This is a genomic window from Micromonospora sp. NPDC000207 (assembly GCF_040300925.1).
In the GTDB taxonomy this organism is placed as follows: Bacteria; Actinomycetota; Actinomycetes; order Mycobacteriales; family Micromonosporaceae; genus Micromonospora.
The window spans coordinates 111941-169104 of the sequence record NZ_JBEPEQ010000001.1 but is presented as its reverse complement, the minus strand read 5'-3'; the positions used below and the strand labels follow the sequence as shown (position 1 = coordinate 169104).

General features: G+C 71.0%; 53 protein-coding genes, 1 pseudogene and 1 riboswitch (1 of these 55 cut by a window edge). Of the genes and pseudogenes, 38 read left to right on the top strand and 16 right to left on the bottom strand.

What is annotated here, in order from left to right; translation table 11 throughout:
- Positions 1 to 707, bottom strand: partial view of a terpene synthase family protein gene (locus ABT336_RS00930; protein ID WP_350894383.1) — the 5' portion only. 247 nt of this gene lie to the left of the window's left edge; the window shows 707 of its 954 coding nt (coding positions 1-707); its start codon is at positions 705 to 707; its stop codon lies off the left edge, out of view.
- Positions 708 to 929: 222 nt separating this feature from the next.
- Between ABT336_RS00930 and ABT336_RS00925 the strand changes: the two genes are divergently transcribed.
- Positions 930 to 1559 carry a UbiX family flavin prenyltransferase gene (locus ABT336_RS00925; RefSeq protein ID WP_350894382.1) on the top strand — a complete coding sequence of 210 codons (630 nt, stop codon included), beginning with the start codon at positions 930 to 932 and terminating at the stop codon, positions 1557 to 1559.
- A gap of 70 nt (positions 1560 to 1629) precedes the next feature.
- Here the strand turns inward: ABT336_RS00925 and ABT336_RS00920 are convergent, their stop codons facing one another.
- On the bottom strand, positions 1630 to 1896 hold the full coding sequence (locus tag ABT336_RS00920) for a BldC family transcriptional regulator (RefSeq protein ID WP_350894381.1): 267 nt from the start codon (positions 1894 to 1896) through the stop codon (positions 1630 to 1632).
- A gap of 168 nt (positions 1897 to 2064) precedes the next feature.
- On the opposite strand from ABT336_RS00920, the gene ABT336_RS00915 reads away from it, so the two are divergent.
- Together ABT336_RS00915 and cds1 are read left to right on the top strand one after the other, a co-directional pair.
- Positions 2065 to 2526 (top strand): Lrp/AsnC family transcriptional regulator, encoded by a 462-nt coding sequence (locus ABT336_RS00915; protein ID WP_350894380.1) that lies wholly within the window; start codon positions 2065 to 2067, stop codon positions 2524 to 2526.
- A gap of 75 nt (positions 2527 to 2601) precedes the next feature.
- A complete protein-coding gene (gene cds1, locus ABT336_RS00910; protein WP_350894379.1) occupies positions 2602 to 3696 on the top strand; it encodes an L-cysteine desulfhydrase Cds1 in 1095 nt (364 codons plus the stop codon).
- 7 nt (positions 3697 to 3703) lie between these two features.
- Here cds1 and ABT336_RS00905 read toward each other — a convergent pair whose 3' ends face one another.
- The 3 genes from ABT336_RS00905 to ABT336_RS00895 all read right to left on the bottom strand — a co-directional run bounded on the left by ABT336_RS00905 (position 3704) and on the right by ABT336_RS00895 (position 6902).
- A complete protein-coding gene (locus ABT336_RS00905; RefSeq protein WP_350894378.1) occupies positions 3704 to 4324 on the bottom strand; it encodes a putative glycolipid-binding domain-containing protein in 621 nt (206 codons plus the stop codon).
- 149 nt (positions 4325 to 4473) lie between these two features.
- Positions 4474 to 6216 (bottom strand): DEAD/DEAH box helicase, encoded by a 1743-nt coding sequence (locus ABT336_RS00900; protein WP_350894400.1) that lies wholly within the window; start codon positions 6214 to 6216, stop codon positions 4474 to 4476.
- Between the two features lie 467 nt (positions 6217 to 6683).
- The gene (locus ABT336_RS00895) at positions 6684 to 6902 is read right to left on the bottom strand and encodes a hypothetical protein (RefSeq protein WP_350894377.1); all 219 of its coding nucleotides are present in this window, start codon (positions 6900 to 6902) and stop codon (positions 6684 to 6686) included.
- Position 6903: 1 nt separating this feature from the next.
- On the opposite strand from ABT336_RS00895, the gene ABT336_RS00890 reads away from it, so the two are divergent.
- A complete protein-coding gene (locus tag ABT336_RS00890) occupies positions 6904 to 7710 on the top strand; it encodes a hypothetical protein (protein WP_350894376.1) in 807 nt (268 codons plus the stop codon).
- 559 nt (positions 7711 to 8269) lie between these two features.
- Here ABT336_RS00890 and ABT336_RS00885 read toward each other — a convergent pair.
- A complete protein-coding gene (locus tag ABT336_RS00885) occupies positions 8270 to 9850 on the bottom strand; it encodes a C40 family peptidase (protein ID WP_350894375.1) in 1581 nt (526 codons plus the stop codon).
- A 223-nt stretch (positions 9851 to 10073) separates the two neighbouring features.
- On the opposite strand from ABT336_RS00885, the gene mqnE reads away from it, so the two are divergent.
- The 7 genes and pseudogenes from mqnE to ABT336_RS00850 all read left to right on the top strand — a co-directional run bounded on the left by mqnE (position 10074) and on the right by ABT336_RS00850 (position 16788).
- Positions 10074 to 11243, top strand: a complete 1170-nt coding sequence (gene mqnE / locus ABT336_RS00880) for an aminofutalosine synthase MqnE (RefSeq protein ID WP_350894374.1) — start codon at positions 10074 to 10076, stop codon at positions 11241 to 11243.
- Positions 11244 to 11267: 24 nt separating this feature from the next.
- Positions 11268 to 11687, top strand: a complete 420-nt coding sequence (locus ABT336_RS00875) for a hypothetical protein (RefSeq protein WP_350894373.1) — start codon at positions 11268 to 11270, stop codon at positions 11685 to 11687.
- Positions 11688 to 11738: 51 nt separating this feature from the next.
- A complete protein-coding gene (locus ABT336_RS00870) occupies positions 11739 to 12098 on the top strand; it encodes a DUF4229 domain-containing protein (protein ID WP_350894372.1) in 360 nt (119 codons plus the stop codon).
- Positions 12099 to 12281: 183 nt separating this feature from the next.
- Positions 12282 to 13601, top strand: a pseudogene (locus ABT336_RS00865) (M14 family metallopeptidase); the annotation flags it as partial.
- Positions 13602 to 13691: 90 nt separating this feature from the next.
- Positions 13692 to 13837, top strand: a riboswitch (cobalamin riboswitch).
- A 94-nt stretch (positions 13838 to 13931) separates the two neighbouring features.
- On the top strand, positions 13932 to 14867 hold the full coding sequence (locus ABT336_RS00860) for an ABC transporter substrate-binding protein (protein WP_350894371.1): 936 nt from the start codon (positions 13932 to 13934) through the stop codon (positions 14865 to 14867).
- A 14-nt stretch (positions 14868 to 14881) separates the two neighbouring features.
- On the top strand, positions 14882 to 15973 hold the full coding sequence (locus tag ABT336_RS00855; protein ID WP_350894370.1) for a FecCD family ABC transporter permease: 1092 nt from the start codon (positions 14882 to 14884) through the stop codon (positions 15971 to 15973).
- Positions 15970 to 16788: an ABC transporter ATP-binding protein gene (locus tag ABT336_RS00850; protein ID WP_350894369.1), complete on the top strand. Its 819-nt coding sequence runs from the start codon at positions 15970 to 15972 to the stop codon at positions 16786 to 16788. Before ABT336_RS00855 ends, ABT336_RS00850 begins: the two co-directional genes overlap by 4 nt.
- 115 nt (positions 16789 to 16903) lie before the next feature.
- Here the strand turns inward: ABT336_RS00850 and ABT336_RS00845 are convergent, their stop codons facing one another.
- From ABT336_RS00845 to ABT336_RS00815, 7 genes are all read right to left on the bottom strand, one after another.
- Entirely contained in the window at positions 16904 to 17686 is a 783-nt protein-coding gene (locus tag ABT336_RS00845; RefSeq protein WP_350894368.1) for a VOC family protein, read from the bottom strand.
- 118 nt (positions 17687 to 17804) lie between these two features.
- The gene (locus ABT336_RS00840) at positions 17805 to 18542 is read right to left on the bottom strand and encodes an ABC transporter permease (protein WP_350894367.1); all 738 of its coding nucleotides are present in this window, start codon (positions 18540 to 18542) and stop codon (positions 17805 to 17807) included.
- Positions 18543 to 18552: 10 nt separating this feature from the next.
- Entirely contained in the window at positions 18553 to 19512 is a 960-nt protein-coding gene (locus tag ABT336_RS00835) for an ABC transporter ATP-binding protein (protein WP_350894366.1), read from the bottom strand.
- The gene (locus ABT336_RS00830; protein ID WP_350894365.1) at positions 19509 to 19820 is read right to left on the bottom strand and encodes a transcriptional regulator; all 312 of its coding nucleotides are present in this window, start codon (positions 19818 to 19820) and stop codon (positions 19509 to 19511) included. The genes ABT336_RS00835 and ABT336_RS00830 overlap by 4 nt, the downstream gene beginning before the upstream one ends.
- Positions 19817 to 20479 carry a transporter gene (locus tag ABT336_RS00825; RefSeq protein ID WP_350894364.1) on the bottom strand — a complete coding sequence of 221 codons (663 nt, stop codon included), beginning with the start codon at positions 20477 to 20479 and terminating at the stop codon, positions 19817 to 19819. The genes ABT336_RS00830 and ABT336_RS00825 overlap by 4 nt, the downstream gene beginning before the upstream one ends.
- Before the next feature lie 93 nt (positions 20480 to 20572).
- Positions 20573 to 21841 (bottom strand): serine hydrolase domain-containing protein, encoded by a 1269-nt coding sequence (locus ABT336_RS00820; protein ID WP_350894363.1) that lies wholly within the window; start codon positions 21839 to 21841, stop codon positions 20573 to 20575.
- Positions 21842 to 22023: 182 nt separating this feature from the next.
- The gene (locus ABT336_RS00815; RefSeq protein ID WP_502891072.1) at positions 22024 to 24009 is read right to left on the bottom strand and encodes a HelD family protein; all 1986 of its coding nucleotides are present in this window, start codon (positions 24007 to 24009) and stop codon (positions 22024 to 22026) included.
- A 372-nt stretch (positions 24010 to 24381) separates the two neighbouring features.
- Between ABT336_RS00815 and ABT336_RS00810 the strand changes: the two genes are divergently transcribed.
- Positions 24382 to 25233: a menaquinone biosynthetic enzyme MqnA/MqnD family protein gene (locus ABT336_RS00810; RefSeq protein ID WP_350894362.1), complete on the top strand. Its 852-nt coding sequence runs from the start codon at positions 24382 to 24384 to the stop codon at positions 25231 to 25233.
- A gap of 180 nt (positions 25234 to 25413) precedes the next feature.
- Here ABT336_RS00810 and ABT336_RS00805 read toward each other — a convergent pair whose 3' ends face one another.
- A complete protein-coding gene (locus ABT336_RS00805; RefSeq protein WP_350894361.1) occupies positions 25414 to 26370 on the bottom strand; it encodes a serine hydrolase in 957 nt (318 codons plus the stop codon).
- On the bottom strand, positions 26370 to 27323 hold the full coding sequence (locus ABT336_RS00800) for a hypothetical protein (protein WP_350894360.1): 954 nt from the start codon (positions 27321 to 27323) through the stop codon (positions 26370 to 26372). Before ABT336_RS00800 ends, ABT336_RS00805 begins: the two co-directional genes overlap by 1 nt.
- 370 nt (positions 27324 to 27693) lie before the next feature.
- Between ABT336_RS00800 and paaA the strand changes: the two genes are divergently transcribed.
- From paaA to ABT336_RS00675, 25 genes are all read left to right on the top strand, one after another.
- On the top strand, positions 27694 to 28761 hold the full coding sequence (gene paaA / locus ABT336_RS00795) for a 1,2-phenylacetyl-CoA epoxidase subunit PaaA (RefSeq protein ID WP_350894359.1): 1068 nt from the start codon (positions 27694 to 27696) through the stop codon (positions 28759 to 28761).
- A complete protein-coding gene (paaB, locus tag ABT336_RS00790; protein ID WP_350894358.1) occupies positions 28758 to 29066 on the top strand; it encodes a 1,2-phenylacetyl-CoA epoxidase subunit PaaB in 309 nt (102 codons plus the stop codon). The genes paaA and paaB overlap by 4 nt, the downstream gene beginning before the upstream one ends.
- Positions 29063 to 29812, top strand: coding sequence for a 1,2-phenylacetyl-CoA epoxidase subunit PaaC (gene paaC / locus ABT336_RS00785; RefSeq protein WP_350894357.1), 750 nt, complete (start codon positions 29063 to 29065; stop codon positions 29810 to 29812). The genes paaB and paaC overlap by 4 nt, the downstream gene beginning before the upstream one ends.
- A 65-nt stretch (positions 29813 to 29877) precedes the next feature.
- Positions 29878 to 30378, top strand: a complete 501-nt coding sequence (gene paaD, locus ABT336_RS00780) for a 1,2-phenylacetyl-CoA epoxidase subunit PaaD (RefSeq protein ID WP_350894356.1) — start codon at positions 29878 to 29880, stop codon at positions 30376 to 30378.
- Positions 30375 to 31535, top strand: a complete 1161-nt coding sequence (gene paaE, locus ABT336_RS00775; RefSeq protein WP_350894355.1) for a 1,2-phenylacetyl-CoA epoxidase subunit PaaE — start codon at positions 30375 to 30377, stop codon at positions 31533 to 31535. The genes paaD and paaE overlap by 4 nt, the downstream gene beginning before the upstream one ends.
- A 223-nt stretch (positions 31536 to 31758) precedes the next feature.
- Complete coding sequence (gene mqnC, locus ABT336_RS00770; protein WP_350894354.1) at positions 31759 to 32949, top strand: cyclic dehypoxanthinyl futalosine synthase; 1191 nt, start codon at positions 31759 to 31761, stop codon at positions 32947 to 32949.
- Positions 32950 to 33249: 300 nt separating this feature from the next.
- Complete coding sequence (locus ABT336_RS00765) at positions 33250 to 34449, top strand: hypothetical protein (protein WP_350894353.1); 1200 nt, start codon at positions 33250 to 33252, stop codon at positions 34447 to 34449.
- A 218-nt stretch (positions 34450 to 34667) separates the two neighbouring features.
- Positions 34668 to 35369, top strand: a complete 702-nt coding sequence (locus ABT336_RS00760; protein WP_350894398.1) for a demethylmenaquinone methyltransferase — start codon at positions 34668 to 34670, stop codon at positions 35367 to 35369.
- A gap of 139 nt (positions 35370 to 35508) precedes the next feature.
- Positions 35509 to 35739 carry a DUF2267 domain-containing protein gene (locus tag ABT336_RS00755; protein WP_350894352.1) on the top strand — a complete coding sequence of 77 codons (231 nt, stop codon included), beginning with the start codon at positions 35509 to 35511 and terminating at the stop codon, positions 35737 to 35739.
- A gap of 224 nt (positions 35740 to 35963) precedes the next feature.
- Positions 35964 to 37238, top strand: a complete 1275-nt coding sequence (locus ABT336_RS00750) for a geranylgeranyl reductase family protein (protein WP_350894397.1) — start codon at positions 35964 to 35966, stop codon at positions 37236 to 37238.
- Between the two features lie 128 nt (positions 37239 to 37366).
- A complete protein-coding gene (locus tag ABT336_RS00745) occupies positions 37367 to 37732 on the top strand; it encodes an NADH-quinone oxidoreductase subunit A (protein WP_350894351.1) in 366 nt (121 codons plus the stop codon).
- 13 nt (positions 37733 to 37745) lie between these two features.
- Positions 37746 to 38417, top strand: a complete 672-nt coding sequence (locus ABT336_RS00740; RefSeq protein WP_350894350.1) for a NuoB/complex I 20 kDa subunit family protein — start codon at positions 37746 to 37748, stop codon at positions 38415 to 38417.
- Between the two features lie 4 nt (positions 38418 to 38421).
- Positions 38422 to 39189, top strand: a complete 768-nt coding sequence (locus tag ABT336_RS00735) for an NADH-quinone oxidoreductase subunit C (RefSeq protein ID WP_350894349.1) — start codon at positions 38422 to 38424, stop codon at positions 39187 to 39189.
- Positions 39186 to 40502, top strand: a complete 1317-nt coding sequence (locus ABT336_RS00730) for an NADH-quinone oxidoreductase subunit D (protein WP_350894348.1) — start codon at positions 39186 to 39188, stop codon at positions 40500 to 40502. The genes ABT336_RS00735 and ABT336_RS00730 overlap by 4 nt, the downstream gene beginning before the upstream one ends.
- The gene (nuoE, locus tag ABT336_RS00725; protein ID WP_350894347.1) at positions 40499 to 41608 is read left to right on the top strand and encodes an NADH-quinone oxidoreductase subunit NuoE; all 1110 of its coding nucleotides are present in this window, start codon (positions 40499 to 40501) and stop codon (positions 41606 to 41608) included. Before ABT336_RS00730 ends, nuoE begins: the two co-directional genes overlap by 4 nt.
- Positions 41605 to 42921: an NADH-quinone oxidoreductase subunit NuoF gene (nuoF, locus tag ABT336_RS00720; protein ID WP_350894346.1), complete on the top strand. Its 1317-nt coding sequence runs from the start codon at positions 41605 to 41607 to the stop codon at positions 42919 to 42921. The genes nuoE and nuoF overlap by 4 nt, the downstream gene beginning before the upstream one ends.
- Before the next feature lie 40 nt (positions 42922 to 42961).
- Complete coding sequence (locus tag ABT336_RS00715; protein ID WP_350894345.1) at positions 42962 to 45403, top strand: NADH-quinone oxidoreductase subunit G; 2442 nt, start codon at positions 42962 to 42964, stop codon at positions 45401 to 45403.
- A complete protein-coding gene (nuoH, locus tag ABT336_RS00710; RefSeq protein ID WP_350894344.1) occupies positions 45400 to 46752 on the top strand; it encodes an NADH-quinone oxidoreductase subunit NuoH in 1353 nt (450 codons plus the stop codon). Before ABT336_RS00715 ends, nuoH begins: the two co-directional genes overlap by 4 nt.
- A 1-nt stretch (position 46753) precedes the next feature.
- Positions 46754 to 47419, top strand: coding sequence for an NADH-quinone oxidoreductase subunit NuoI (nuoI, locus tag ABT336_RS00705; RefSeq protein ID WP_350894343.1), 666 nt, complete (start codon positions 46754 to 46756; stop codon positions 47417 to 47419).
- Complete coding sequence (locus tag ABT336_RS00700; RefSeq protein ID WP_350894342.1) at positions 47416 to 48186, top strand: NADH-quinone oxidoreductase subunit J; 771 nt, start codon at positions 47416 to 47418, stop codon at positions 48184 to 48186. Before nuoI ends, ABT336_RS00700 begins: the two co-directional genes overlap by 4 nt.
- Before the next feature lie 40 nt (positions 48187 to 48226).
- Positions 48227 to 48544: an NADH-quinone oxidoreductase subunit NuoK gene (gene nuoK / locus ABT336_RS00695; RefSeq protein ID WP_350894341.1), complete on the top strand. Its 318-nt coding sequence runs from the start codon at positions 48227 to 48229 to the stop codon at positions 48542 to 48544.
- A gap of 20 nt (positions 48545 to 48564) precedes the next feature.
- Positions 48565 to 50517, top strand: a complete 1953-nt coding sequence (gene nuoL, locus ABT336_RS00690) for an NADH-quinone oxidoreductase subunit L (RefSeq protein ID WP_350894396.1) — start codon at positions 48565 to 48567, stop codon at positions 50515 to 50517.
- 64 nt (positions 50518 to 50581) lie between these two features.
- Positions 50582 to 52114: an NADH-quinone oxidoreductase subunit M gene (locus tag ABT336_RS00685; RefSeq protein ID WP_350894340.1), complete on the top strand. Its 1533-nt coding sequence runs from the start codon at positions 50582 to 50584 to the stop codon at positions 52112 to 52114.
- Positions 52115 to 52166: 52 nt separating this feature from the next.
- Positions 52167 to 53741, top strand: coding sequence for an NADH-quinone oxidoreductase subunit NuoN (gene nuoN, locus ABT336_RS00680; RefSeq protein WP_350894339.1), 1575 nt, complete (start codon positions 52167 to 52169; stop codon positions 53739 to 53741).
- A 103-nt stretch (positions 53742 to 53844) separates the two neighbouring features.
- The gene (locus ABT336_RS00675; RefSeq protein ID WP_350894338.1) at positions 53845 to 54930 is read left to right on the top strand and encodes a polyprenyl synthetase family protein; all 1086 of its coding nucleotides are present in this window, start codon (positions 53845 to 53847) and stop codon (positions 54928 to 54930) included.
- On the opposite strand, the gene ABT336_RS00670 is transcribed toward ABT336_RS00675, so the two are convergent.
- The gene (locus ABT336_RS00670) at positions 54828 to 56189 is read right to left on the bottom strand and encodes an MFS transporter (RefSeq protein WP_350894337.1); all 1362 of its coding nucleotides are present in this window, start codon (positions 56187 to 56189) and stop codon (positions 54828 to 54830) included. The genes ABT336_RS00675 and ABT336_RS00670 overlap by 103 nt on opposite strands.
- A 153-nt stretch (positions 56190 to 56342) precedes the next feature.
- Between ABT336_RS00670 and ABT336_RS00665 the strand changes: the two genes are divergently transcribed.
- On the top strand, positions 56343 to 57122 hold the full coding sequence (locus ABT336_RS00665; RefSeq protein WP_350894336.1) for an IclR family transcriptional regulator: 780 nt from the start codon (positions 56343 to 56345) through the stop codon (positions 57120 to 57122).
- Positions 57123 to 57164: the final 42 nt, after the last annotated feature.

Genomic DNA, 57164 nt, shown 5'->3' with positions numbered 1-57164 from the left:
TCCCGATCCCGATCCAGCGAGGCCAGGTCGTTGTACCAGGAGAGCAGGTCGTTGCCGAGTTCGCCGATCCGGCGTACCGCAGGGTTGCGCCAGACCGCCTCGGGCAGCGGACGACCGCGGACGAACTCGATCATCGGGTACGACACGTACGCCGCCGAGGTGGCACGCCGTAACCGGACGTACTCCTCGACACCTGGCCTGCGGCCCTGCATCCTGTTGGTCCGTTCCCGCCAGACGCCGTCGAGGTGGTCGGCGACCGCGTCGGCGAACCGGGTCCGCCAGGGGTGCGGCATCCGGCGGCGGGGCTCCTGCCAGGCGCGGGCCAGCAACCGGCGGAGCGGGCCGGTGAACCCGCTGGGGCCGAGCCGGGTGCCGTGGCGCAGGAGGTTCAGCACTGCCCCGCGCAGGGCACGGATCTGCTCCGGCGGCATCGCCGTCGGCCCGTCGCAGGCGTCGTCCACCAGGAAGAACCAGGTGTAGAGCGTGCTGATCACCCGCAGGTCGGCGGGGTCCGCGTCGGGATAGAGCCGTCCGACGTACGCGGCGAACCGGGCCCGGCGCAGGTGGTCGCCGGTCGCCTCGTCGGGGATGATCCCGAGGTCGGCCAACTCGTCGCCCAGCCACTCCTGCACCTCGTCGACGTGTGGGGAGCACCGGGACGGCACCGGACAGGCCGACGCGAGCTCCCGCAGGGTCTCCTCGACCACTGACGTCCCTCCCCGGCCGGGCACGATGGTGCCCGCAGCATGCCAGGCGTCCGGGACACCCGGACACCCGGGCGTACTTCACCCAGGGTGACCAGCGGCTTCGGCAGGAAAGCCGATGGAGGGCCGGTCGAGCGGCCGGTGGAGCGCCCGGTCGAGCGCCGGTCGAGGGGCGGTCGAGGGTCGGTGCGGGGGAGGTCGGCGCGACCAGGCACGCTGGGGGGTATGCGTGAACCATGGGTGGTCGGGGTGTCGGGCGCGTCCGGAACCCCCTACGCCGCAGCTGTGGTCGGTGGGCTCCTGGACGCCGGGGAGGCGGTGGACCTGGTCGTCTCGCGGGCGGCCCGGCTGACGATCCTCGACGAGACCGGCCTGTCGTTCCGGGACGCACACTGGGCCGACGACCTGGCGGCCTGGCTCGGTCGGCCGGTGAACGACGCCGATGTGCGGTACTGGCCCGCCGGTGACCTCGCGGCCGGACCGAGCAGCGGCTCCTACCGGGTACGAGGCATGGCCGTGGTCCCCGCCAGCACCGCCGCCTGTGCGGGCATCGCCGTCGGCCTGTCCAAGGACCTGTTGCAGCGGGCCGCCGAGGTGAACCTCAAGGAACGCCGCCCGGTGGTGGTGGTACCCCGGGAGACCCCGGTCACCCGGAGTCACCTGGAGCACCTCATCGCGTTGCACGACGCCGGTGCCGTGGTGTTACCGGCCAGCCCCGGGTTCTACGGTGCCGGAGCGTCGGCGTCCGCCGCCCAGCTCGTCGACTTCGTGGCCGGGAAGGTGCTGGACGCCCTGGGCGTACCGCACACGCTCTTGCGGCGCTGGTCGGGCGAGTTGAACGCGGACCGTACCTGAGTCCGGCGGAGCCGGTCGGGGTACGGTCGCGGGCCGGGCACGAGGCCCGACCCGTACGACCACGGTGGCGTCAGTACATGCCGGCGTTCGCCGGGCCGGGACCGGTGGTGGCCGCCGGACCCGCGTTGCGCGGCCTGTCGACGTCCTCCCCCTCCTCCAGCATGCCCTCGCCTTCCAGCAGGGCTCGTACCTCGGATTCCCGAAACCGACGATGCCCACCTGGAGTCCGGATACTGCCGATCCGGCCGGCAGCCGCCCATCTCGTCACAGTTTTCGGGTCCACCCGAAACAGCGCGGCCACCTCACCTGGTGTCAGCAGGCGATCTCCAGTGTCCACAGCCCCCTCCTCGCGTCGACGAAGCCCTCGGCTGAACCACACTGCCCCCGGCTGGTGCGAGCCCAGAGCCGTCATGAGGGACGTATGGCAATTACAGCACCGGCGACCAGGGCTGTCCGGCAAACGTGAAAAATGCACGGAGTGGGCTGTTGGTAGTGTCTGTAGGCCGTGGACGCCATCGACCTGAGCCTGTTGGAGCTGCTGCGCGGAAACGCCCGCCTGTCCTACGCCGAGCTGGCCCGTCAGGTCGGACTCTCCGCCCCCGCAGTGCACGAGCGGGTCGGCAAGCTGGAGTCCGGTGGGGTGGTCCGGGCCTATCGGGCCGAGGTGGCGCCGGAGGCGATCGGGCTGGGCGTGACCGCCCTGATCGGGATCGTCGAGGACTCCGGGGGCGACACCGACGACATGCTGGAGGCGTTTCGCGGGATCGCCGAGATCGAGTCCTGCTACTTCATGGCCGGGGTGGAGTCCTTCCTGCTCAAGGCCCGGGTCGGGACCATCGCCGAGTTGGAACAGTTGATCGTACGGCTGAACCGGACCTCGGGGGTGGCTTCCACCCGTACCACCATCGCGCTCTCCACCAAATGGGAGAACCGCCCCCAGCCGGTCCCCCCGCCGTCGGCCGGGTGAGCCGCCCGCCCCCGTCCCACCCGCCAAGCCCCGTCCCAGGCGTACCTGAGGATGTTTCGCTGTTACCGTTCCGCTGTGACACAACTGGACCGGGGCGAGGCGGCCCGACGGGCGTGGGTCACCGAGGCGATCGCCACGGTCGAGGCCGACGCCAACCGCTCGGCCGACACCCACCTGCTGCCCTTCCCGCTGCCCCGCGCGTGGGGGATCGACCTCTACCTCAAGGACGAGTCGGTGCACCCCACCGGCTCACTGAAGCACCGGCTGGCCCGCTCCCTGTTCCTGTACGGGCTCTGCAACGGCTGGATCGGACCCGAGACCACTGTCATCGAGGCGTCCTCAGGCTCGACGGCGGTCTCCGAGGCGTACTTCGCCCGGATGCTGGACCTGCCGTTCATCGCCGTGATGCCGGCCTCCACCTCGCCCGAGAAGATCAGCCAGATCGAGTTCCAGGGCGGCCGGTGTCACCTGGTGCAGGACCCGGGGAAGGTGGTGGTGGAGGCCCGGTGGCTGGCCGAGGACTCCGGCGGCCACTTCATGGACCAGTTCACCTACGCCGAGCGGGCCACCGACTGGCGGGGCAACAACAACATCGCCGAGTCGATCTACGCCCAGCTGGCGTTGGAACGGCACCCCGTACCGGAGTGGGTCGTGATGGGCGCCGGCACCGGTGGGACCAGCGCCACCATCGGCCGGTACGCCCGGTTGCGCCGGCTGCCCACCCGCCTCTGCGTGGTCGACCCGGAGAACTCGGCCTTCTACCCGGCCTGGCAGAGCGGTGACTGGTCGCTGCGGATCGACAGGGGCTCGCGGATCGAGGGGATCGGCCGACCCTGCGTGGAACCGTCCTTCCTCCCCTCTGTGGTGGACCGGATGGTCCAGGTGCCCGACCCGGCCTCCCTGGCGGCGATGCGGGCCGGATCGGTGGTCCTCGGTCGGCGGGTCGGCGGCTCCACCGGCACCAACCTGTGGGGTGCGTTCGGGCTGATCGCCGAGATGCTCGCCGACGGCCGTACCGGCTCGGTGGTGACACTGATCTGCGACGCCGGGGACCGGTACGCCGACACCTACTACGCCGACGACTGGGTGGCCGAACAGGGCTACGACCTCGCCCCCCACCTGGCCACCATCGACAGGTTCCTCACCACCGGGGCCTGGCCGCAGGGGTAGCACCGCCTCAGCGGGGGGCAACCCGTTCCGCCAGCCCCGGATAGTGGCGGACGTAGCCGTCGGGGTCGAGGGTCAGGTCGGCGGTGAAGGTGCCGCTGGCGAAACCGACCCGCCCCGCACCGGAGGCGGTGTAGACCTGGTCGCTGGGCACCACCACCAGGCCGGGCAGCAGGACCCACGCCACCGTGATCCGGTGTTCGGTGCCGTCGGGGGCGTCGGCGAGCCCCAGACGTCGTACCGGCAGGGTGTTGAACAGCACCGACCCGGTGAGGTCGACGTCGACAGCGTCGGCCAGCCGGTCCGGGTCGTCGGTGCCGGGCAGGCCGGCGGTCGGATGTCCGGCGGCGGCCAACACCCCGTCCAGGTCACCCTCCTCGTTCGTGGTCACCCGCCAGCCGCTGCTGGTCTGCTCCAGCCGTACGCTGCGCGCCCAGCCCGCCCCCTCCGTCTGGACGTCCAACCGTTCGGTGGCCCAGTCCGACCCCGTGGTCACCGTGTACCGGCAGGTGTAGGGCACCGGGTCGACCGCCACCAGGGTGCCCCGCGCGGCCAGCCCCTGATCGTCGGCGACGAGGGCGTGGTCGGCTCCCGGGATGTCCGTCCGGCTCCAGAAGAGCGACTTCACCATGGTTCCGGAGGCTACGGCACCCGACGGGTCACAGCAGCCGATGCGCGAAGGTCACGCAGGACGGGTGCCGCCCCCCGAACACGAACCGGCCGCCGCCACCGGTCGCCGGGAGGGCGACTGGTGACGACGGCCGGTCGAGAAGCGGAAACTCAGCTGGTACGCGCCGGCGGACGCCCGCCGAAGCCCCGGCGGTCGTCACGCTGGTACCTGTCGTCCCGGCCACGACCGTCGGACCGGAACCCGCCCCGACGGTCTCCGAACGACTCACCGGCGCGCTCGCCCCGGTCGCCGAAGCGGCGCTCGCCCTGGGGGCGGTCGTCGAAGCGGCGCTCACCCTGCGGGCGGTCGCCGAACCGGCGCTCGCCCTGGGGGCGGTCGCCGAACCGACGCTCGCCCTGCGGGCGGTCGCCGAACCGACGCTCACCCTGCGGGCGGTCGCCGAACCGACGCTCACCCTGGGGGCGGTCGTCGAACCGACGCTCACCGAACGACTGTCCGCCGGAGGCGCGCTCACCCCACTGCCGGTCACCACCGGCCCGGTCGTCGAAGCGTCGGGCCGGCCGGTCGCCGAACCGGTGCTCGCGGCCGGGGCGGTCGTCCCGACCACCCTGGCGACGGTCGTCGTAGCGGGACCCACCCCGGTCGCCGTATCCACCCCGGGAGTCCCGGTCGCCGAACCGGCGCGGGCCACCCGAGCGACGCGGAGCCGCAGGCTCCTCGCGCACCGGCACCCCACTGGGCTCACGGGCCCCGACCAGATCCGCGAGGGCCTGGTCACCGACCCGGACCCGGGTCTGCTCCGGTGCCACACCGGCCCGCTCCATCATGGCGAGGGTGGTCCGACGCTGCTTGGGCAGGACCAGGGTGGCCACCGCCCCCGACTCACCCGCCCGGGCGGTCCGCCCGGCCCGGTGCAGATAGTCCTTCGGGTCCTTCGGCGGATCGATGTGCAGCACCAGCGTCACACCGTCCACGTGGATGCCCCGGGCTGCCACGTCGGTGGCGACCAGCACGTTCGTCCGGCCCTCCTTGAACTCGGCGAGGGTCCGCGTCCGCATCCGCTGGGTCTTGCCGCCGTGCAGGCCACCGGCGCGTACGCCGACTGCAGCGAGCTGCTCGACCAGTCGGTCCACACCGAGCTGGGTACGGGCGAACAACATGGTCCGGCCGTCCCGGGCGGCGATCGACGCCGTCACGGCGAACTTGTCGTGCGGCGGGATCAGCAGCATGTGGTGGTCCATCGTGGTCACCGTCGCGGTCGGCGGCGCGGTGGAGTGCGTCACCGGATCCGTCATGAACCGCTTGACCAGGGCGTCCACGTCTCCGTCCAGAGTGGCGGAGAAGAGCAGCCGCTGGGCGTCGGCCGGAGTCCGGGCCAGCAGTTCGGTGACCTCCGGCAGGAAGCCCATGTCGGCCATCTGGTCGGCCTCGTCCAGGACCGTCACCTCGACGTCGTCCAACCGGCAGACCCCGCGCGCGATCAGGTCGGCGAGCCGCCCCGGGGTGGCCACCACGATCTCCACACCTCGGCGCAGGGCGTCGATCTGCCTGTCGTACGGGACCCCACCCACGGCGGTCTTGAGGAACACCCCGACCGCCTTACCGAGCGGCATCAGGGCGTCGTTCACCTGCATGGCGAGTTCCCGGGTCGGCACCAGGATCAGAGCCCGGGGGTGCTGCGGCCGAGCCCGCTGACCGGTGGAGACCCGGGCGAGCACCGGCAGGCCGAAGGCCAGGGTCTTCCCGGAACCGGTCTGCCCCCGGCCGAGTACGTCCCGACCGGCGAGCGCGTCCGGCACCGTGGCCCGCTGGATCTCGAACGGGCTGGTGATTCCCTGCCGGGACAGCGCCTGGACCAGCGGCCGGGGCAGACCCAGCGCGCCGAAGTCCACGACGGTCTCGTCCGGTCCGGCAGTGGCGTCCGTGCCGGTCTCGTCCGGTCCGGAGGCGGCGTCGGCCGCCGGGGTGGCCTCGGCGGCTGCGGTGTCGCCCGTGGGGGCGGTCTGGTCGATGTCCCCGGCGCTGGTGGCGGGAACGAGATCGCCGAGGGCCTGCGCCGACGTGGCGTCCTGCGGCGTGTCGAGGGCGGACAGGGGCGTGCTGACAGCGGTGGTCGTCAAGAAAAACCTCTCGAGCGGGGCGCATCTTCGCGATGGCCCGCCACGACAGGTAACGCCGCCGGATCGCCCGCAAGATCGCCCAAGGGCGCGCCGGGCGCGCCAGGTCAGTGATCAGTGCAAGTGTACTGCGTCGCTCCCGGCTCTCCACGACACTCTCGGCGGGTAGTGGGCGGGCTCACCCGCCGCATACCGTACGAGAGACGTCTTCCCAGGTCAGGCCGGGTCGGGTGGGGTGAGGGTCAGGCCAGGCCGCCGAACAACCCGTCCATCAGGTCCCCGGCCAGCAGGACGACGAGCACACTGATCGCGACGAGCAGGGTCAACGCGACGGCCAGGACGATCACCACCCGGGTGTTGCTGGACTTCTGGTTGGCCGGTTCCGCCCAGCCCTGCGCCAGGATGTGCCCGGTCAGCGAGCCGGAGTTCTCCACCGCCGGATTCCCGGACGGGAACGACACCGTGTTGAAGCCGGGACCGTCGGTGGTGCTGCCGCCGTACGCGGCGGTGGCCAGGTCCGGGCCGCCGTCGTACCCCTTGCTCCCGGCCTGCGCCGAGGGCCGCCAGGCCGACTCGGCCGGTGCCGTCGTCGGTAGGGCGGCGGTGGCGGGCGCGGAAGGTCCGCCCCAACCGGCGTTCGGTGCCGGGGCGGGCGCGGCGGCGCTGGTGGCGGGCGGAGGCGGGAAGGACGGCGGGTTGCCCCACGGGGTGGCCGGCGGTGCGGAGGTGGGCGGCGCGGGTGAGATCGAGGCGGCGACCGGCGGCCCGGAGGTGGGCGGTGCGGGTGAGGCAGGCGCGGCGACCGGCGGGGCGGAGGTCGGCGGTGCCACGGCACCGGAGCTGACCGGCGGAGGCGGGAAGGGCGGGGCCGGCATCGGACCGGGCGGGGACGGTGGTGGCGGAATCGCCGGACCCGGCGGCGGCACCGGGGGACCGGGCACCGGGGGGACCGGCCCCGGCGGGGTGGGGGCCGGTGGTTGGGGCCGGGGCGGTACGGGGACCGGCACGGGAGCCGGGGTCGGCTCCGGGTCCGGCACGGGCGGCTTCGGCGGCTCGGTCGGCCGTGGGGTCGGCTCCGGCACCGGGGCGGGCTCCTGTGGCGGTGCGGGCTCGGGCCGGTCCGGTTCGGCGGGGGCAGCCGGGGTGGGAGTGGAGCCGTACACGTTCGCCCGGCTCGTGGAGGTCCCGGTGGCGGCGGCGGCCTCGGTGGCCGAGACCGGGGTCAGGCCGGGAACTGCGGCGCTGGCCCGCGCCGGGGCGGTCGGCTGATGACCGACCCGCTGCCCGGGTAGGGAGGAATTCGGGGAGGGGCTGCCCGACGGGGTGCCGGCACCCGCCACCGGGGCGGCGGAGGTCCCCGGCCGGCGCTCCTGCGTCGACGACTTTGCCCGGTAGGTGGTACCCGAGGGAGCCCGACCCGTAGTGGTCTCCTGCGGGGGCGTGGCCCGGCCCGTGACACCGACCCGCGCCGTACCGCCCGCGACACCGACCCGCGCCGTACCTGTCGCCGGGGTGGCACCGCCCGCCTGCGGAGTGGGGGAGCTCGGCACGCTGGCTCGGCCGGTCGGTGCCGGTCCCGGCACCCGGTCGGCCTGTTCGGGCGCGGATCCCGGATCGACAGCCGTTACCGGAACCTGCTCTTCGCCCATGCTCGCCCTCCGCACCAACGCCCCGCATCCGGCCCCGGAAGGGGAGCCGGTAATGCCTGGGTGTCACGGTGCCACATTCCGGCCCCGCAGCACAGCCGGAGCACCCGGTTACTCCCCGCGATCACCGGCGGGGCGACCGGCAGGCCGGGTGGAGGCCGTCCCCGGGCCCGGTGTCGGGCTCAGTCGACCGGGTGGGCGCTGTCGCTCGGCCTCGGCGTACCACCGGCGGCACCGCTCGTCTCGGCCGAGGGTGAAGGGCTGCCCGACGGGGTGGGGTCGGGGCTCTCCGACGCGGGCGGCCCGGTGGTCGGCGACGGTGGCGGCGTGGTCGGCGTCGGGCTCGGCTTCGGGGTGGTCGGCCCCGGAGTGGGGGTGGTCGGCCCGGGGGTGGGGGTGGTCGGGCCCGGGGTCGGGTTGGTCGGCAGTGGCTTCGGCGAGGTGGAGGGCTTCGGCGTCGGCTTCGGAGTGGCCGACGGCGTCGGCGTCGGCTTCGCGGCGGGCGGGGTGGTGGCCGGCGGCTTCGTCTCGGGGACCGCGCCGACCACCCGGGTCGCCGCGTACAACCGGGACCATCCGACGGGGGAGACCTTGACCACGTCGCCGGTGGTGGGGGCGTGGACCATCTTGCCGTCGCCGATGTACATGCCCATGTGGTGGATCGACTGCCAGCTGCTCCCGTTGGCGAAGAAGACCAGGTCACCGGGGAGGAGGGCGGTACGGGGGACGGTCCGGCCGCTGGTGTGGCGGTACTGGTCCCGGGCGACCCGGGGCAGGCCGAAGTAGTCCGCACCCTTTGACCGGTACGCGGCCCAGACCAGGCCGGAGCAGTCGAACGTGTCCGGACCCTGGGTCGCCCACTTGTACGGGTCACCACGCTGGGCCATGGCGTACCGGACGGCTGCCAGAGCACGCGGGTGGGCGGTCAGCCCCTGGGAGCTGCCCCCGTTGACGTACCCCGCGCCGAGCTGCTCCTCGGCGGCGTCGCGCTGCCGCTCGATCCGGACCAGCTGCTCGGAGTTGTCCCGACGCAGCTTGAGGAGCTTGGTCTCCTGGTCGCGGCGGGTCTTGTCCAGGACCGTGTACTCGCCCCGGGCGTTGAGCGCCGCCAGCTCGGCGGAGTTCAGCTCCTGGACGGCGGCCTGCTCGGCGGCGCGGGCCCGGGTCAGCTCGCCACCGGTGGAGGTGGTGGCACCGGGGGCCTTGTCACCTCGGGAGATCCGCTGGAGCTGGCTGAGGTGGTGCAGGTCCTGACCGAACTCGCCGGGGGGCAGCGCTGCGGCGGCCTTGAGCGTGTCCGCCGCCGCCTGGTCGGCCTTCAGCTGTGCGGTGGTCAGCGCCTGCCTGGCGAGTTCCAGGTTCTGCTTGGCGGTGGCCAGTCGGGCCTCGGTCTCGGTCCGCTTCTGTCCCAGCCCCAGCACCTGGTCGCTGACCAGCCCGAGCTGCGTCTCGGCGAGGGCGATCTGGGTGCCCAGGGGTCCGGCGGTGAGGTTCGTCGGCACCGTGGTCGGCGCACCGCCACCCGGCAGGGTGGGGACGCCGGGCTGCGCCGGGTCGCCGGGAATTTGCAGGCCACCTGCGGCGATCGGCCGGGAGCCGCTGTCGGGCACGGTGGAGGGCAGCGGTGGGTCCGCGTACGCGGGGGCGGAGAGGATCGCCGAGGCGACAGCGCCGAGCAGCGCGGCCCAGAGCCTCGGGCGCAGCACCGGCGAGATCACCGGGCGCCTCCGTGTCCGTCGCCGCCCGTGCCCGCTGTCGACCATCCCGCTCCTCGTCCCGCAGGTCGCGCGTGGTGGGCGCGACGGGTCGGGTCCGCTACTGGTGTGGCGTCCCTTACCTGTCCTACCGCACCTGGTCCGCGATGTCGATACGCGAACGGGTCACAGGAACCTGAGAGCACGGTGAGTTGCCCGACCGTACCGAGACGCTCTCGGGCGTCCGACGTAGGCTCGACGCGTATCGCAGGTGGAAGGGACGAGGCTTTCGATGGACGCCGGACTCAAGCGTGAGCTGGAAGCGAAGGTGTACGCCGGGGAGCGGCTGACCCGGGAGGACGGCGTCGCCCTGTACGACAGCGACGACCTGGCCTGGCTGGGTCGGCTGGCACACCACCGGCGTACCGAACTCAACGGGGACCGGGTGATGTTCAACGTCAACCGGCACCTGAACCTGACCAACGTCTGCTCGGCGTCCTGTGCGTACTGCTCGTTCCAGCGCAAGCCGGGCGAGAAGGACGCGTACACGATGCGGATCGACGAGGCGGTCCGCAAGGCCAAGGAGATGGAGGACGAGCAGCTCACCGAGCTGCACATCGTAAACGGCCTGCACCCGACGCTGCCCTGGCGGTACTACCCGAAGGTGCTGCGCGAGCTGAAGGCCGCCCTGCCGAAGATCAAGCTCAAGGCGTTCACCGCCACCGAGGTGCAGTGGTTCGAGAAGATCAGCGGTCTCACCGCCGACGCGATCCTCGACGAGCTGATGGACGCCGGCCTGGAGTCGCTCACCGGTGGTGGTGCGGAGATCTTCGACTGGGAGGTCCGACAGCACATCGTGGACCACGCCTGCCACTGGGAGGACTGGTCGCGGATCCACCGGCTGGCACACCACAAGGGCATGAAGACGCCGGCGACCATGCTCTACGGACACATCGAGGAGCCCCGGCACCGGGTGGACCACGTCCTGCGACTGCGTGAGCTCCAGGACGAGACCGGCGGGTTCGCGGTCTTCATCCCGCTGCGCTACCAGCACGACTTCGTCGACTCCGCCGACGGCAAGATCCGTAACCGGATCCAGGCCCGGACGACGATGGCCGCACCGGCCGAGTCGCTGAAGACCTTCGCCGTCTCCCGGCTGCTCTTCGACAACGTGCCCCACGTCAAGTGTTTCTGGGTGATGCACGGGCTCTCGGTCGCCCAGCTGTCGCTCAACTTCGGCGTCGACGACCTGGACGGGTCGGTCGTCGAATACAAGATCACCCACGACGCGGACTCCTACGGCACCCCCAACACGATGCACCGCGACGACCTGCTCCACCTGATCTGGGACGCCGGTTTCCAGCCTGTCGAGCGCAACACCCGCTACGAGGTGGTCCGGGAGTACGATCCCGCCCCGCCCCTGGCGCAGCGGCGCGCCGAGCCGCAGCAGGTCTGGGCCTGAGTCACCGCGTACCCTGGCCCCGGCATGAGTGAGCAGAGTGGTTTTCCCCGACGTGACGCCGAAGGGCGCATCCTGACCCTCGGCGACCTGCTCGGGGTGGCGCTCGCCGGGGTGGTGATCGGGGCGTTGGCGCTGGTCCTGTTCGACCTGGCGTTCGCCTGGTTCGGCGCCGGCGAGTTCGGCCAGGCGAACGGTTGGCTCGCTGTCATCCTCCCGGCCTGGCTGTTCTGGGACGACTTCCGTTCCTGGGAGTTCGGTGCCGCCCGGGTGGTCTCGGCGCTGGTGGCGGTAGTGGTCGGGGTGGTCGTCGGACTGGTGACCGCCGGGTTGGTGGCGGGGTTGCCGTCGCTGGCCTCGGGTGCCCTGGGCGCGGCGGCCTGGACTGTGACGTACGCGGTGGTCTGGTTCCCCGGCGTGCGATGGCTGGCCCGCCGGACGGGTTGACCGGTACGCCGGGGGCGCGGGTCCCCCGGCGACGTGGAGGAGGAGTGACTGGTGAGCGCGGCGGTCAAGTACACGCTGGGCCGGGTCGGGCTGTTCGTCGCGGTGCTCGCGGCGCTCTGGTTCGTCCAGATGAGCCTGTTCCTGAAGCTGCTGCTGGCGCTGGTCTTCTCCGCTGCCCTGTCGTTCCTGCTGTTGCGGGGGCTTCGGGACCAGATGGGCGAGGAGATGGCCGGTGCGGCGGAGCGCCGCCGGGTCGAGAAGGAGCGGCTGCGTTCCGCCCTGGCCGGGGAGGACCAGCCCACCGACCCCGACACCTCGACCGGCTCCGGAACGTCGGCCGGTTCCGACACGTCGACCGGTTCCGGAGCCTCGGCCGGGCGTTCGGCGGACGGGCCGGAAGACCCCCGCTGACCTGGGTGCTCGGAACGTCGGCGGGTGACGCCGGTTTTCCTCCACGGCGTTCGAGGTGAAGCTCGTTGCCGGCATGAGGATCCGGTCGGGATGATTGCCTCAGCGACGCATGTTGATATGACCATGTGAGTGGGCGTGGAGAGCCTGACGCAGAACGCGGCAGGCGCGCCCGAGGAGGCTCGCATGATCCGTATCCCCCTCCGTCGACACCTGGCGTTCGCCATGGTCGTCGGCCTGTCGCTGGTGGCCGCCGCCACCGCGCCGGTCTCCGCCCGGCCCTCCCCCGACCGCGACACCGGATCGGCCACCGTCGAGTACCGGGTGCTCGGACCCCGTACGATCGCCGACCGCAACGCCGTCGCCGGGACCGGAGCCGCCATCGACTTCGTCGAGCACGGGGTGCTGCACGTCTCGGCCACCCGAGCGGAGGCGGCCCAGATCACCCGGCTGGGCTTCCGGTTGGAGGCGGTCCCCACCGCCGGCGAGCACGGCCACGACCACGGCGACGACTTCAGCACGATGGGCTTCCCGGCCGCCGACAGCAACTACCACGACTACGCGGAGTTGACGGCGGTGGTGAACAAGGTGGTCGCCGACCACCCGACCATCGCCCGCAAGATCAGCATCGGGTCGTCGTACCAGGGTCGGGACCTGATGGCGGTGAAGATCTCCGACAACGTCGCCACCGACGAGAACGAGCCGGAGATCCTGTTCAACTCCCAGCAGCACGCCCGCGAGCACCTCACCGTGGAGATGGCGATCTACCTGCTGAACCTCTTCACCGACTCGTACGGTTCGGACACCCGGGTCACCAACATCGTCAACACCCGGGAGATCTGGATCGTCCCGACTGTCAACCCCGACGGCAGCGAGTACGACATCGCCACCGGGTCGTACCGGTCCTGGCGGAAGAACCGGCAGCCGAACAGCGGCTCGTCCTTCGTCGGCACCGACCTCAACCGCAACTGGTCGTACCGGTGGGGCTGCTGCGGCGGATCGTCCGGATCCCCCGCCTCGGACACCTACCGGGGTCCGTCGGCCTTCTCCGCGCCGGAGACCGCAGCCCTGCGCAACTTCGTCAACAGCCGGGTCGTCGGCGGGGTCCAGCAGATCAAGGCCAACATCGACTTCCACACCTACTCCCAGCTGGTGCTCTGGCCGTTCGGCTGGACGACCGCCAACACCCCCACCGGGATGACGGCCGACCAGTACAACACCTTCGCGACACTGGGCCAGCAGATGGCCGCCACCAACGGGTACACCCCGGAACAGTCCAGCGACCTGTACGTCACCGACGGGGACAGCATCGACTGGATGTGGGGGCAGCACGGGATCTGGGCGTACACCTTCGAGATGTACCCCGGCTCCGCCTCGGGGGGCGGCTTCTACCCGCCCGACGAGGTGATCCCGGCCCAGACCTCGCGTAACCGGACCGCTGTCCTGCTGCTCAGCGAGTACGCCGACTGCCCGTACCGGGCCATCGGCAAGCAGGCCCAGTACTGCTGACCGAGTGAGGAGGGGTCCCTCGTCAGCGGAGGGGCCCCTCCCGACCTTTCGGGGTGGTGCAGCGCACGTCACCCGGTGCCACCTGCGGTAACGAAGTCGGCCGGAGGTGCGCTACGGTGCTAGCGACCGTCCCGCAGCGAAGCCGGTGTGAAACCGGAGCTGTCCCGCAACTGTGATGCCCCGTCCGTACCGCGTGCGGGGACGAGCCAGGTCGCCTACGGCACGGTCGCGACCCGCGCTCTCGAGGAAGGGCGCCTCGCGGACGGCGGCCACCCTCTGCCCTGTCGGCGAAGCACCAGGCTCCTCGGCCGACAGGAGGCACCACCGATGTCCAGACGTACCCCTCGGATCTTCGCGGCGGTGACCGCGGCCGTCGCGCTCGCCCTCGCCGGCTGCGCACAGAACTCCGACGAGCCCACCACAGCGCCCAGCCCCGGCAACGGGTCCGCCTACCCGGTGACAGTCGGGGAGCTGACCCTCGACGCGCGGCCCGAACGGATCGTCTCGCTCTCCGCGACCGCCACCGAGATGCTCTTCGCCATCGGGGCCGGTGACCAGGTCACCGCCGTCGACGACCAGTCGAACCACCCGGCCGAGGCACCGAAGACCGACCTGTCCGGCTTCCAGCCGAACGCCGAGGCGATCGCCGGGAAGAATCCGGACCTGGTGGTCCTCTCCAACGACATGAACAAGATCGTGGATCAGCTGACCACGCTGAAGATCCCGGTCTTCCTGGCCCCGGCGGCGACCACTCTGGACGACTCGTACCAGCAGATCACCGACCTCGGGACCCTCACCGGCAACGCCGACGGCGCCGCCGACGTCACCAAGCGGATGCGCGACGACATCGCCAAGCTGGTCGCTGACCTGCCGCAGCGTGCCGAGAAGCTGACCTACTTCCACGAGCTGGGACCGGAGCTCTACTCCGCCACCAGCAAGACCTTCATCGGCTCGCTCTACAGCCAGGTGGGTCTGGAGAACATCGCCGACGCCGCGGACCCGGACGGCAAGCAGGGCGGCTACCCGCAGCTGTCCCAGGAGGTCATCGTCCAGGCCGACCCGGACTTCATCTTCCTGGCCGACACCAAGTGCTGCCAGCAGTCGGCGGAGACGGTCAAGGAGCGTAGCGGCTGGTCCGGGCTGACCGCCGTGAAGAACAACCAGATCGTCGCCCTCGACGACGACGTCGCCTCGCGCTGGGGTCCGCGCGTGGTCGACCTGCTGCGGGCGATCGTGGACGCGGTCGCCAAGGTCCCGGCCTGACCCTCCACTCCGACATGACCCACCGGCCCGGTGCGACGACCCGGTCCGGCGTGCCCGCCCGACCCGGCGGCGCGCCGGCCGGGTTGCGGCCGGGCTGGTTGGTCGCCGGCCTGGTCGCCGTCGCCGTGGCGCTCGTCGTCGGGGTGTCCCTCGGCCCGGTCAGCCTTCCCCCGCTCAGCGTCGCGGCGGAACTGCTCAACCTGATCCCCGGCGTACGCCTCGACAGTGGCCTCTCCGAACGGGAGATCGCCATCGTCACCGAGCTGCGGCTCCCCCGGGCGGTGCTCGGTCTTCTCGTCGGCGGGCTGCTCGCCCTGGCCGGCGGCTGCTACCAGGGGGTGTTCCGCAACCCGCTGGCCGACCCGTACCTGCTGGGGGTGGCCGCCGGTGCGGGACTGGCGGTCACCACGGTCATCGCCCTCGGGGGCGCGGCCCTCGGCGCGATGCCGGTGACCGTCCCCCTGGCCGCGTTCGGCGGGGCGCTCGGTGCGGTCCTGATGACGTACCTGCTCGGTTCGGCACAGGGCCGCCACCGGTCACCGGTGACGCTGATCCTGGCCGGGGTGGCGGTCTCCGCGTTCCTCTCCGCCGGCCAGACCTACCTGCTGCAACGCAACGCCGACAGCATCCAGCAGGTCTACTCGTGGTTGCTGGGCCGGCTGGCCACCGCCGGGTGGGGCGACGTCCGGATGGTCCTGCCGTACTTCGTGATCACCGTGGCGGTGGTGCTCCTGCACCGGCGGGAGATCGACGTCCTCTCCCTCGGCGACGACGAGGCGACAAGCCTCGGGCTGCACCCGCAGCGGTCCCGGTACCTGCTGATCGCCGCCGCCTCCCTCGGCACCGCCGCGGCGGTGGCCGCCGCCGGGCTGATCGGCTTCGTCGGGATCATCGTCCCGCACGCCCTCCGGCTGCTCGCCGGATCCAGCTACCGGGTGATCCTCCCGCTCTCCCTGCTCTTCGGCGGGGCCTTCCTCACCCTTACCGACGTCGTCGCCCGGACCGTCGCCGCGCCCGGGGAGATCCCCATCGGGGTGGTCACCGCCCTGCTCGGTGGCCCGTTCTTCGTCCTGGTCCTGCGGACCAGTCGGCGGCTGACGGTATGAGCACCGAACATCTCCCCACCTCGGCGGGACCGGCCGTCCAGGTCCGGGACCTGCGGGTCGACCTGGGCGGGGTGCCTGTCCTGTCCGGAGTCGACCTCACTGTGGAGGCAGGCGAGTGGGTCGCCGTGATCGGCCCGAACGGCGCCGGGAAGTCCACCCTGCTGCGCGCCGTCGGCGGCCTCCTGCCCGTGACCGACACCGTCACCCTCTTCGGTACGCCCAGCGCGGCCTTGCGGCGTCGGGACCGGGCCCGGACGGTGGCCACCGTCGCGCAGTCCCCGGCAGTACCACCCGGCATGGCGGTGCTGGACTACGTCCTGCTGGGCCGGACCCCCCACATTCCGGCCCTCGGCCGGGAGTCGGCCGCCGACCTCGCCGCGACCTGGGACGTCCTCGCCCAACTCGACCTGCTCGACTTCGCACGCCGGGAGTTGGACACCCTCTCCGGCGGGGAACGACAGCGGGTCTTCCTGGCCCGGGCGTTGGCTCAGGGCGCCACCCTGCTGCTGCTCGACGAGCCGACGAGCGCCCTGGACATCGGCCACCAGCAGGAGGTGCTGGAGTTGGTCGACAGGCTACGGCGCGAGCACGGGCTCACCGTACTGGCCACGATGCACGACCTCTCCCTCGCCGGTGAGTACGCCGACCGCCTGGTGCTGTTGGCGCAGGGGCGGGTGGTGGCGGTCGGTCCACCCCGGGAGGTGCTCACCGAGGAGCTGCTGACCGAGCACTACCGGGCCACCGTACGGGTGATCCAGGGCGAGCACGGCCCCGTCGTCGTCCCCGTCCGACGCCCCCGCAACCGACACCGGTGACCCGAGCCGCACCCCCTGCCCCAGGACCGAGCCGCACCCCCTGCCCCAGGATCGAGCCGCACCCCCTGGCCCGGGGGCTCGGCGGCGAGAAGGGGACCCCTCTCGACCGTGTGCGTCAGAAAGAGGCGCTTCCCCCGGGGCGGAGGGTGACTATCCAGAAGAGGGCGCCTTGGGGGTCGCGGAGTGCGGCGGTCCGACCGGCGGGGGCGTCCATCGGCGGGACCAGCACGTCACCGCCCAGTTCGGTGGCGCGGACCGCCGCCGCGTCCGCGTCGGCCACCGCGAAGTACACAGACCAGTACGCGGGCAGTCCGGCGGAGAACCCGTCCCCGATCGGCGGCATCATCCCGGCGACCACCTGGTCCCCGCACCGCCAACCGGTGTAGGTGACGGGGTCGGTGGAGTGGTCCTCCGGCTGCCAGCCGAAGACCAGCTCGTAGAAGGTCTTCGCGCCCTCCGGGTCGGGGGTGACCAGTTCGGTCCAGCTCATCGCGCCGGGGGTGTTGAACACCTCGGCACCGCGCATCTCCATCGGCTGCCAGACGCTGAACGTGGCCCCGGCGGGGTCGGCGAAGACCGCCATCCGCCCCTGGTCGAAGATCTGCAACGGGGGGACCACCACCTGTCCGCCGGCCGCCTCGACCCGGGTGGCGACCAGCTCCGGGTCGTCGGTGGCGACGTAGGTGGACCAGATCGGCACCTGTTCCGGGGTGGCCGGGGGGCCGATCCCGGCGGCGGCCAGCCCGTCCAGGAGGAAGGTGGTGTACCCGCCCGCCTCCGGCTGGGGGGTGACCCGACCGGTCCAGCCGAAGAGCTCGGTGTAGAACCGCTTCGCTGCGGCCAGGTCGGCGGTGGCCAGGTCGGCCCAGCAGGGCACACCCGGTGGTACGTTCGCCACGCCTGCCCCCTCCGCCGAACCGGTTCCGGTGACGCCGGACGGGGCGCCCCCGTCCGAATCGTGGCACCGACGCGTCGACCGGCGCAGCCGAACCGGTCAGATGGGGCGGGCGTACGGTTCAGCTGAACCGGCGTCCCTCGTCCCGTCGGTAGGCCCATCCGGCGAGTGAGCCGAGGGCGACGATCCACACCCCGAGCATGACCAGCGAGAGTGGTTCGGGTCGGAAGTCGCCGACCGCCGCCCACATCAGTTCGACGGCTCCCCGGGTCGGCAGGTACGGCGCGATCGCCTCGATGAAGCCGGGGGCCTGACCGGGACTGGAGAGCAGCCCTCCGCCGAAGGCCAGCGGGAAGAAGACGACCTGCGCCACGACGATCGCCGCCTTGGCGGGCAACGAGTATCCGATGGCCAGCCCCATCAGCGTGAACGGCACCGAGACCAGGCCGACGGCGGCGGCGGCGAGGGCGAGTCGGGCCAATCCCGTCCGGGCCTCGGTGAGGGTCGCCGCGATCACCACCACGGGGATCAGGGACAGGTAGGTCATGGCCAGCCCGGCCAGCACCCGACCGGCGAACCGGGGGGCCGACCCGGCGGGCAGGGTCCGCAGGTACGGGTCCCAGGGCAGGGCGCGGTCCTCGGCCACCCCGATGCCGTACTGGAAGATGTTGGCGCTCATCACCGCGAAGGTGACCATCGCGGCGGTGGCGTACGTGGCGGCGACCTGCTCGTCGCCGACGGCCGGTACGACGAAGAAGATCATCGCGGCGGCGGGGAAGAAGGCGCTGCCCACCACGGCGATCGGGGTTCGGAACAGTTCCAGCAGCTGGTAGCGGGCGTGGGCCAGGGCGAGTCGCACTGCTGTCTCCTCAGGCGGTGGTCGGCACGTCGGCGTCGGTCCGGTTCCCGGGGATCGGCACGGCGTCGGTCCGGTTCCCGGTGGTCGGCGTGTCGGTGTCGGTCCGGCCGTCGGTGGTGATGGCGAGGAACGCCTCCTCCAGCGAGGTGGGGCGTACTTCCAGGTCCCGGAAGTCGACGTGGGCGGTGACGAGGTCGCGGACCAGCTGGTCGGCGTCGGCGGTGAGCAGGTGGACCCGCCCCTGCGCGTGTTCGACCCGGGCCACCCCGGGCAGCTCCGGGAGGCGGTCGGCGGTGAGGCTGACCCGGCGCAGGCCCACCACGCCCCGGACGGCCGAGACGGTGTCGTCGGCGAGTACCCGGCCCTGCCCGATCACCACCACCCGTTGCGCCAGGGCCTCGATCTCCTCCAGGTAGTGGCTGGTGAGCAGCACCGTTCCGCCGTCGGCGTGGAAGGCCCGGACGGCCTCCCACAGGACGTGTCGGGCCTCGACGTCCAGGCCGGTGGTCGGCTCGTCGAGCAGTACCAGTCGGGGTCGGCCGACGAAGGCCAGCGCCACCGCGAGCCGCCGTCGCTGCCCGCCGGAGAGCCCGCCGGTCTGTCGGCGTACCAGGTCGGTGAGGCCGAACCGGTCGAGCAGTTCGTCACGGGGGACCGGGTCGGGGTAGTGCCGGCTGACGAACTCGACGACCTCCCCGACCCGCAGGGTGCCGGGCAGCCCGGTCTCCTGCGGGGTGGCACCGACAGACCGCCGGTACGCCGGGTCACGCGGGTCGCCACCGAACAGCTCCACCCGTCCGGAGCTGGGTCGGCGTAGCCCGACGAGCAGGTTGAGCAGTGTCGACTTGCCCGCGCCGTTGGGACCGAGCAGCCCGACCAGTTCACCGGCGCGTACGTCGAGGTCGACCCGGTCGAGGGCGAGGACGTCGCCGTACCGCCGGGTGGCCTGCTCGGCACGGGCGAGGATCATGTCGGCTCCTTCTTGTCTGCGGGGTTGAGCAGGGCGTGGATGGTGGCCGTGTACTCCTCGAAGGCCAGCTGCCCCCGTCGGGTGAGGGCGATCAGGGTGGTGGGGGTCCGCCCCCGGTGGGTCTTGGTGACAGCGACGTAACCGGCGTCCTCCAGCTTGCGCAGGTGGACCGAGAGGTTCCCGGCGGTCATGCCGAGGATCTCCTGGAGCCAGGGGAAGGCGGCCTGGTCGCCCTCGCCGAGGGCGGAGAGGGAGGCGACCACCCGGAGGCGGGCCTGGGCGTGGATCACCGGGTCGAGTTCGGTCACCTCCGGCCCCGGCTTCGTCCCTGGCTCCGACCCCGGCACCGCAGCCGACTCACCAGTCCGGTGAGGAGCATCCCGCCCCCACCGGCGACGGCGACGACGAGGGAGTGCCAGCCGGGGCCGGCGAAGGTGCCGACCAGGTTGACGACGATGACTGCGACGCCGAGGAGGAAGAGTCCCCGGTCCAGGAAGACGGCCCCGCCTGCCATGAGCAGGATCCCGGAGATGCCCACCGAGAGCGCCGACCAGAGCAGCCCGGTCAGGTCCGGCGGGAGTGTGTCGGAGACCCGGGTGGCGACCGCGAAGAGGGTCAGGAACGCCAGCGGCCAGGACCAGCCGTACCAGGCGCCCCGGCGGGCGGAGGAACCGGCGACGTGGCCCTGGGACCTGATCCCGGCCACTGCGGTGATCACCCCGGCGATGCCGAGCAGGGTGAACAACGTGGCCAGGGGCAGCCAGTCCGGCATGGCGACGAGGGGCTCGTCGGTGGGAGGGAAACGGAGGAAGAGCAGCCCGAAGCCGATCAGCCAGGCCGAACCCCAGGGCACGTAGTAGAGCAGGGGGTCCGGTTCGAGGCGGCGGGCGGCGGTGGCCCGCTGCTCGTCGATCAGGCGCAGGGCGGCGGCCGGGTCCTTCGGCGGCAGGTCCTCGTCGGTGTTCACGCAAACTACTTTAAACCGCAAAGTCAATGGGGGCCAGCCGGCGACGAGCGGGGGCGGCGTCGGGTGTCGACGCCGCCCCCGCTCGATGCCAGGTCAGCGGGGTGAGAGAGGACGGATCAGGTCACTGGTGCCCGGAGCGGTGACGGGCAGCGTCAGCGGGGCGACGGCGGCGGAACGCAGCGTCTCGGCGGAACCGGACTCGGTGGCCGGACCGCAGAGGGCGGTGACGACGAACCCGAGCTTCGCCTGCAGGATCGGGTCGGGCTGACCCGGCACCGCGTAGTGGGTCACGTTGTCGGCGATCGTCACCTGCCGGGTCCCGTCCGGCGAGTGCAACGACAGGGTGCTGTGACCGAAGACGACACCGTCGTGCCCCCACGCCGGCCCGCAGGGCAGCTCGACCTGGTAGATGCCCAGGCCGTACCCGCCCACTGTCTGTTCCGGGACCATCGGTACGGTTCGCTGCATCTCGCGCAGCTCCTTCTCGCCCAGCACCCTGCCGGTCAGCAGCGCCCGGTAGAACCGGTTCAGGTCGTCGGTGGTGGAGACCAGCTCACCGGCCGTCCACGCCCAACTCATGTTGTAGACGCTGAAATCGCGCAGCACACCCTCGTACCACGGCAGGTAGCCCTTGCTGTGCGGTCCGGCGATCCGTGGCTTCGTGCCCGGGAAGACGGTGTGCCGCAGCCCGAGCGGCTTGATGATCCGCCGGGTGATCTCCTCGGTGGCGGACCTGCCGGTCACCTTCTCCACCACCAGCCCGGCCAGGACGTAGTTGGTGTTGGAGTAGGAGAACCCCGCCCCGGGTGCTCCGGTACGCGGCATGTCCAGCCCGATCCGGGCCAGCTGACGCGGGCTGAACGTGCTGTCCCGGTGCTCCTCGACGCCCTCGGGGGTCGAGAAGAGGACCGCGTCGTACGTGCCGATGCCGCTGGTGTGGTTGAGCAGCATCCGTACGGTGACCCCGCTCGGGGCGAGGTCCGGCAGGTACCGGGCGACCGGCGCGTCCAACGCCACCCGACGCTCCCCGACCAGTTGCAGGACGGTGGCCGCCACGAAGGTCTTGGTGATGCTGCCGACCCGGTGCCGCATGTGCGGCTGCATCGGCCGACCGGTGTCCACGTCGGCCACCCCACTGGCACCGCTCCAGACACCCCGGCCGTCCCGCGCCTGGGCCAGCACCCCCGGCATGCCCGCCTCGGTGACCTTCGCCAGGTCGGCGGCGAGGACGTCGGCGGGCATCCCCGGGGGACGTCCCGGCCGCCCTTCGGCGAGCGCCGGGGTACTGCCTCCGACCAGGACGGCCGATGCCACCACCGCCCCACAGGCGGCCGACAGCAGGCGGCGACGTGCTCTGTTCATGTGCCCTCCCTCGGGGGACGAAACAAGACACGTTCATCCTCTGGCCCCGAGTCCAGTGACGAATCCCGCTGGATGTCGACATCGGAATGGTTCCCGGGGAGGACCGACGGCACCGACCGGTCCCCCGCACGACGGACCCCGACGGCTCACCCGTCACCGGTCAGGACGACGGACGGAACGACTCACCCGTCACCGGCCAGGGCGGCGGGGAGCGGCTCGGTGTGCACGACGGTGAGGCGGGAGACCGCCCGGGTCAGGACCACGTACAGGCGGTTCGACCCGCGCGGCTCGGCCGCCACGATCGCCGCCGGTTCCACTGTCACCACGTGGTCGTACTCCAGGCCCTTGACGGCCGTCGCGCCGACGACCGTGACCCGCGAGTCGGCGGTGACGTCGTCGGCGGTCGCGGCGGGAATCCCGGCGTCGGCCAGTGCCGCCCGGAGGCGGTCCACTGTCGCGTCGGCGGCGATCACCCCCACCGACCCGTCGTGCGCCAACGCCGCCCGGACCTCCGCCACCGTCGCCACCACCGGATCCGCCACGGTACGCACCTCCAACGCCCCGTCCCGGCGCAACGACTCCGCCGGGGGGACGTCGACGGCGAGCGTCGCCAACAGCCGGTTGGCCAACTCCACGACGACGGCGGGCACCCGGAACCCGACAGTCAACGGCACCACCGCCGCGTCCGGCTTGCCCAGGTGGACCAGGGACTCCCGCCAGTCGGTGGCGGCCCACGGGGCGGTCCCCTGGGCCAGGTCACCGAGGAGGGTCACCGACCCGTGCTCGCTGCGCCGGGCGAGCACCCGGCACTGCATCGGGGAGAGGTCCTGTGCCTCGTCGACCACGACGTGCCCGAACCCGGGCGGACGCTCCAACAACCCGGCGACCTCGTCGACGAGGACCGCGTCGGCGGCGGTCCAGCGGGTCGTCTTCGGGGTCCGGCCGATCCGGCCCGACCGGAACAGCTCCTGCTCCTGCGGGGTGAGCAGCCCGTCGGCGGCCTCCGCCAGCCGCTGCCCGTCGGTGCGGAGCAGGTGCAGCACCCCCTCCGGGGTCAGCGGCGGCCAGGCCGCGTCGAGGAAGGCCACGACCGGCCCGACCCGGCCCATCCGACGCAGCCAGGCGTCGCTCGGCGACTCGGCGCGCCGCTCCTCCGCCTGTCGTTGCAGCAGAGCCACCACCCGGGCCCGGACCCGCTCCCGGCCCACCGCGTACGGCAGCCCCTCCGCACGGGTCTGCGCGACGATCCGGTTCAGCGGGTCGACCCCGATCCGCCACCGGTACGAGCCGTCGGAGACCTGTATCGGCTCGGTCGCCCCGGACACGTACGCGTCGACGGCCCGGCGGAGCACCTCGGCCAGCCGTACGTCGTGTTTCAGGGCGGCCACCTCCGGGGGGTCCACAGCACGTACCGGAGTCCGCGCGACCAGATCGTCCACTGTGGTCTGTTCGACCTCCACCTCGCCGAGGGCGGGCAGGACGGCGGCGATGTACGCCAGGAAGGCCCGGTTCGGCCCGACCACGAGCACACCCGAACGACGCAGCCGCTCCCGGTGCAGGTAGAGCAGGTACGCGGCCCGGTGCAGCCCGACCGCTGTCTTCCCGGTGCCCGGGGCGCCCTGCACACAGATCGAGGTGTCCAGGTCGGCCCGGACCAGTTCGTCCTGCTCGGGTTGGATGGTGGCGACGATGTCACGCATCGGCCCCGACCGGGGACGCTCGATCTCGCCGGTGAGGATCCGGCTGGCCGTACCCAGCTCCTCACCCCGTTCCAGGTGCTCGTCCTCGAAGCTGGTCAGCGTCCCCCTGTCGAACCCGAACCGGCGGCGGACCGCCACCTGACGGGGGTCCCGGGCACCGGCCCGGTAGAACAGCCGGGACAGTGGTGCCCGCCAGTCCAGCACCAGGGGCTCACCCGTCTCGTCGGTGACGTGTCGCCGCCCGACGTGGTACGCCCGACCTCCGTGCTCCGGATGGGTCAGGGCGAAGGTGAGCTTGCCGAAGAACAGCGGTGCGTCCGGGTGGTCGGCCAGCTCGGTGACCCGCCGGGACAGGTGCCGACCGAGCTGCTCGGCGGTGTACGCGTCCCCGGCCACCCGGTCGCCGGTGGCGTACAACGCCTCGGCCCGTTCCCGCATCCGCCGCAGGGCGGCCCGGGACAGGGTCAGGTGCGCCTGCTCGGCGGCGAGCGGGTCGGTCGCGGTGCGGGTCGTGTCGGCTGCGGTGCGGTGCGGGTCGGCTGCGGTGCGGGTCGGGTCGGTCGCGGTGCGGGTCGGGTCGGCTGCGGTGCGGGTCGGGTCGGTCGCGGTGCGGGTCGGGTCGGCTGCGGGCACGATGCACTCCGGCTTCGGTGGGGTGCTGCTCGCGTCTCCGGGGCGGATGGCCGACGCCCGGCGCGACGACGTCCGATGCGGTGCGTGCTCACCTCGGCCGTCAGACGACCCGGGACCCTACCGTCTTCCGTCAGCGACCTGCACCGCTTTTCCGACGGGGCGGACCTCGGCGGAGTCGGTCGTAGGCGGCGGGGATACGGTCGGGGCATGGCTGAGCGCGTCGCCCGACCACGAGTGGGGCACATCCAGTTCCTGAACTGCCTGCCGATCTACTGGGGGCTGATGCGGTCAGGGGCGCTCATCGACGTCGACCTGCACAAGGACTCCCCGGACCGGCTCAGTGCCGCCCTCGTCGCCGGGGACCTGGACATCGGGCCGATCTCGCACGTCGAGTACCTGCGGCACGCCGACGAACTGCTGCTCCTGCCGGACCTCGCGGTCGGCAGCGACGGCCCGGTCCTGTCGGTCAACATCGTCTCCACCCGTCCGCTGGCCGACCTCGGCGACGGGAAGGTGGCGCTCGGCTCGACGTCACGGACCGGCGTCCTCCTGGCCCAGCTGCTGCTCGGCGAGCGGTACGGGGTACGCCCCGAGTACTTCCGGTGCCCGCCCGACCTGACCCAGATGCTGCTGGAGGCCGATGCCGGGGTCCTCATCGGCGACGTGGCGCTCCGAGCCCTCTACGAGGCACCCCGGCGTGGGCTGGAGGTCACCGACCTCGGTCAGGCCTGGCAGGAGTGGACCGGTCTGCCGATGGTCTTCGCCGTCTGGGCCGTACGCCGTGACTTCGCCGCCGCCCACCCGGGGATGGTCAAGGAGGTGCACGAGGCGTTCCTACGATCGCGTGACCTCTGCCTGGCCGAGCTGGACCAGGTCGCCGAGGCGGCAGCCCGGTGGGAGCCGTTCGACGCGGCGACGCTCGCCTCGTACTTCCGGGTCCTGGACTTCTCGCTGGGCGAGCGGCAGGTGGCCGGGCTGCGGGAGTTCGCCGGTCGCGCGGCGGCCGTCGGGGCCGCCCCGTCGCTTCCTGCGGGCGGCCCGGCGTTCTTCACCGGCTGACCCGCCCGCTACTTCGCTGACCCGCCCGCTACTTCGCTGACCCGCCCGCTACTTCGCTGACCCGCCCGCTACTTCGCTGACCCGCCCGCTACTTCGCTGACCCCGCCCACGTCTGCGGGCTCTCGGGGTGGTGAGAAGGGTGCCCCCTATGGCCGTAGGCGTTAAAAAGGGGCCCTTTCTTCAGGGGCGGCGCAGGAGGGTGTCGGTGACCTTCTCGCAGTTGTCCATGCCGTACTCGTACCCCCGGTTGATGGGGTAGCGGAGCATCACGCCCATCGTCCAGTCCTCGCCGATGGCGAGGCAGTTGACGTGGATCTCCTGCTCTTCGATCCGGTCGACCCAGCCGTTCTTGATGGCGATGGTCTTGCCCACCTTCGCCGAGAACGCCTTGCGGATGCCGAAGTCACCCGAGCCCCGGACCAGGCGCATCTCCTTGAGCAGCCAGTCGGTCCACTCCGGTCCGGCGGCGCGGCCGTCGGCGATGCACTGTCCCAGCCGGGTGGTGTCCCGGGGGGAGAGGTTCGTCCGGCTCCAGCCCTTGTCGTCGGCCACGCTGCTGTCTGTCATCTCGCAGATCCTGATCATCCGCTTGATCGACGCGGCCCGGCCGACCTCGGTGTAGAGCCGCTCGGTCCGGAGGTTGTCGCTGTCACGGATGATCAAGGTGGCGTCGTTGAGCTTGCCGTCACCGGGCTTCTCGCCGGCCTCGTCGGCGCGGCGGAGGTAGTCGGCCACGATCCAGGACTTGATCAGTGATGCGGTGGTGCTCGTCTCGTCCATGTTCTTCGAGCCGGTGATCTCGCCGCTGCGGGTGTCCATGACGCTCCAGCCGTACCAGCCGTCGATCTCGACGTCGATGCTGGTGCTGGTCAGGTCGAACGGGAGCGGGTCGGGCGAGGGGCTGGGCGACGGGGTCGGCCGGGAACTGCGGTCCGTGCTCGTCGCCTCCCCGCCCCGGCTGGTGGTGTCGGGCACGTCGCCCCAGCGGGCCGCGGCGATGGACTCCAGCGGGGAGCCGGGCAACAGCCGCAGCGAGATCAGGACCAGTCCGAGCAGCACCGACGCGATGGCGACGAGTTGTAACGGGGATGTTCCGTCCCGCCGGGGTCGGCGGCGGTTGCGACGGTCACCGGGCATCAGAGCTTGCCCACGGGTTGCTGCGGCACCTTGAGGGCGGCACCGGGTTGCGGGCTGACCAGTTGGGTGGCGACAGTGGCGCAGATGTCCGCGCCGTAGTCGAGACCGTTCGCGATGGGATAACGCAGCAGCACGGCGAGGCTCCACTTCTCGGTGACGGCAAGACAGTTCACGTGCCAGTTGCCGTCATAGTTCAATGGAGTCCAGCCGTTCTTGATGGCGACCGGTCCCTGGTCGAGGATCGCCTCGGGGAGACCGTCGATGATCCCCCACCGGCCGCCGCCCTCCCGACGCTGCTGGTCGGCGTCGGCGGTGGTGCCTCGGACCTTGCTCATCTCGTCGAGCAGGAACTCGGTGTGGGTCGGCCCGGCGGCGGTGCCGTCGGCGAGGCAGCGACCGAGCCGGACCGCGTCCCGGGCGGACATCTCGGTGAAGGACCACCAACCCTGGTAGCCGGGGACCCGGCCGGGGCGGGTGTCGGTCAGGTCGCACACAAGGATCATCTCGCGGATGGAGGCCGGCCCACCGACTGCGGAGTACAGCCGGTTGGCGGCGTCGTCGTTGCTGTCCCGGATTGACGTGACGATGTCCCGCCGGAACCTGCCCGGGATCGGTTCGTCCCCGAGTTCGCGGAGGTAGTCGGCGGCGAACCAAGCCTTGATCATGGACTCGGTCGAGTTGGTCTTCGCCATGTTCTTCGCCCCGGAGATCTCCCCGGTGGCGTGGTCGAGCAGTGCCCAGGAGAAGAAGTCGCCCTTGAAGTTCACCGACACCGGTGCGTCGGCGAGCGTGGGCGGCGGTGGCTCGGTGGGCTCCGGCGCGGTCCAGGCGACTGCGGCGCCCTCGCCGGTGGGCGGGGTGTTTGTGAGTCGGGCGTACGCGCTCGGCACCAGCAGGACACCGCCGAGCAGGACCGCCACGACGGCGAGCACCTTGATCACGCGAGATCGCATGAGTGGGCGAACTCCAGAGGTCAGGGCCGGGGGAGACCGGGTTTTTGAGCCGAACGAGGGTCGGCCGCCGATGGCTGGGGGAAGGCTGGGGTCGCCCTGGCGGCCGTGATCGCCCTGCTCGGTGTGACCGGCAAAGTTTACGTCCGGTGCAGGCCGACGCCAGGGTGCGGCAGGCCTCGACGCGCCCGAATGCCGGAAGATCGGCCCGGTATGTGTTCCTTGGACGGATTCATCTTCCGGACGTGTCCTACCTCACATCGCAGTCCACGTCCGACAACGGCCCGGACGGGTCGATCGGTGACGCAAGGGCCACTCGGAATTCTGTTACACCCTCTGGTGCACCGAGGGGCGAGCTGTAACACTTGTCGGCATGTATGGCAACGACTTCGCCGGCGACGACACACCCGGCGGTGGCCTGCTCGGTGAGGTCGAAGCGGCGGAGGCGGACCTCCGCGAGGCGGCTGCCCGCAAGCGTCAGGAGCCGGCCGGGGAACCCGGCACCGACCTGTCGGCGTACTTCACCGGCGTGATCGAGGCCGACCAGAAGATCGAACCCCGGGACTGGATGCCCGAGGCGTACCGCCGGACCCTGATCCGGCAGATCGCCCAGCACGCCCACTCCGAGATCATCGGGATGCAGCCGGAGGGGAACTGGATCAGCCGGGCGCCCTCCCTCAAGCGCAAGGCGATCCTGCTGGCCAAGGTCCAGGACGAGGCCGGACACGGCCTCTACCTCTACGCGGCGGCCGAGACCCTCGGGATCACCCGGGACGAGCTGGTCGACCTGCTGCTCGCCGGCCGGCAGAAGTACAGCTCGATCTTCAACTACCCCACCCTGACCTGGGCGGACGTCGGGGCGATCGGCTGGCTGGTGGACGGGGCGGCGATCGTCAACCAGGTGCCCCTGTGCCGCTGCTCCTACGGCCCGTACGCCCGCGCCATGATCCGGGTCTGCAAGGAGGAGTCGTTCCACCAGCGCCAGGGGTACGAGATCCTGCACACCCTGTCGCACGGCACCCCGGCCCAACGGGCGATGGCCCAGGACGCGATCGACAGATGGTGGTACCCGTCGCTGGCGATGTTCGGCCCGCCGGACTCCGACTCCACCCACTCGGAACAGTCCATGGCCTGGAAGATCAAGCGGTTCTCCAACGACGAGCTGCGGCAGCGCTTCGTGGACATGTGCGTCCAACAGGCGGAGCTCCTCGGAGTTCGGATCCCCGACCCCGACCTGCGCTGGAACGCCGAGCGTCAGGCGTACGACTACACCCAGCCCGACTACGACGAGCTGATGCGGGTGATCAAGGGCAACGGCCCGTGCAACCGACAGCGGATGGCACACCGCCGACAGGCCCACGCCGACGGCGCCTGGGTACGGGAGGCCGCGACGGCGTACGCCGCCAAGCGCGCCGAGAAGAAGGAGACGGTGGTGGCATGAGCGACCCCGACCAGCCCCGGGCGGACAGCCCGTCCCCGCTGTGGGAGGTGTTCGTCCGAGCCCGGCGCGGGCTGTCCCACACCCACGTCGGCAGTCTGCACGCCCCCGACGCCGAACTGGCCCTGCGCAACGCCCGGGACCTCTACACCCGCCGCCAGGAGGGGGTGTCGCTGTGGGTGGTGCCGGCGGCGGCGATCACCGCGTCGAGCCCGGACGAGAAGGACGCGTTCTTCGACCCGGCCGCCGACAAGGTCTACCGGCATCCCACCTTCTACGAGGTCCCGGACGGGGTGGCGCACCTGTGAGCGACCTGTTCGAGTTCGTCCTGCGCCTCGGCGACGACGCGCTGGTCGCCGCCCAACGGCTGGCCGAGTGGACCACCCGGGCACCCGAGATGGAAGAGGACGTCGCGCTGGCCAACATCGCCCTCGACCAGCTCGGGGCGGCGCGGCTGCTGCTGACGTACGCGGGCGAACTGGAGGGCGCCGGTCGGGACGAGGACGCGTTGGCGTACCTGCGTGACGACCGGGAGTTCCGCAACTGTCTCCTGGTCGAGCTGCCCAACGGCGACTTCGCGGTGACCATGGCGAAGCTCCTCTTCCTCGCCGCCTACCAGCGGATCCAGTACGACAGGCTGGTCGCCTCCAGCGACGAGCGGCTCGCCGCGATCGCTGCGAAGGCCCGCAAGGAGTCGGCCTACCACCTCGACCACGCGACGGTGTGGGTGAAGCGGCTCGGGGACGGCACCGACCAGTCGCACCGGCGGATGCAGGCGGCGGTGGACCAGATCTGGCCGTACACAGGTGAGCTGTTCGCCGCCGACGAGGTGACCGCCCGCCTCGACGAGCAGGGGGTGGTGCCCGCCCCGGCGACCCTGCGCGACGAGTGGCTGGGCACCGTGGAGCCGGTGCTGACCGAGGCGACGCTGACCCGTCCGACTGACGACTGGGGACCCGCCGGTGGTCGGGACGGGGTGCACACCGAGCACCTGGGGTTCCTCCTCGCCGAGTTCCAGGTCCTGCACCGGGCGCATCCGGGGGCGTCGTGGTAGCGCGCAGGGAGGTGGCAGTGGCGGCGGCTTCGGCTCCGGCTCCGGCTCCCAGGGCGGCGGAGGCGGTGGCTTCGGCCCCCAGGGCGGCGGCGGCTTCGGCTCCCAGGGAGGCGGTGGCGGCGGTGGTGGATCCGGAGATCCGGGTGGTCACCATCGACGACCTCGGCATCCTCCGGTCGGTGCAGGAGGATCCGGACACCGGCCGGGTGACGGTCACCATCACCCCGACGTACACCGGATGTCCCGCGATGGACGTGATCCGCGCCGACATCCGTCGCGCCCTCGCCGCCGTCGGCCATCCGGAGGCCGAGGTGCACACGGTGCACAGTCCCGCGTGGAGCACCGACTGGATCTCCGAGGTCGGCCGGGCGAAGCTCGCCGCCGCCGGGATCGCCCCACCCGCGCCGGCCGCTCCCGGCGCGGTGCCGCTGACCCTCGCCGTCCGCTGCCCGCAGTGCGGATCGGCGGAGACCGAGCAGGTCAGCCGCTTCGGCTCCACCGCGTGCAAGGCGCTGTGGCGGTGCCGCTCCTGCCGGGAACCCTTCGACAATGTGAAGGCACTGTGACTGTCACCATCACCCGCCCGGCCCGTCGCCGTCCGGTCTTCCACCCGCTGCCGGTGGCCGCCGTCGACCGGCTCACCGACGACGCCGTGGCCGTCACCTTCGCCGTACCCGAGGAGCTGCGGGCCGTCTTCGGGTTCTCCGCCGGCCAGCACCTGACGGTCCGGCGGTCGACTGACACCGCCGCCTCCGCCGATGCTGCCCCTGGCGGCGCGGACGTGGCTGTGGCCGCTGGCGGGGCGGACGTTCGCCGGTCGTACTCGATCTGCTCGACCCCCCAGGAACTGGCCCGGCACGGACGGCTGCGGATCGGGGTCCGGGAGGTCCCCGGGGGGGCGTTCTCCGCGTTCGCCTGCCGCGCCCTGCGGTCCGGCGACACAGTCGAGGTCCTGCCGCCCCTGGGCCACTTCACCTCGGCCTTCGCGCCGGAGCGGGTGCGCCGCTACGGCGCTGTCGTCGCCGGTTCCGGGATCACCCCCGTCCTCGGCCTGGTCGCCACGGCCCTGGCCGTCGAGCAGGCCAGCACCTTCACCCTGGTGTACGGCAACCGCACCGCCAACTCGGTGATGTTCGCCGAGGAGTTGGCCGACCTGAAGGACCGCTACCCGACCCGGCTGCACCTGGTGCACGTCCTGTCCCGGGAGCTGGGCGAGTCACCAGTGCTCTCCGGCCGCATCGACGCCGAACGGCTGACCCGGCTGCTGGACACCGTCGTCCCCGCCGACGCCATCGAGGAGTGGTTCCTCTGCGGCCCGTACGGCATGGTCACCGACGCCCGGGCGGTGCTGGCCGGGCGGGGGGTGCCCGACACCGCGGTGCACACCGAACTGTTCCACGTCGACGCCCCACCCGAGCCGGTACGCCGGGTCGAGGACCGGGCCGCCGGTGCGGAGGTGACCATCGTGCTGGACGGTAGGTCGTCCCGGATCGCCATGGGCGCCGGCGAGCGGGTGCTGGACGCGGCGCTGAAGGTCCGCCCCGAACTCCCGTACGCCTGCAAGGGCGGGGTCTGCTCGACCTGCCGGGCGAAGGTGGTCGACGGGGCGGTGACGATGGCCCGCAACTACGCCCTGGAACCGGACGAGGTGGCCGCCGGATACGTCCTGACCTGCCAGTCCACCCCCACCACCAACACCCTGACCATCGACTACGACGCCTGACCCCCAATCCCCCTGCTCCCCCCTGCCTCCCCCGCAGGAACCCGGTGATCAAGGGGTTTGCGTCAGGACTGCCACGCCGGATGACGCAAACCCCTTGATCACCGGGGGCTGGGTGGGGGTGTGGGGGGTGTGGGGGGTGGGGGCGGGAGGGGGTGGGTGGGTGGGGGTGGGGAGCGGGGGAAGGGGGGAGGGGGGAGGTCGGGGGGCGGCGTAGGCTCGGGGTGTGACGAGGAGCCGGGAGATCGACGACATCCTGCAGCGCGGCGCGGACGGCGGGCGGATCACGCCCGAGGAGGCGCTGTCGCTCTACACCGAGGCGCCGTTCCACGCGTTGGGGGAGGCGGCCGACGCGGTCCGGCGGCGGCGGTACCCGGACAACGTCGTCACGTACCTGATCGATCGCAACATCAACTACACGAACGTCTGCGTCACGGCGTGCAAGTTCTGCGCGTTCTACCGTGCCCCGAAGCACAAGGAGGGGTGGACGCACCCCACCGAGGAGATCCTGCGCCGCTGCGGGGAGGCCGTCGAGCTGGGGGCCACCCAGGTGATGCTCCAGGGCGGGCACCACCCGGACTACGGGGTGGAGTACTACGAGGAGCTGTTCTCCTCGGTCAAGCAGGCGTACCCGCAGTTGGCGATCCACTCGATCGGGCCGAGCGAGATCCTGCACATGGCGAAGGTCTCCGGGGTGAGCCTGGACGAGGCGATCGCCCGGATCAAGACCGCCGGGCTGGACTCGATCGCCGGGGCCGGGGCGGAGATGCTCCCGGAGCGTCCGCGTAGGGCGATCGCCCCGCTCAAGGAGTCCGGCGAGCGGTGGCTGGAGGTCATGGAGCTGGCCCACCGTCAGGGCGTGGAGTCGACCGCCACGATGATGATGGGCACCGGCGAGACCAACGCCGAACGGATCGAGCACCTGCGGATGATCCGGGACGTCCAGGACCGTACGGGTGGGTTCCGGGCGTTCATCCCGTGGACGTACCAGCCGGAGAACAACCATCTCAAGGGGCGCACCCAGGCGACCACCCTCGAGTACCTGCGGCTGATCGCGGTGGCCCGGCTCTTCTTCGAGACCGTCCCGCACCTGCAGGCGTCCTGGCTGACCACCGGCAAGGACGTCGGTCAGCTCAGCCTCCACATGGGCGTCGACGACCTCGGGTCGATCATGTTGGAGGAGAACGTCATCTCCTCGGCCGGTGCCCGTCACCGGTCCAACCTGCACGAGCTGATCGGCATGATCCGTACCGCCGGTCGGGTCCCCGCCCAGCGGGACACCCTCTACAACCGGTTGGCGGTGCACCACACCCCGGCCGACGACCCGGTCGACGAGCGGGTGGTGTCCCACTTCTCCTCGATCGCCATGCCGGGCGGCGGGGCCGGGAAGTCGCTGCCGCTGACCCCGGTGAACTGACCGCCGCCGGGCACGGATCGGTTGCGGTTGCGTCTCGGTACGGGTACCGCAGTGGGGTGCCGACCGGCCGGTTGATCGGGCGTACCGGCCGGGGTTGCCCGGTCGAAGATGGTGGTCGAGGTGGCCGTTCGGGGGAAAGCCATCACGGCCTTCCCGCAGCATCTCCGTAAATATCGGACAGTCTGGATGCGGGGATCGGTCGAGACGGCTCGTCTACAGGGCATGGGCGGGGTGGCGAAGGTGTCGAGCGGGAGCTAGCGTGCCCGCTCATACCCCCTTCATCCTGCGGGAGAACCCTTGATGATCTTTCGTGGTCGGCGGCCGGCCCGGTTCGGTGCTGCCGTACTGCTCGCCGCCGGCACCGTCGCCGGGCTCGGTGCCCCGGCGTACGCCGCCCCCACCGGGACCGACCTCTCGCTGGACGTGGTCGGCACCCGGCTGGCGGATGAGACCCCGCTGAAACTGGCCTTCGCCAAGATCACGAATCGGGGGAAGAACACCCCGACCGCCCTCTCCGTGAGCATCGACGTGTCGAAGGTCGACATCAGGTACGTCCTCGCGGCACCGGCCGGAACCGACTGCGAGATCGAGGGCAGCGAGGAACGGATGGCCCGGTGGACCTGCGCCGTGCCCTCCGACGAACTGCCCGGCCCGGGGGAGACCCTGGACCTCCCGATCGTGGTGTTCAAGTTCGGCGAGCGTAAGGGGGCGTACTCGGCCCCCGTCACGGTGACCATCTCGTCGCCGGACGACACCGACAAGTCGAACAACCGTCGGACCGCGAAGCTGGAGCTGACCAAGAAGAGCGGCCCCGACCTGTTCGTCCTGGCCGACGACGTCAAGCAGTCGGTGGAGGTCAAGGGCGGCGAACTCCGGGTCCTCGGCGACCTGCACGCCGGCGAGACCGGCGTCCTGACGTACTTCGGACTCAACCAGGGTGACGAGGCAGCCGCCGGACTCCGGGTCAGGGTCACCCTGCCCAAGGGGGTCACCTTCACCGAGACCGACGAGAACTGCGAGTACGACGGGGGCCGCACCTCGGCCGTCTGCACCCACCGGAACCTGCCGCTGGCCCCGTTCCACAGCGACGACGAGGGTGACGTCGAGGGGTACGGGTTCCTCCACCTGCTCACCGTCGCCAAGGGTGTGAAGGCCGGCAGCCTCTCCGGGGGTGAGGTCACTGTGGAGCCGCTCGCCGGTGAGCTGCGTACCGCCACCGCCAAACCGAAGTCGCTGCCGAAGAACGTCACAGTCCTGACCGACGTCGAGGACATCGACGCCTCTGACAACACCGACCGCTACGCTGTCATCGTGGCTGCTCGGGGCGGCGACGGTGGCGGTGGCGAGGAGCCGCCCGGCCTCCCGGTCACCGGCCCGCAGGCCGGTCTGATCGGTGGCCTCGGGGTGGCCGTCCTGCTCGCGGGCGGGGCGATGTTCCTGGTGTCCCGGCGGCGCCGGGTGGTCCTGGTCGCCCCTGCGGACGAGAAGTCCGGCAACTGAGCAACTGGCGAGGTTCGTCCTCCATCGGCCCGCGCGGGCCGTTCACATAACGCACGGCAGTCGGGGCGGGACGGGGTCACCCGTTCCGCCCCGACTGTGTCCGCTCCCCGCCCGCCGAGAGCAAGGGTCCCCCTGCGCGCCGAGGGGAAGGGCGAGCGATGGGAGGGGGCACTTCCCTGCCGCCGGGGGGAGGCTGGCAGAGTGGAGGGGTGAGTGGTATGCCGCAGGGTCAGCGCGCCGGTCTGGACAAGCAGCCGCACGAGGTCGCCGCGATGTTCGACGGGGTGGCGGCGCGGTACGACCTGACCAACACCGTGCTCTCTTTCGGTCAGGACCGGTTCTGGCGACGGGCCACCCGGGCCGCCCTCGACCTGCTCCCCGGCGAGCGGGTGCTCGACGTCGGGGCGGGGACCGGAGTCTCCACCGAGGAGTTGACCCAGTCCGGGGCGTACGCGGTCGGCCTGGACCTGTCCCTCGGCATGCTGGCCGCCGGTCGGCGGACCCGTCCCACGCTGCCGTTGCTGGCCGGGGACGCGCTGCGGCTGCCCTTCGCCGACGCCAGCTTCGACGCGGTGACCATCTCCTTCGCCCTGCGCAACGTGGCCGACCCCGAGGCTGCCCTGCGGGAGTTCGCCCGGGTCACCCGGCCCGGCGGCCGGATGGTGGTCTGCGAGTTCAGCACCCCGGTGAATCCGGCGTTCCGGACTGTCTACCTGTCGTACCTGATGCGATCGTTGCCGACGGTGGCCCGGACGGTGTCCAGCAACCCCGAGGCGTACGTCTATCTGGCCGAGTCGATCCGGGCCTGGCCGGACCAGGCCGGTCTGGCAGGTCGGATCGCGGGGTCCGGATGGCAGCGGGTCGCCTGGCGCAACCTCACCGGGGGCGTCGTCGCCCTGCACCGGGCCACCCGTTCCTGACCGGTCGCCCGGTGTCGACTGCGCGCACCGCCAGTCGGTGAGCGGTCTCCGTCGCAACCGGCGGGTACGCCTCTTCCGGCGTTCTGGTACGAAATCCGAAACCCCGGAGTTTTGTCCATTTCGCCCGTAGGCTGCGCGCATGACCGGAGCAGACCCGTCGGCCGGTGAGCCGGCCACCGAGGACGATGCCGCCGAGCTGGTGGCCCAGCTCAAGGAGTTGGCCGGGGCCGACCCGGTGGCCGCCCGTCAGGTGGTCTCCGAGGTGCTGGCGGCGCTGGACCGGGCCGCCGGTGGCAGTCTGCGCGAACATCTACCGGAAGCGATCCGTCGGGACGTCGACTCGAACCCGGTCACCGGGGGTCACCACTGAGGGTGGGGCGTCGGACGGGGTCGCATCGTCGGTGATCATTGTTGGTCGAGATCGGTACCGGAAACCGGATCGGAATCAGGGAGAAATCGGAAAACGAACCGGTGTCACCCGCTGTCACCTCGGTAACTTAGGTTTGCCTAACCCGTCCGGCGTGTTACGACGGTCATAGACTCCTCACCGTCCGGCTTGTGAAGCATTTCACGAGCGAACGGGAGGAGGCGCGGATGACCGCGGTGGAGCACGATGCCGACGTGATCGTCGTCGGCGCCGGACCCGGTGGCTCGGCGACCGCGTACCACCTGGCCCGGCACGGCGTACGAGTGCTGTTGTTGGAGAAGACCGAGTTCCCCCGGGAGAAGGTCTGCGGTGACGGGCTGACCCCTCGGGCGGTCCGGCAGCTGATCCGGATGGGCGTGGACACGTCCCCCGAGGCGGGCTGGCTGCAGAACCGGGGCCTGCGGGTCATCGGTGGCGGCGTCCGCCTCGAACTCGACTGGCCGGACCTGGCCAGCTACCCCAACTACGGGCTGGTCCGCACCCGGCTGGACTTCGACGACCTGCTCGCCCGCCAGGCGGTGGCGGCCGGTGCCAAGCTGTGCACCGGCGTCAACGTGACCGGGCCGGTGTTCGACGCGGGCAACCACGTCGTCGGGGTCGAGGCCGAGGTCGGTCCGGGCAAGGAGCCGGCCACCTTCCGGGCACCCCTGGTGGTGGCGGCCGACGGCGTCTCCGGGCGCTTCCCGCTCGCCCTCGGAATGGCCAAGCGGGAGGACCGTCCACTCGGGGTCGCGGTCCGGCGGTACTACCGCTCACCGGCCCGCCACGACGACGACTACCTGGAGTCCTGGCTCGAACTGCGGGCCAAGGGCAGCGAGAAGCTCCTCCCCGGGTACGGCTGGATCTTCGGCCTGGGTGACGGCCGGGTCAACGTGGGCCTGGGCATCCTCAACTCGTCGAACGCCTTCGGCAAGACGAACTACCGTCGGCTGCTCACCGAGTGGCTGGCAAACACCCCGCCGGACTGGGGGATGGCCGACGAGGCCAACGCCGAGGGTCCGATCCTCGGTGCCGCACTGCCGATGGGCTTCAACCGGGTTCCGCACTACACCCGGGGCGTGCTGCTCGTCGGTGACTCCGGTGGCATGGTCAACCCCTTCAACGGCGAAGGCATCGCGTACGCGATGGAGTCCGGTGAGCTTGCCGCGGAGGTCGCGGTCCAGGCGCTGGCCCGATCGGCGGGTCCGGAGCGGGAGCGGGCGCTGATGGCGTACCCGCAGGTGCTCAAGGACCGGTTCGGGGGCTATTACCGACTCGGCGGGATCTTTGTCAAGCTGATCGGCAAGCCGGAGATCATGCGGTTGGCGACCAAACACGGAATGCCACATCCGCTGCTCATGCGCTTCGTCCTCAAGCTGCTGGCCAACCTGACCGACCCCCGAGGCGGGGACGCGATGGACCGGGTCATCAACGCGATGACGAAGGCGGCCCCCGCTGTGTAGGCCCTGACCTGCGGGTCAGCCCCGAACGGGGCTGAAAGGTCGACCCCCGGCGACGGACGCCGGTCGGGACGTGAATAGTGTGATTTCGCCAACCACCGAGGGCAGGGAAGGACGAGCAGGAGAACATCATGTCGCTCTCGCCTTACGTACCCATCATCGGGCTGTTCGCCCTTGCCGCGGCGTTCGCGCTGTTCTCCGTGGCCGGCGCCCGACTCGCCGGACCCCGGCGTCTCAACAAGGCCAAACTCGAGGCGTACGAGTGCGGCATCGAGCCCAGCCCGCAGCCGGTCGGGGGTAGCCGGTTCCCGATCAAGTTCTACCTGACCGCAATGCTCTTCATCGTCTTCGACGTCGAAATGATCTTCCTCTATCCGTGGGCGGTCTCCTTCGACATGCTGCCGATGTTCGGGTTCATGGTCATGTTCGTCTTCATCGGAGCGATCTTCGTCGCGTACGCCTACGAGTGGCGGCGCGGCGGCCTGGACTGGGACTGAGGGAGGAACGCAGATGGGTATCGAGGAGAAACTTCCCGCAGGCGTTCTGCTCACCTCGGTGGAGAAGCTCGTCAACTGGTCCCGCAAGTCGTCGGTCTGGGGGGCCACCTTCGGCCTGGCCTGCTGCGCCATCGAGATGATGGCCGCCGGTGCCCCGCACTACGACCTCGGCCGGTGGGGCATGGAGGTCTTCCGGGCCTCCCCCCGACAGGCCGACCTGATGATCGTCGCCGGTCGGGTCAGCCAGAAGATGGCCCCGGTCCTGCGCCAGATCTACGACCAGATGGCAGAGCCCCGGTGGGTGCTCTCGATGGGGGTCTGCGCCAGCAGCGGCGGCATGTTCAACAACTACGCGATCGTCCAGGGCGTCGACCACGTCGTGCCCGTCGACATGTACCTGCCGGGTTGTCCGCCCCGGCCGGAGATGCTCATCGACGCGATCCTCAAGCTCCGCGAGAAGATCGGTCAGGAGCCGCTCGGGCCCAACGGTCGCAAGATGCTGGAGGCCCGGCAGGCCCGCGGCGACATCCCCGTGGTGCCGTACGGCTCGATGCCGTCGTCGTACCGCAGCGACAAGGCCCGGCGCGCCGAGTGGACCAAGGCGGTCCGTGAGGGGCGCGAGGAGCAGCTGCGGATCGAGAACTGGATGAAGGCCCAGAACCACCTCCGGCCGCAGGGGAAGTGAACCGATGGCGAGCGAACGGAAGCCCGACCCGGTGACCGCATCCGAGGACAAGAGGCCCGGTGCGGCGAACGTGCCGGTGCCGGTGGCCCCGGCCGGGACGAGCAGCACCGCACCGGCCGACTACCCCCCGTCCAGCCCGGCTGGTCAGGGCATGTTCGGCATCCAGGGCACCGGGGACACCTCCGGCTTCGGTGGTCTGGTCCGGCCGCAGAACCCGATCGTGGACGCCCCCCGCCCGTACGGGGGCTACTTCGACGAGGTCCGCGACGCGCTGGAGGAGGCGTACCCGCACTTCGCCGACGCGATCGAGAAGGTGGTCGTCGACCGGGGCGAGCTGACCCTGCACGTGCGGGCGGAACGCATCCTCGAGGTCTGCCAGGTGATGCGCGACGACATGGCCCTCCGGTTCGAGTTGTGCTCCTCGGTGTCCGGTGTGGACTACCTGGGGGCTGACGACCGGCGGCTGCACGTGGTCTACCACCTCACCTCGATGACCTACCGCCGGCGGGTCCGGCTGGAGGTCGCTGTGAGCGCCGAGGCGCCGCACGTCCCGAGCGTCACCAGCGTCTACCCGACCGCCGACTGGCAGGAGCGGGAGGCGTACGACATGTTCGGGGTCGTCTTCGACGGTCACCCCGCCCTGACCCGGATCCTCATGCCTGACGACTGGGAGGGTCACCCGCAGCGCAAGGACTACCCGCTCGGCGGCGTGCCCGTCGAGTACAAGGGCGCCGAGATCCCGCCGCCGGACCGGAGGAGGTCGTACCAATGAGCTACGCCACCGAGCGCGAGACGACCGAGGGGCGGGTCTTCACCGTCACCGGCGGGGACTGGGACGAGGTGGTCGCCGGCGTCGACCCGATCACCGAGGGCCGGATCGTCATCAACATGGGTCCGCAGCACCCGTCGACCCACGGCGTGCTCCGGATCATCCTGGAGCTTGAGGGTGAGACGGTCCGCGAGGCGCGTACCGTCGTCGGCTACCTGCACACCGGCATCGAGAAGAACCTCGAATACCGCAACTGGGTGCAGGGCTCGACCTTCGTGACCCGGATGGACTACCTCGCGCCGATCTTCAACGAGACGGCGTACAGCCTGGCGGTGGAGAAGCTGCTCGGCATCGAGGAGCAGATCACCGAGCGGGCCACCACGATCCGGGTCCTGATGATGGAGCTCAACCGGATCTCCTCGCACCTGATCTGGCTGGCCACCACGGGCATGGAGCTCGGTGCCCTCTCGATGATGCTGTACGGCTTCCGCGAGCGGGAGTACATCCTCGACATCTTCGAGATGATTACCGGCCTGCGGATGAACCACGCGTACGTCCGGCCGGGCGGCGTGGCGCAGGACGTACCGGACGAGGCGGTCGTCAAGATCCGTGAGTTCCTCACCATGATGCCCAAGCGCCTCAAGGAGTACGAGGACCTCCTCTCCGGTCAGCCGATCTGGACGGGGCGGACCAAGAACGTCGGGGTCCTGGACGCCACGGGCTGCCTGGCGCTGGGCATCACCGGCCCGGTCCTGCGCTCCGCCGGTCTCGCCTGGGACCTGCGCAAGACGATGCCGTACTGCGGCTACGACAGCTACGAGTTCGACGTCCCGACCCACACCGACGGCGACGTCTGGGGCCGGTACCTGGTCCGGATGGCCGAGATGCGGGAGTCGCTCAAGCTCGTCGAGCAGGCCCTCGACCGGCTCAAGCCCGGCCCGGTGATGGTCGCCGACAAGAAGATCGCCTGGCCGGCGCAGCTGGCCATCGGGGTCGACGGCATGGGCAACTCGCTGGAGCACGTCGCCAAGATCATGGGTCAGTCGATGGAGTCGCTGATCCACCACTTCAAGCTGGTCACCGAGGGGTTCCGGGTTCCGCCGGGGCAGGCGTACGTCGGGATCGAGTCCCCTCGGGGCGAGCTGGGCGTGCACGCGGTCTCCGACGGCGGCACCCGGCCGTACCGGGTGCACTACCGGGAGCCGAGCTTCATCAACCTCCAGGCCCTTCCGGCGATGGCCGAGGGCGGCCTGATCGCCGACGTGATCGCCGGTGGCGCCTCGCTGGACCCCGTGATGGGCGGTTGTGACCGATGAGTGTTTTCACCGAAGAGACCCGGGTCCGGGCGCGGGAGATCATCGCGCGCTACCCGGCCGACCGTTCCCGCTCGGCGCTGCTGCCGCTGCTGCACCTCGTGCAGTCGGAGGAGGGCTACGTCTCCCCGGCCGGCGTCGCGTTCTGCGCCGAGGTGCTCGGGCTGAACAAGGCCCAGGTGGGCGCGGTCGCCACCTTCTACACCATGTACAAGCGTCGGCCGACCGGTGACTACCTGGTCAGCGTCTGCACCAACACGATGTGCAACGTGCTGGGCGGTCAGGAGGTCTACGACACCCTGACCGAGCACCTCGGGGTGGGACACGACGAGACCACCGCCGACGGGAAGATCACCCTTGAGCACGCCGAGTGCCTGGCGGCCTGCGACTACGGCCCGGTGATGACCGTCAACTACGACTTCTTCGACCAGGTGGACCCGCAGGCCGCCCTCGGGGTGGTCGAGGAGCTGCGCTCCGGTGGGCGTCCCCAGCCGAGCCGGGGTGCCCGGCTCTGCACGCTGAAGGAGATGTCGGTCCAGCTCGCCGGGTTCGCCGACGAGCGGGAGGGCGCCGTCGCGGACGGCGTACCGGGGGAACCGAGCCTGCGTGGTCTGCACCTGGCGCAGCAGCACGGTGTCTCCGCCCCCGGGTTCGACCGCGACGCCCCGATCCCGAGTAAGGCGGAGGCCGACGCGGCGGCGGCGAAGGCCAAGGCCGCCGAGCAGGCCAAGGCGGCCCCGGCCGCCGAGCCGAAGGCCGTCCCGGCGGCGGCCGACAAGCCCGCCCGGTCGGCCGAGGCGACCGCCAGCACCGCCCCCGACGTGAAGGCCCCGGACGACAAGTCGCCGGAGGTACGCGCCGCCGAGACCCGGCAGCCGACCGCCGACACCGCCGTCCCGGACGCACCCGGCACCAAGGTTCCGGTCGACGGCGCTGCGCCGACCCCCCGGGACGCCCAGCAGGCGGAGGCGGCCGGCGCGGCGTCGAACGCCCCCGCCGGGGACGGCAAGCCGGCCGGTGACACGGCCACCGCCCAGGACCGCAACCTCAGGGAGGCGGAGTCGAACACCGACGCCGCCACCAGCAGCGACAGGGGGTCCCAGAAGTGACTTCGCCACGATCGGAGACGCTCGCCAAGCTCACTCCGGTGCTGACCCGACGCTGGCTCGCACCGGACGCCTGGCGGATCGGCACCTACGAGAAGCTCGACGGGTACGCAGCCCTGCGCAAGGCGATCAAGGCCCACCCGGACGACCTGATCCAGCTGATCAAGGACTCGGGCCTGCGCGGTCGAGGCGGTGCCGGGTTCCCCACCGGTCTGAAGTGGGGCTTCATCCCGCAGAACGACGGCAAGCCGCACTACCTCGTGGTCAACGCCGACGAGGGCGAGCCGGGCACCTGCAAGGACCTGCCCCTGATGACCCACGACCCGCACGCGCTGGTCGAAGGGGTCATCATCGCCTCGTACGCGATCCGGGCCAGCCGGGCCTACATCTACATCCGGGGTGAGGCGGTGCACGCCGCCCGTCGGCTGCGCCACGCCGTCCAGGAGGCGTACGCCAAGGGTTATCTCGGCAAGGACATCCTGCGCTCCGGGTTCGACCTGGACCTGGTGGTGCACTCCGGGGCCGGGGCGTACATCTGCGGCGAGGAGACCGCCCTGCTGGACTCGCTGGAGGGCTTCCGGGGTCAGCCCCGGCTCCGGCCGCCCTTCCCGGCCACCCACGGTCTGTACGCCAGCCCCACCGTGGTCAACAACGTCGGCACCATCGCCAGCGTCCCGCCGATCGTGCTCGGCGGTGCCGCCTGGTGGAGGTCGATGGGTACGGAGAAGTCCGCCGGACCGATGATCTATTCGCTCTCCGGTCGGATCACCAACCCCGGCCAGTACGAGTGCGGCCTCGGCATCACCCTGCGCGAGCTGATCGAGTTGGCCGGTGGGATGCAGCCGGGGCACGAACTGAGGTTCTGGACCCCCGGCGGTTCGTCCACCCCGCTGCTCACCGCCGAGCACCTGGACGTGCCGATGGACTTCGAAGGGGTCGCCGCGGCGGGGTCGATCCTCGGCACCACCGCCACCCAGATCTTCTCCGACCAGGACTGCCCGGTCTACGCGACGTACCGGTGGCTGGAGTTCTACCACCACGAGTCGTGCGGCAAGTGCACCCCGTGCCGGGAGGGCAACTACTGGATGGTCCGGGTGTTCCGGCGGATCCTCGCCGGGCAGGGCACCCACGAGGATCTCGACACGTTGCTCGACACCTGTGACAACGTGCTCGGCCGCTCGTTCTGCGGTCTCGGTGACGGGGCGACCAGTTCGGTGACCTCCTCGTTGAAGTACTTCAAGCAGGACTACCTCGACTACATCGAGGGCCGGACCGCACCGAGGCTGTCCGACAAGGCGCTGGTGGGGGCCCACTGATGAGCGCGAGGAACGAGCTTGCGAGTGGGAGGCCAGCCCGATGACTGACGTTGCGAAGCAGGTCGAGACCGTCACGCTCACCATCGACGGGGTCGAGGTCACCGCGCCGAAGGGTGCGCTGCTGATCCGGGTCGCCGAGCAGATGGGCATCGCGATCCCCCGGTTCTGCGACCACCCCCTGCTGGCTCCGGCCGGTGCCTGTCGGCAGTGTCTGGTCGACGTGGAGGGCCAGCGCAAGCCGGTCGCCTCCTGCACCCAGACGGTGGCCGAGGGCATGGTGGTCAAGACCCAGCTCACCTCGCCGGTGGCCAAGAAGGCGCAGGAGGGGGTGATGGAGCTGCTGCTCATGAACCACCCGCTGGACTGCCCGATGTGCGACAAGGGCGGCGAGTGCCCCCTCCAGAACCAGGCCATGTCGACGGGCCGGACGGACTCCCGGTTCCACGAGCACAAGCGGGAGTACCCCAAGCCGCTGCCGATCAGCAGCCAGGTGTTGCTGGACCGGGAGCGGTGCGTGCTCTGCCAGCGCTGCACCCGGTTCTCCGAGGAGATCGCCGGCGACAAGTTCATCGACCTGATGGGCCGGTCGTCCGCCGAGGAGATCAACATCTACCGGGACGAGGAGTACGGCGAGGAGGGCGACGCCGGTGACGTCCCCTTCAACTCGTACTTCTCCGGCAACACCGTGCAGATCTGCCCGGTGGGGGCGCTGACCGGTGCCCAGTACCGGTTCCGGGCCCGCCCCTTCGACCTGGTCTCCACCCCGAGCGTCTGCGAGCACTGCTCGGCCGGTTGCGCCCAGCGCACCGACTGGCGGCGGGGCAAGGTCCTGCGCCGGTTGGCCGGTGACGACCCGCAGGTCAACGAGGAGTGGAACTGCGACAAGGGGCGGTGGGGCTTCCAGTACGCCCGGGCCGCCGACCGGCTCACCACCCCGCTGGTACGCGACAAGCAGACCGGTGAGCTGCGCGAGGCGTCCTGGAGCGAGGCCTTCGCGGTGGCCGCCGACGGGCTGCGGGAGGCTCGCGACGGTGCCCGGGGCATCGGGGTGTTGACCGGTGGTCGGCTGACCGTCGAGGACGCCTACGCGTACGCGAAGTTCGCCCGGGTCGCCCTGAACACCAACGACATCGACTTCCGGGCCCGGCCGGTCTCCCGCGAGGAGGCCGACTTCCTGGCCAGCAATGTCGCCGGGGTCACCGACGTCACCTACGCAGACGTGGAGAACGCCCCGGCCGTGGTTCTGGTCGGGTTGGAGCCGGAGGAGGAGTGCCCGATCCTCTTCCTCCGGATGCGCAAGGCGTACCTGAAGAAGAAGCTGAAGGTCTACGCGATCGCCCCGTTCGCCACCCGTGGCCTGGAGAAGCTCGGGGCCAAGCTGGCCCGGGTGGTCCCGGGCGAGGAGGCCAGCGTGCTCGCCGAGCACGACACGGTCGCCGAGGCGCTCGGCACCCCGGGTGCGATCCTCATCGTGGGCGAGCGGCTGGGCCAGGTGCCCGGTGGCCTGTCGGCGGCGGCCGACGTGGTCCGGCGTACCGGGGCGAAGCTCGCCTGGGTGCCCCGGCGGGCGGGGGACCGGGGCGCAGTCGACGCCGGCTGCCTGCCGAACCTCCTTCCCGGTGGCCGCCTGGTCACCGAGCCGGCCGCCCGCGCCGAGCTGGGCGAGGCCTGGGACATCCCGGCCGGGGTGATCCCCAGCCAGGCCGGTCGGGACACCGACGGCATCCTCGCCGCCGTCCTGAACGAGCAGGTCGGCGCGCTGGTGGTGGCCGGTGTCGACCCGAGTGACCTCTCCGACCCGCGCCGCGCCGAGCAGGCCCTGGACGCGGTGCCGTTCCTGGTCAGCCTGGAGCAGCGGCTCACCGCGGTGGCCCGCCGGGCGGACGTGGTCTTCCCGGTCGCCCCGGTGGTGGAGAAGGCCGGCAGCTTCCTGGACTGGGAGGGTCGGCTGCGCACCTTCGACGCGGTGCTGGACACCACGGCGATGCCCGACGGTCGGGTGCTCGACGCCCTCGCCGCGCAGCTCGACGTCCGGCTCGGCACCGGGGACGTGCTCAGCGTCCGCCGGGAGTTGGGTGGGCTGCCGCAGACCCGGCTCGACCGGCCGGGTCCGCCGCTGGTGGAGGCGGCACGGCTGCCGGAGCCCGGTGCCGGGGAGGCGGTCCTGGCCACCTGGCACCAGCTGCTGGACCTGGGCAGCCTCACCGACGGTGACGAGCACCTGGGCGGGACCTCGCGCCCGCCGGTGGTCCGGCTCGGCAAGGGCACCGCGGAGGCGCTCGGCGTCGCCGACGGTGACCCGGTGACGGTGGGCACCGACCGGGGGGCGTTGACCCTGCCGGCGGCGATCACCGAGATGCCGGACGGCGTGGTCTGGCTGCCGACCAACTCTCCTGGTTCGACCGTCCGGCGCAGCCTCGGTGCGACGTCCGGCGCGGTGGTACGGATCTCCGTCCCGGCCAACGAAAGGGGCGTGCAGTGAACGCGCTCTATCTGGCGCAGGACCCGACCCTGGCCGACTTCGGCAAGGATCCGTGGTGGCTGGTCCTGATCAAGATCGTCTTCGCCTTCGTCTTCGCCGTACTGGCCACCCTGCTGGGGGTCTGGTTCGAGCGGCGCGTGGTGGGCTTTATGCAGGTCCGGCCCGGTCCCAACCAGACCGGTCCGTTCGGCCTGCTCCAGACCCTCGCCGACGGCCTGAAGATGGCCTTCAAGGAGGACATCCTCCCGAGGTCGGCGGACAAGGTCGTCTACTTCTTCGCCCCGGTCATCTCGGTGGTCTGCGCGGTCACCGCGCTCTCGGTGATCCCGTTCGGCCCGATGGTGAGCATCTTCGGCCACCAGACGCCGTTGCAGGTCACCGACGTGCCGGTGGCGGTCCTGGTGGTGCTGGCGCTGTCGTCGCTGGCGGTCTACGGCATCGTGCTGGGCGGCTGGGCCTCCGGGTCGCCGTACCCGGTCCTCGGTGCCCTGCGTTCCAGCGCCCAGCTGATCTCGTACGAGGTGTCGCTGGGCCTGTCGATCGTTGCCGTGTTCATGCTCTCCGGCACCATGTCGACCAGCGAGATCGTCTCCGCCCAGGGCAGCGGCCCGAACGTCGAGTTCTTCGGCCTCAGCGTCCCGATGCCCGGCTGGTACGCGCTGCTGCTCTTCCCGAGCTTCGTCATCTTCTTCATCTCGATCGTCGGTGAGACCAACCGGGCCCCGTTCGACCTGCCGGAGGCGGAGTCGGAGCTCGTGGCGGGCTTCATGACCGAGTACAGCTCGCTGAAGTTCGCGCTCTTCATGCTCAGCGAGTACGTCGCCATGGTGACCATGTCGGCGTTCACTGTGACGCTCTTCCTCGGCGGGTGGCACGCCCCCTGGCCGATCACGATCTGGTCGGGGGCGAACTCCGGCTGGTGGCCGATGCTCTGGTTCTTCGGCAAGGTCGTGGCCCTGGTCTTCGTCTTCGTCTGGCTGCGGGGAACCCTGCCCCGGATGCGGTACGACCAGTTCATGCGGCTGGGCTGGAAGGTCCTGATCCCGGTCAACCTGGTCTGGATCGTCGGGCTGGCCGCCTTCCTCAAGACCCAGGGTTGGGAGCGGACCGACAAGCTGATCGCGTACGGCGTCGTCGCCGGGTTGCTGATGATCGCCGCGATCTTCTGGCCGAGCCGTCGGTACGAGCCGAAGCCGACGCTTCAGGAACAGGTCGACAACCGGCCACACGGCAGCTTCCCGCTGCCCCCGATGGACCTGCAGGTACCACCGAGCCCGCGCACGAAGCGTGTGGTCGCCGAGCGGGAGCCGGCCAACGTCGCCGCCGCCCCGGACTCTCAGGAGGTGTGACGTGGGCGCGATCACCGGAACGTTCAAGGGCTTCGGAGTCACCTTCTCGCACATGTTCAGGAAGGTCGTCACCACCGACTACCCGTTCAAGCCGCCGGTCTCGGCGCCGCGCTACCACGGGCGGCACATCCTCAACCGGCACCCGGACGGGCTGGAGAAGTGCATCGGGTGCGAGCTGTGCGCCTGGGCCTGCCCGGCCGACGCGATCTACGTGGAGGGTGGCGACAACTCCGAGGAGCAGCGCTTCTCCCCGGGTGAGCGGTACGCCAGCATCTACCAGATCAACTACGCCCGCTGCATCTTCTGCGGGCTCTGCATCGAGGCCTGCCCGACCCGTTCGCTGACCATGAGCAACGAGTACGAGCTGGCCCGGGACAACCGCCAGGACCTGATCTTCACCAAGGAGCAGCTGCTCGCGCCGCTGCTGCCGGGGATGGAGCAGCCGCCGCACCCGATGCGGCTGGGCGACAGCGAGAAGGACTACTACGTCGGCGCGCTGACCAACCCGGGCACCTCGGCCGGGGCGGAGAGCTCGCCGATGGGTCCGGGTCGTTACCGGTTGGACGAGCACCCCGGGGTGACCTTCCCCGGTGCCGAGCAGGCCGCCGACCGGGCCGCATCCGGCAAGGCCGACGGGGCCGCATCCGGCAAGGGAGACAAGGAATGACCACGCAGACCGTGCTCGCCGCCTCGGCCTCGGTCTCCGGCGGCGAGGCGGTGACCTTCTGGATCCTCGCCCCGCTGGCGCTGCTCGGGGCGTTCGGGATGGTGCTGGCCCGCAACGCCGTGCACTCCGCGCTCTGGCTGGTGCTGACGATGCTCTGCCTGGGCGTCTTCTACGTCCTGCAGGCCGGGCCGTTCATCGGGATGACGCAGATCATCGTCTACACCGGCGCGATCATGATGCTCTTCCTGTTCGTCCTGATGCTCGTCGGCCGGGACTCCACCGACTCGCTGATCGAGGTCCTGCGCGGGCAGCGGGTCGCCGCGATCGGGCTGGGGATCGGGTTCGCCCTGCTGCTGGGCAGCGGGGTGTACCGGGCCACCGCCGGGGGCGTACCGGTCGGGCTGGACCAGGCCAACGAGGGCGGCAACGTCCAGAACATCGCGCGCCTGCTCTACACCGACTACGTCTTCGCGTTCGAGCTGACGGCGGCGCTGCTGATCACCGCCACCATCGGCGGGATGCTCCTGGCCCACCTGGAGCGGCGCAAGGAGGACAAGCGCGACCAGGTGGCCACCATGAAGGCCCGGTTCGCCCCGGGCAACTACCCCGGGCCGAAGCCCGGCCCCGGCGTCTTCGCCACCTCGTCCTCGGTGGCCACCCCGGCCCGCCTGCCCGACGGCAAGCTGAGCGACCGGAGCACCCCGGAGATCCTTCCGGTGCGCGAGTTGACGTCCGAGGAGAACACGCCGAAGGGGACCGAGAAGTGACCGCACTCCCCGCAGTCGCCAACGGAAAGGCTGCCTGCTGATGGAAGGCTTCTTTTCGGTCGAGCCGAACTACTACCTGGTGCTCGCCTCGATCCTGTTCACCATCGGTGCGGTCGGGGTGCTCGTCCGGCGCAACGCCATCGTGCTGTTCATGTGCGTCGAGCTGATGCTGAACGCGGCCAACCTGGCGCTCGTCACCTTCAGCCGGATCAACGGTGACCTGAACGGCCAGATCATGGCGTTCTTCGTGATGGTGGTGGCGGCGGCCGAGGTCGTGGTCGGGCTCGCGATCATCATGTCGATCTTCCGCACCCGTCGCTCGGCCAGCGTCGACGACGCCAACCTGCTGAAGTACTGAGGGGCCCACCGGTGGAGCAAATTCTGACGTACGCCCAGGCGGCCGAGCCGGCCGGAACCGTCGCCTACGCTCCGGCCGACGGCCTGCTGGGCAACGTGTGGCTGCTGGTGGCGATTCCGCTGCTCAGCGCGGCGATCCTGCTGCTGCTCGGCCGTCGGGCCGACAGGTGGGGGCACTGGCTCGGGGTGGCCGCCGTCGGCGCCGCCTTCGTCCTCGGCCTCACCTTCTTCTTCCAACTCCGTGGGTTGGAGAACAAGTCCGTCGAGCGCAGTCTCTGGGACTTCATCGTGGTCGGCGACTTCCGCGTCGACTTCGGTCTGCTCTTCGACCCGCTCGCCGCGGTCTTCGTCCTGCTGATCACCGGTGTGGGCTTCCTGATCCACCTGTACGCGGTCGAGTACATGGCGCACGACGCGGGCCGGCGACGGTTCTTCGCGTACTTCAACCTCTTCGTCGCCGCCATGCTGCTGCTGGTGCTCGGCAACAACTACGTGATGCTCTACTTCGGCTGGGAGGGCGTCGGTCTGGCGTCGTACCTGCTGATCTCCTTCTGGACCGAGCGGCCCGCCGCCGCCACGGCCGGCAAGAAGGCCTTCCTGATGAACCGGGTCGGCGACGCCGGTCTGGCCATCGCGATCTTCATGATGTTCGCGACGCTGGGCACCACCCAGTACGACGAGGTGTTCACCTCCGTCGGCGGTCTCACCGCGACCACTGTGCTGGTGATGGGGCTGCTCCTGCTGCTCGGGGCGGCCGGTAAGTCCGGCCAGTTCCCGTTGCAGGCCTGGCTTCCGGACGCGATGGAGGGCCCGACCCCGGTCTCGGCCCTGATCCACGCGGCGACCATGGTCACCGCCGGGGTCTACCTGATCGCCCGGTCCAACCCGATCTTCTCGGCGAACTCCACCCTGCAACTCGTGGTGGTCAGCGTCGGTGCCCTCACCCTGCTGATCGGCTGCATCATCGGGTGCGCCAAGGACGACATCAAGCGGATCCTGGCCTGGTCCACTGTCAGCCAGATCGGCTACATGTTCCTCGGCGTCGGTCTGGGCGGGGCGGCGTACGCGCTGGCCATCGTCCACCTCCTGGCCCACGGGTTCTTCAAGGCCAACATGTTCCTCGGGGCCGGGTCGGTCATGCACGGCATGAACGACCAGGTGGACATCCGCCGCTTCGGTGGCCTCTCCAGGTACATGAAGATCACCTGGTTGACCTTCATGGCGGGGTGGTTGGCCATCATCGGCATGTTCCCCTTCTCCGGCTTCTTCTCGAAGGAGCCGATCATCGCCGAGGCCTTCGCCCGGGGTGACTGGACCTCCTGGCTCTTCGGTGGGGCGGCGGTCCTCGGTGCCGGGCTCACCGCGTTCTACATGACCCGGCTCTACTGGCTGACCTTCCACGGCCCGAAGCGGTGGACCGAGGAGATCGAGCACCCGCACGAGTCCCCGCCGCTGATGACGGTCCCGCTGATCCTGTTGGCGGTCGGCTCGATCGGTGCCGGTTTCCTGCTCGCCACCTCGGTGCCGGACTGGCTGACCGCCACCGCGGGGCTCGGCGGTGAGCAGGAGCACCACGAGGCGGTCCTGTCGCACTTCGCGGTCACCGTCATCTCGTTGGTGGTCACCGCCATCGGCGCCGGGCTGGCCTGGTTCCTGTTCCGCAACGGCACGGCCACCGAGCCGCAGCCCGCCGGGGTGGTGGTCACCGCCGCCCGGAAGAACCTGTACACCGACGCCGTCAACGTGGCGGTCTTCGAGAAGCCCGGCATCTTCCTCACCCGGGCCCTGGTGTACCTCGACAACCGTGGCATCGACGGCCTGGTCAACGGCCTCGCCGCCGGCATCGGGGGCGGATCGGCTCGACTCCGGCGACTGCAGACCGGTTTCGTCCGGTCGTACGCGACGTCCATCCTCGCCGGCGCGCTGCTGGTGGTGGCGGCGTTCCTGGCCGTACAGGCGGGGTGGTTGGCGTGATCGACCTCAACCCGGCGGCCCCCGCCGGCGGACCACGCTGTGACGACGGAGGTAAGGCCGCATAATGTCCAACTTCCCGTTCCTCTCGGTGCTGACCGTGGCGCCGCTGGTCGGCGCCCTGGTCGTGGCCTTCCTGCCGCGCAGCCGGCCGAACCTGGCCAAGCAGGTGGCGCTCGGCTGGTCGCTGCTCGTGCTGGTCCTGTCGGTGGTCATGTGGGTCACCTTCCAGGCCGACGGTGACCGGTTCCAGTTCCGCGAGTCGTACCCGTGGATCCCCACCTGGGGGGTGAACTTCACCTTCGCCGCCGACGGCATCGCGCTCGTCATGTTGATGCTCATCACCATCCTGGTGCCGCTGGTGATCCTGGCCTCCTGGCACGACGCCGAGGCGTCGAAGCGGTCGGTGCCCGTCTACTTCGCGCTGCTGCTCGTCCTCGAATGCACGATGATCGGCGTCTTCGCCGCCGCCGACATCTTCCTGTTCTACGTGTTCTTCGAGGTCATGCTGGTCCCGATGTACTTCCTGATCGGCAGCTACGGCGGCCACCAGCGGCAGTACGCGGCGGTCAAGTTCTTCCTCTACTCACTCGTCGGCGGGTTGTTCATGCTCGCCGCGGTGATCGGGCTCTGGGTGGTCGGCGGCAAGACCTTCGACTGGGTGGCGTTGAGCCAGGTGGACATCACCACCGGGACCGAGCGCTGGCTCTTCCTGGGCTTCTTCGTCGCCTTCGCGATCAAGGCACCGTTCTTCCCGTTCCACACCTGGTTGCCCGACGCCGGTGGGGCGGCCCCGGCCGGTTCCGCAGCACTGCTCGTCGGTGTCCTGGACAAGGTCGGTACGTTCGGCATCCTGCGCTACTGCCTGCCGCTGTTCCCCGACGCGGCCAAGTGGTTCGCCCCGTACGCGCTGGCGCTGGGCGTGATCGGCATCATCTACGCCGCGCTCCTGGCCGTCGGTCAGAACGACCTCAAGCGGCTGGTGGCGTACACCTCGATCGCCCACTTCGGGTTCATCGGGGTCGGCATCTTCGCCTTCACCACCCAGGCGGGCACCGGTGCGGTGCTGTACATGCTCAACCACGGCCTCGCCACCGGTCTGCTCTTCCTGGTGGTCGGGATGCTGGTCACCCGGCGCGGCTCGGCGTTGATCAGTGACTTCGGCGGGGCCGGCAAGCTGGTCCCGGTCCTGGCCGGGGTGCTCTTCTTCGCCGGTCTGGCCTCGCTGGCCCTGCCCGGCACCGCACCGTTCGTCTCCGAGTTCCTGGTGCTGATCGGCACCTTCACAGTGAACAAGCCGGTAGCGGTGATCGCCACCCTGGGCATCATCCTGGCGGCGGCGTACGTGCTGTGGATGGTGCAGCGCACCACCCAGGGCACGCTCAACCCGGCACTCATCGAGGTCGAGGCCATGCGCAAGGACCTGAACCTGCGGGAGAAGGTAGTCGTCGCCCCGCTGATCGCCCTGATCGTGCTGCTCGGCTTCTACCCGAAGCCGGTCACCGACGTGATCAACCCCGCCGTCCAGGCGACAATGACCGACATCGGCCGCAGCGACCCCGCTCCGACGGTCGGCGGCGTCCAGGAGGCCTCCCGGTGAGCCTGCCGACCGAGCTGGCGAGCTCCGCAGTCGCGGATGAAAGGACTGCCCGATGAATGAGCTCACGCTGCCGTCGATCGACTACACGGCGCTGGCTCCGATCCTGATCCTGATGGGAGCCGCCGTCATCGGCGTGCTCGTCGAGGCCTTCGTGCCCCGGCCGCACCGGCACACCACCCAGCTGGTCCTGGCGCTGGCCTCGGTCCTGGGTGCGCTGGTGATGGTGGTCCGCAACGCGGACCTGCGGATCATGAACGGCGACGACCGGGTCATCACCATCGGTGGGGCGGTGGCGGTGGACGGGCCGACGCTCTTCCTCCAGGGGGCCATCCTGGTCCTCTCCGCGATGGCCCTGCTCCTGATCGGGGAGCGGTCGGTGGAGCGCGGCGGTGCCTTCGTCGCCCAGGCGGCGGTCACCGCCGAGTCGCCGGAGGACCGGCGGCAGGCGCAGGGGCGGGCCGGGGCCACCGAGATCTACCCGCTGACCACCTTCGCGATCGGCGGCATGCTGATCTTCGTGGCGGCGAACGACCTGCTGACCATGTTCATCGCGTTGGAGGTCTTCTCCCTCCCGCTGTACCTGCTCTGCGCGCTGGCCCGCCGTCGGCGGCTGCTGAGCCAGGAAGCGGCGATGAAGTACTTCCTGCTCGGTGCGTACGCCTCCGCGTTCTTCCTGTTCGGTGTGGCACTGGTGTACGGCTTCACCGCCGGGATGCCGGATCGGGGTGCCGGGGTCGACTTCGCCACCATCAACGCCGCGGTGAGCGAGTCGCCCGCCAGTGACGTGCTGCTCTTCGCCGGTATGGCGCTGATCGCCATCGGCCTGCTGTTCAAGGCGGCGGCGGCCCCGTTCCACGTCTGGACCCCCGACGTGTACCAGGGTGCCCCGACGCCGATCACCGGCTTCATGGCCGCCTGCACCAAGGTCGCCGCCTTCGGGGCCCTCCTGCGGGTCTTCCACGTCGCCTTCGCCGACGCCGCCTGGGACTTCACCCCGGTGCTCGGGGCGATCGCGGTGCTGACCATGCTCGTCGGTGCGGTGCTGGCGGTGACCCAGACCGACATCAAGCGGCTGCTGGCGTACTCGTCGATCGCGAACGCCGGGTACCTGCTGGTGGGGGTCCTCGCGCCGACCCGGGACGGGCTGTCCGGGACGATGTTCTACCTCGTCGCGTACGGCTTCTCGGTGCTGGCCGCGTTCGCCGTGGTGACCCTGGTCCGGGACGCCGACGGAGAGGCGACCCACCTGTCCCGGTGGGCCGGGTTGGGCAAGCGGTCGCCGTTCTACGCCGGGGTCTTCACGTTCATCCTGCTGGCGTTCGCCGGTATTCCGCTGACCAGCGGTTTCATCAGCAAGTTCGCTGTCTTCGGTCCGGCGCTCGCCGCCGACCAGGTGTGGCTGGTGATCGCCGGTGTGCTGACCAGCATGGTGTTGGCCTTCCCGTACCTGCGGGTCGTGGTGATGATGTGGCTCTCCGAGCCGGGTGACAGCACCCCGACGGTCGCCGTGCCGGGTGGACTGACGGCGGCGGCGCTGATGATCGGGGTGGCCGCCACCCTGGTCCTCGGCGTGGCTCCCGGCCCGCTTCTCGACCTGGCGAACGGGGCGGCCGAGTTCGTCCGTTGACCGGGTCACCCGTCGGAACGGGGCCGGGCGCTGTGGCGCTCCGGCCCCGTTTTCCGTCTCGCCGATGGGATCCCCGAACCGGAGCAGGTAGAGAGCGTGTGGCATGGTTGGAGACGTGGTGAATCCGGCTGGCGAGCGTTCAGGTTCCACCGGCTCCGGCGGTCGTCGGAGTCGGTCGAGCACGAGTCAGTTCGGCGCGCTCGGCCTCAGCATCGCCGATTCCCGCGTCGAGGCCTCGGTGCTGGGCGTGCTCGACTCGGTCGAGGCCGAGCTGCGCAGCAGCGTGGCGAGCGCGGACCCGTTCGTCACCGAGGCGGCCCGGCATCTGGTCGAGGCCGGCGGAAAGCGGTTCCGTCCCCTCCTGGTGGCGCTCGGTGCCCAGTTCGGGGACCCGGCGGGGGCGCAGGTGGTGCCGGCTGCGGTGGTGATGGAGCTCACCCACCTGGCCACCCTCTACCACGACGACGTGATGGACGAGGCGGCTGTCCGGCGGGGGGCGCCGAGCGCCAACTCCCGCTGGACGAACTCGGTGGCGATCCTGGTCGGCGACTACCTCTTCGCCCGGGCCGCGGACATCGCCGCCGATCTCGGTCCGGAGGCGGTACGCCTCCAGGCGCGGACCTTCGCCCGCCTGGTGCACGGGCAGATCGCCGAGACCGTCGGCCCCCGCGACGGGGTCGACCCGGTCGACCACTACCTGGACGTGATCGCCGACAAGACCGGTTCCCTGATCGCCACGTCGGCCCGGTTCGGTGGGATGTTCGGCACTGCGGCCCCGGAGTACACGGAGGCCCTCGCCGGGTACGGCGAGATCATCGGGGTGGCCTTCCAGCTCTCCGACGACCTGCTCGACATCTCCTCGGAGTCGGCCCAGTCGGGCAAGACCCCGGGCACCGACCTTCGTGAGGGGGTTCCCACCCTGCCGGTGCTGTACGCGTTGGCCTCCGACGACTCCGACGCCGCCTCGGTGCGGCTGCGGGAGATCCTGGCCACCGGTCCGGTCACCGACGACGCCCTGCACGCCGAGGCGCTCGGTCTGTTGCGGGAGAGTCCGGCGCTCAAGCGGGCGCGGGAGACAGTCCGCAGCTACGCCGAGGACGCCCGCAGCCACCTGGCCCCCCTGCCCGACCATCCGGCCCGCCGGGCGTTGGAGTCGCTCTGCGACTTCGTCGCCGACCGCACCAGCTGACCCCCGGCCACCGGGTTCCTCGGCCCCCCGGGGCCATCCTGCGCCTGCCTTGTCGTCGCCCTGCTGTCGTCCTCACCACCGTCGGGGGTGCGGGCCCGGGCGAGCAGCCGATAGGCGACCACCATGAGCAGGGCCGCCAGAAGCATCGCGGCGGACGCGCCGTACCACATGGTGGGATAGCCCCAGCGGTGGGCGACCAGGCCGAGGACGAGTGGGCCGAGACTGCCGCCGGCGTACACCCCGGTCTGGGTGATGGAGGTGGCGGCGGCCGGGGCCTGCGGGTGCAGCCTGACCACCGCGAAGTTCACCAACCCGGGCCAGGACCAGCCCAGACCGAACCCCAGCACCACCCCCGCCACCAGAGCGAGCGGACTTGCCACAGCGAGCAGCGCCAGCCCGACGGCACCGACCGCCGACATGCCGGCGACCACCGCGAGGTGGCCGGTGCTGCGCCGGTCGGCGAGCCAGCCCGCCCCGATCCGGGCGGCGACGCCGACAGCGCTGCCGAGGGTGAGGGTGAGCCCGGCCAGGCCCGGATCGAGGCCACGGACCACCGAGGCGTCGACCACGAAGGTGCCCAGGGCGTTCGCCGCCCCCGAGGCGAGGGCGGCGGCCACCCCGACGACGACCAGACCCACCGAGACGTGTCCGCCCCGGGCCGCACCGGCCCGACGCGGTGGGGCCGCGTCGGCGGCGGTGACGGTGCCAAGCGCCGCCGACGCGGCCAGCGCCGCCGCCACGAAGGCCCACCGCCAGCCGACTGTCAACGCGATGGTGGGCACCGCCGCGCCGGCCAGCAGGGTGGAGATCGGAATGGCTGCCTGCTTCACCCCGAAGGACAGACCCTGCCGGCGCGGGGGTACGTGCCGAGCCAACGACGAGTTGCTGGCCAGTTGACCGAGCGCGTTCGCTGCGGCACTGAGCCCCAGCAGCGCCACCAGCACCGGGAACGAACGAGCCACTAGGGCGATTGCCAGCAGCGATCCGGCGGAGATCAGGATTCCGAGCCGGGCGCCGACGACCGAGCCGTACCGCTCGACCAGAGCGCCGGAGGGGACCGAGGCCAGAGCGCTGACTCCGAAGTACACCGACACGGCCAGACCCAGGCCGGCGGGGGAGAAGCCGAGGTCGCGGCCCATCTGGACGGCGAGTCCGCCGACCAGGAAGACCGGCAGGACGCAGGCGATGGTGACGGCGACGGCTGCCGCGCTGGCCCGTACCGGGCGGGCGGGGGCGGTGCGCGTGAGGGTGTCGGGCATGATCTGGACAACCTAACCCGAGGAACCTTCGGGCAACGGATCGTCGCCGCCGGTGCACACACAGTCGAACTGATCTGGCATCCTCGACCGAACAGGCATTTCGATAATGGCCGGTTTTTCATATGGTGTAAGTCCCCGGCGTCGGAGGTGGTTGTGCGCGACCCCCTGGCAGAGCCTTCGGATCTCATCCGGAGTGTGTCCCGCGCGCTACGAGTGCTCGAATCGGTCGGTCGTGCCCCGCGCGGGCTCACCGTCAAGCAGATCGCCCGACGCTGCGAACTGACTGTGGCGACGACGTACCACCTCGTCCGGACCCTGGCCTACGAGGGTTACGTGATCCGACGCGAGGACGGCACGTACATCGTCGGGCTGGAGGTGGCCGACCGGTACCGCGAACTGGTCACCGCCTTCCGTGGCCCTCCGGCCGTCGGGGAGGCGCTGCGCCGGGCGGCCCTGGACACCGGCTACAGCCACTACCTGGGCCGGTTCGTCGGCGGTCAGGTGGCGATCACCGCAGTCGCCGAGGGGCCCCGGTCGCCGTACCTGGAGGACCTGGTCCCGGGTTTCGACGAGGGTGCCCACGCCACCGCCCTCGGCAAGGCCCTCCTGGCCACGCTCACCGCCGAACAGCGCTCCCGGTACCTCAGGGAGTACGGCATGCGCCCGTTCACCTCGGCGACCCTGACCAGCCCCGAGGCGTTCGAGGCCGACCTGGCCGCCGGAGACCGGCGTGGCATGCAGTTGGAGTTGGGCCAGTTCCGCCAGGGGGTGGCCTGTGCGGCGGTGCTGGTCGCCCCGGACAAGGACATGGAACGCCGGGTCGTGCTGGCCTGCGCCCTGCCCGCCGGCGAGATGATGACCTCGGCCCGGGTGGTCCGGGCCAAGCTGCTGACTGTGGCGCGGGCCATCGCCGAGGGCCTCACCGCGGAGTGACAGCGACGGCCCGCCGGGCCCGGTCCGCCGTCGACGGTGGCG

Coding starts and splice junctions, on each gene's coding strand:
- ABT336_RS00925 (WP_350894382.1), top strand. CDS start 930: ATGCGTGAACCATGGGTGGTCGGGGTGTCGGGCGCGTCCGGAACCCCC.
- ABT336_RS00905 (WP_350894378.1), bottom strand. CDS start 4,324: ATGGTGAAGTCGCTCTTCTGGAGCCGGACGGACATCCCGGGAGCCGAC.
- ABT336_RS00885 (WP_350894375.1), bottom strand. CDS start 9,850: ATGGTCGACAGCGGGCACGGGCGGCGACGGACACGGAGGCGCCCGGTG.
- mqnE (WP_350894374.1), top strand. CDS start 10,074: ATGGACGCCGGACTCAAGCGTGAGCTGGAAGCGAAGGTGTACGCCGGG.
- ABT336_RS00875 (WP_350894373.1), top strand. CDS start 11,268: ATGAGTGAGCAGAGTGGTTTTCCCCGACGTGACGCCGAAGGGCGCATC.
- ABT336_RS00860 (WP_350894371.1), top strand. CDS start 13,932: ATGTCCAGACGTACCCCTCGGATCTTCGCGGCGGTGACCGCGGCCGTC.
- ABT336_RS00855 (WP_350894370.1), top strand. CDS start 14,882: ATGACCCACCGGCCCGGTGCGACGACCCGGTCCGGCGTGCCCGCCCGA.
- ABT336_RS00850 (WP_350894369.1), top strand. CDS start 15,970: ATGAGCACCGAACATCTCCCCACCTCGGCGGGACCGGCCGTCCAGGTC.
- ABT336_RS00835 (WP_350894366.1), bottom strand. CDS start 19,512: ATGATCCTCGCCCGTGCCGAGCAGGCCACCCGGCGGTACGGCGACGTC.
- ABT336_RS00820 (WP_350894363.1), bottom strand. CDS start 21,841: ATGAACAGAGCACGTCGCCGCCTGCTGTCGGCCGCCTGTGGGGCGGTG.
- ABT336_RS00810 (WP_350894362.1), top strand. CDS start 24,382: ATGGCTGAGCGCGTCGCCCGACCACGAGTGGGGCACATCCAGTTCCTG.
- ABT336_RS00805 (WP_350894361.1), bottom strand. CDS start 26,370: ATGCCCGGTGACCGTCGCAACCGCCGCCGACCCCGGCGGGACGGAACA.
- ABT336_RS00800 (WP_350894360.1), bottom strand. CDS start 27,323: ATGCGATCTCGCGTGATCAAGGTGCTCGCCGTCGTGGCGGTCCTGCTC.
- paaA (WP_350894359.1), top strand. CDS start 27,694: ATGTATGGCAACGACTTCGCCGGCGACGACACACCCGGCGGTGGCCTG.
- paaB (WP_350894358.1), top strand. CDS start 28,758: ATGAGCGACCCCGACCAGCCCCGGGCGGACAGCCCGTCCCCGCTGTGG.
- ABT336_RS00765 (WP_350894353.1), top strand. CDS start 33,250: ATGATCTTTCGTGGTCGGCGGCCGGCCCGGTTCGGTGCTGCCGTACTG.
- ABT336_RS00760 (WP_350894398.1), top strand. CDS start 34,668: ATGCCGCAGGGTCAGCGCGCCGGTCTGGACAAGCAGCCGCACGAGGTC.
- ABT336_RS00755 (WP_350894352.1), top strand. CDS start 35,509: ATGACCGGAGCAGACCCGTCGGCCGGTGAGCCGGCCACCGAGGACGAT.
- ABT336_RS00750 (WP_350894397.1), top strand. CDS start 35,964: ATGACCGCGGTGGAGCACGATGCCGACGTGATCGTCGTCGGCGCCGGA.
- ABT336_RS00745 (WP_350894351.1), top strand. CDS start 37,367: ATGTCGCTCTCGCCTTACGTACCCATCATCGGGCTGTTCGCCCTTGCC.
- ABT336_RS00740 (WP_350894350.1), top strand. CDS start 37,746: ATGGGTATCGAGGAGAAACTTCCCGCAGGCGTTCTGCTCACCTCGGTG.
- ABT336_RS00735 (WP_350894349.1), top strand. CDS start 38,422: ATGGCGAGCGAACGGAAGCCCGACCCGGTGACCGCATCCGAGGACAAG.
- ABT336_RS00730 (WP_350894348.1), top strand. CDS start 39,186: ATGAGCTACGCCACCGAGCGCGAGACGACCGAGGGGCGGGTCTTCACC.
- nuoE (WP_350894347.1), top strand. CDS start 40,499: ATGAGTGTTTTCACCGAAGAGACCCGGGTCCGGGCGCGGGAGATCATC.
- ABT336_RS00715 (WP_350894345.1), top strand. CDS start 42,962: ATGACTGACGTTGCGAAGCAGGTCGAGACCGTCACGCTCACCATCGAC.
- ABT336_RS00700 (WP_350894342.1), top strand. CDS start 47,416: ATGACCACGCAGACCGTGCTCGCCGCCTCGGCCTCGGTCTCCGGCGGC.
- nuoK (WP_350894341.1), top strand. CDS start 48,227: ATGGAAGGCTTCTTTTCGGTCGAGCCGAACTACTACCTGGTGCTCGCC.
- ABT336_RS00685 (WP_350894340.1), top strand. CDS start 50,582: ATGTCCAACTTCCCGTTCCTCTCGGTGCTGACCGTGGCGCCGCTGGTC.
- nuoN (WP_350894339.1), top strand. CDS start 52,167: ATGAATGAGCTCACGCTGCCGTCGATCGACTACACGGCGCTGGCTCCG.
- ABT336_RS00675 (WP_350894338.1), top strand. CDS start 53,845: ATGGTTGGAGACGTGGTGAATCCGGCTGGCGAGCGTTCAGGTTCCACC.
- ABT336_RS00670 (WP_350894337.1), bottom strand. CDS start 56,189: ATGCCCGACACCCTCACGCGCACCGCCCCCGCCCGCCCGGTACGGGCC.